The sequence below is a fragment of the Hymenobacter daeguensis genome (genome assembly GCF_054780555.1).
The window spans coordinates 112,952-168,649 of the sequence record NZ_BAAGWC010000008.1; the positions used below are offsets into that span (position 1 = coordinate 112,952).

General features: G+C 62.7%; 53 protein-coding genes and 1 tRNA gene (2 of these 54 only partly in view). 21 read left to right on the top strand and 33 right to left on the bottom strand.

Annotation, left to right across the window (positions count from 1 at the left end):
• The 4 genes from ACYVHT_RS11285 to ACYVHT_RS11300 form a co-directional block, all read right to left on the bottom strand.
• Positions 1-1,287, bottom strand: the 5' portion of a protein-coding gene (locus ACYVHT_RS11285; protein ID WP_460551333.1) for an alpha-2-macroglobulin family protein. It extends 4,296 nt beyond the left edge of the window; the window shows 1,287 of its 5,583 coding nt (coding positions 1-1,287); its start codon is at positions 1,285-1,287; its stop codon lies off the left edge, out of view.
• Between the two features lie 96 nt (positions 1,288-1,383).
• On the bottom strand, positions 1,384-1,716 hold the full coding sequence (locus ACYVHT_RS11290) for an MGMT family protein (RefSeq protein WP_460551336.1): 333 nt from the start codon (positions 1,714-1,716) through the stop codon (positions 1,384-1,386).
• A gap of 23 nt (positions 1,717-1,739) precedes the next feature.
• Positions 1,740-2,303 (bottom strand): DUF4269 domain-containing protein, encoded by a 564-nt coding sequence (locus ACYVHT_RS11295; protein WP_460551339.1) that lies wholly within the window; start codon positions 2,301-2,303, stop codon positions 1,740-1,742.
• 15 nt (positions 2,304-2,318) lie between these two features.
• Positions 2,319-3,014, bottom strand: coding sequence for an HAD family hydrolase (locus ACYVHT_RS11300; protein WP_460551342.1), 696 nt, complete (start codon positions 3,012-3,014; stop codon positions 2,319-2,321).
• A gap of 127 nt (positions 3,015-3,141) precedes the next feature.
• Between ACYVHT_RS11300 and ACYVHT_RS11305 the strand changes: the two genes are divergently transcribed.
• On the top strand, positions 3,142-3,786 hold the full coding sequence (locus tag ACYVHT_RS11305) for a CatA-like O-acetyltransferase (RefSeq protein WP_460551345.1): 645 nt from the start codon (positions 3,142-3,144) through the stop codon (positions 3,784-3,786).
• A gap of 227 nt (positions 3,787-4,013) precedes the next feature.
• Entirely contained in the window at positions 4,014-5,594 is a 1,581-nt protein-coding gene (locus tag ACYVHT_RS11310; protein WP_460551348.1) for a L,D-transpeptidase family protein, read from the top strand.
• Here ACYVHT_RS11310 and ACYVHT_RS11315 read toward each other — a convergent pair.
• Positions 5,511-6,923 (bottom strand): M64 family metallopeptidase, encoded by a 1,413-nt coding sequence (locus ACYVHT_RS11315; protein ID WP_460551351.1) that lies wholly within the window; start codon positions 6,921-6,923, stop codon positions 5,511-5,513. The genes ACYVHT_RS11310 and ACYVHT_RS11315 overlap by 84 nt on opposite strands.
• 8 nt (positions 6,924-6,931) lie before the next feature.
• Positions 6,932-7,456 carry a hypothetical protein gene (locus tag ACYVHT_RS11320; RefSeq protein WP_460551354.1) on the bottom strand — a complete coding sequence of 175 codons (525 nt, stop codon included), beginning with the start codon at positions 7,454-7,456 and terminating at the stop codon, positions 6,932-6,934.
• A gap of 145 nt (positions 7,457-7,601) precedes the next feature.
• Here ACYVHT_RS11320 and ACYVHT_RS11325 point away from each other — a divergent pair, with 145 nt between their 5' ends.
• Positions 7,602-9,437, top strand: a complete 1,836-nt coding sequence (locus ACYVHT_RS11325) for a polysaccharide deacetylase family protein (RefSeq protein ID WP_460551357.1) — start codon at positions 7,602-7,604, stop codon at positions 9,435-9,437.
• 3 nt (positions 9,438-9,440) lie between these two features.
• On the opposite strand, the gene ACYVHT_RS11330 is transcribed toward ACYVHT_RS11325, so the two are convergent.
• The 8 genes from ACYVHT_RS11330 to ACYVHT_RS11365 all read right to left on the bottom strand — a co-directional run bounded on the left by ACYVHT_RS11330 (position 9,441) and on the right by ACYVHT_RS11365 (position 17,576).
• Complete coding sequence (locus ACYVHT_RS11330; protein ID WP_460551360.1) at positions 9,441-10,652, bottom strand: tetratricopeptide repeat protein; 1,212 nt, start codon at positions 10,650-10,652, stop codon at positions 9,441-9,443.
• 18 nt (positions 10,653-10,670) lie between these two features.
• Positions 10,671-11,726 (bottom strand): tetratricopeptide repeat protein, encoded by a 1,056-nt coding sequence (locus ACYVHT_RS11335; protein WP_460551363.1) that lies wholly within the window; start codon positions 11,724-11,726, stop codon positions 10,671-10,673.
• 5 nt (positions 11,727-11,731) lie between these two features.
• Positions 11,732-13,096, bottom strand: a complete 1,365-nt coding sequence (locus tag ACYVHT_RS11340) for an ATP-binding protein (protein WP_460551366.1) — start codon at positions 13,094-13,096, stop codon at positions 11,732-11,734.
• A 75-nt stretch (positions 13,097-13,171) separates the two neighbouring features.
• The gene (locus tag ACYVHT_RS11345; RefSeq protein WP_460551369.1) at positions 13,172-13,438 is read right to left on the bottom strand and encodes a DUF167 domain-containing protein; all 267 of its coding nucleotides are present in this window, start codon (positions 13,436-13,438) and stop codon (positions 13,172-13,174) included.
• Between the two features lie 87 nt (positions 13,439-13,525).
• A complete protein-coding gene (locus ACYVHT_RS11350) occupies positions 13,526-14,266 on the bottom strand; it encodes an endonuclease III domain-containing protein (protein ID WP_460551372.1) in 741 nt (246 codons plus the stop codon).
• 100 nt (positions 14,267-14,366) lie between these two features.
• Positions 14,367-15,344, bottom strand: a complete 978-nt coding sequence (locus tag ACYVHT_RS11355) for a hypothetical protein (RefSeq protein ID WP_460551375.1) — start codon at positions 15,342-15,344, stop codon at positions 14,367-14,369.
• A 194-nt stretch (positions 15,345-15,538) separates the two neighbouring features.
• Positions 15,539-15,949: a response regulator gene (locus tag ACYVHT_RS11360; protein ID WP_460551378.1), complete on the bottom strand. Its 411-nt coding sequence runs from the start codon at positions 15,947-15,949 to the stop codon at positions 15,539-15,541.
• 136 nt (positions 15,950-16,085) lie between these two features.
• The gene (locus ACYVHT_RS11365) at positions 16,086-17,576 is read right to left on the bottom strand and encodes a sensor histidine kinase (RefSeq protein WP_460551381.1); all 1,491 of its coding nucleotides are present in this window, start codon (positions 17,574-17,576) and stop codon (positions 16,086-16,088) included.
• Between the two features lie 82 nt (positions 17,577-17,658).
• On the opposite strand from ACYVHT_RS11365, the gene ACYVHT_RS11370 reads away from it, so the two are divergent.
• Positions 17,659-18,489, top strand: a complete 831-nt coding sequence (locus ACYVHT_RS11370; protein ID WP_460551384.1) for a TrmH family RNA methyltransferase — start codon at positions 17,659-17,661, stop codon at positions 18,487-18,489.
• Here the strand turns inward: ACYVHT_RS11370 and ACYVHT_RS11375 are convergent, their stop codons facing one another.
• Positions 18,490-19,095 (bottom strand): Crp/Fnr family transcriptional regulator, encoded by a 606-nt coding sequence (locus ACYVHT_RS11375; RefSeq protein WP_460551387.1) that lies wholly within the window; start codon positions 19,093-19,095, stop codon positions 18,490-18,492.
• A gap of 192 nt (positions 19,096-19,287) precedes the next feature.
• Between ACYVHT_RS11375 and ACYVHT_RS11380 the strand changes: the two genes are divergently transcribed.
• Positions 19,288-19,869 (top strand): hypothetical protein, encoded by a 582-nt coding sequence (locus ACYVHT_RS11380; protein WP_460551390.1) that lies wholly within the window; start codon positions 19,288-19,290, stop codon positions 19,867-19,869.
• A gap of 67 nt (positions 19,870-19,936) precedes the next feature.
• Here the strand turns inward: ACYVHT_RS11380 and ACYVHT_RS11385 are convergent, their stop codons facing one another.
• Entirely contained in the window at positions 19,937-20,491 is a 555-nt protein-coding gene (locus ACYVHT_RS11385) for a DUF6630 family protein (RefSeq protein WP_460551543.1), read from the bottom strand.
• A gap of 56 nt (positions 20,492-20,547) precedes the next feature.
• On the bottom strand, positions 20,548-22,359 hold the full coding sequence (gene typA / locus ACYVHT_RS11390) for a GTP-binding protein TypA/BipA (protein ID WP_460551393.1): 1,812 nt from the start codon (positions 22,357-22,359) through the stop codon (positions 20,548-20,550).
• A 228-nt stretch (positions 22,360-22,587) separates the two neighbouring features.
• Here typA and msrB point away from each other — a divergent pair, with 228 nt between their 5' ends.
• The 3 genes from msrB to ACYVHT_RS11405 all read left to right on the top strand — a co-directional run bounded on the left by msrB (position 22,588) and on the right by ACYVHT_RS11405 (position 24,523).
• Positions 22,588-23,139, top strand: a complete 552-nt coding sequence (gene msrB / locus ACYVHT_RS11395) for a peptide-methionine (R)-S-oxide reductase (protein ID WP_460551396.1) — start codon at positions 22,588-22,590, stop codon at positions 23,137-23,139.
• Positions 23,140-23,290: 151 nt separating this feature from the next.
• Complete coding sequence (locus ACYVHT_RS11400) at positions 23,291-24,082, top strand: DUF3050 domain-containing protein (RefSeq protein ID WP_460551399.1); 792 nt, start codon at positions 23,291-23,293, stop codon at positions 24,080-24,082.
• Positions 24,083-24,157: 75 nt separating this feature from the next.
• Positions 24,158-24,523 (top strand): hypothetical protein, encoded by a 366-nt coding sequence (locus ACYVHT_RS11405; protein WP_460551402.1) that lies wholly within the window; start codon positions 24,158-24,160, stop codon positions 24,521-24,523.
• A gap of 107 nt (positions 24,524-24,630) precedes the next feature.
• On the opposite strand, the gene ACYVHT_RS11410 is transcribed toward ACYVHT_RS11405, so the two are convergent.
• A complete protein-coding gene (locus ACYVHT_RS11410; protein WP_460551405.1) occupies positions 24,631-25,323 on the bottom strand; it encodes a hypothetical protein in 693 nt (230 codons plus the stop codon).
• A 233-nt stretch (positions 25,324-25,556) separates the two neighbouring features.
• Between ACYVHT_RS11410 and metG the strand changes: the two genes are divergently transcribed.
• Positions 25,557-27,599 carry a methionine--tRNA ligase gene (gene metG, locus ACYVHT_RS11415; RefSeq protein WP_460551408.1) on the top strand — a complete coding sequence of 681 codons (2,043 nt, stop codon included), beginning with the start codon at positions 25,557-25,559 and terminating at the stop codon, positions 27,597-27,599.
• 205 nt (positions 27,600-27,804) lie between these two features.
• On the opposite strand, the gene pth is transcribed toward metG, so the two are convergent.
• The 5 genes from pth to ACYVHT_RS11440 all read right to left on the bottom strand — a co-directional run bounded on the left by pth (position 27,805) and on the right by ACYVHT_RS11440 (position 31,738).
• Positions 27,805-28,371, bottom strand: coding sequence for an aminoacyl-tRNA hydrolase (gene pth, locus ACYVHT_RS11420; protein ID WP_460551411.1), 567 nt, complete (start codon positions 28,369-28,371; stop codon positions 27,805-27,807).
• A 180-nt stretch (positions 28,372-28,551) separates the two neighbouring features.
• Positions 28,552-29,124: a 50S ribosomal protein L25/general stress protein Ctc gene (locus ACYVHT_RS11425; RefSeq protein ID WP_460551414.1), complete on the bottom strand. Its 573-nt coding sequence runs from the start codon at positions 29,122-29,124 to the stop codon at positions 28,552-28,554.
• Between the two features lie 166 nt (positions 29,125-29,290).
• A complete protein-coding gene (locus tag ACYVHT_RS11430) occupies positions 29,291-30,355 on the bottom strand; it encodes a DUF6340 family protein (RefSeq protein WP_460551417.1) in 1,065 nt (354 codons plus the stop codon).
• Positions 30,356-30,594: 239 nt separating this feature from the next.
• Positions 30,595-31,521, bottom strand: coding sequence for a ribose-phosphate pyrophosphokinase (locus ACYVHT_RS11435; protein ID WP_460551420.1), 927 nt, complete (start codon positions 31,519-31,521; stop codon positions 30,595-30,597).
• 144 nt (positions 31,522-31,665) lie between these two features.
• Positions 31,666-31,738 (bottom strand) — tRNA-Gln (locus ACYVHT_RS11440).
• Between the two features lie 275 nt (positions 31,739-32,013).
• Here ACYVHT_RS11440 and atpD point away from each other — a divergent pair.
• The 5 genes from atpD (at position 32,014) to ACYVHT_RS11465 (ending at position 38,515) form a co-directional block, all read left to right on the top strand.
• Complete coding sequence (atpD, locus tag ACYVHT_RS11445; protein WP_460551423.1) at positions 32,014-33,519, top strand: F0F1 ATP synthase subunit beta; 1,506 nt, start codon at positions 32,014-32,016, stop codon at positions 33,517-33,519.
• A 79-nt stretch (positions 33,520-33,598) separates the two neighbouring features.
• Positions 33,599-33,844 carry a F0F1 ATP synthase subunit epsilon gene (atpC, locus tag ACYVHT_RS11450; RefSeq protein WP_460551426.1) on the top strand — a complete coding sequence of 82 codons (246 nt, stop codon included), beginning with the start codon at positions 33,599-33,601 and terminating at the stop codon, positions 33,842-33,844.
• A gap of 128 nt (positions 33,845-33,972) precedes the next feature.
• On the top strand, positions 33,973-35,046 hold the full coding sequence (locus ACYVHT_RS11455) for an AI-2E family transporter (RefSeq protein WP_460551429.1): 1,074 nt from the start codon (positions 33,973-33,975) through the stop codon (positions 35,044-35,046).
• A gap of 36 nt (positions 35,047-35,082) precedes the next feature.
• Positions 35,083-36,213: a trans-sulfuration enzyme family protein gene (locus ACYVHT_RS11460; protein ID WP_460551431.1), complete on the top strand. Its 1,131-nt coding sequence runs from the start codon at positions 35,083-35,085 to the stop codon at positions 36,211-36,213.
• Positions 36,214-36,337: 124 nt separating this feature from the next.
• Entirely contained in the window at positions 36,338-38,515 is a 2,178-nt protein-coding gene (locus ACYVHT_RS11465; protein WP_460551434.1) for a bifunctional alpha,alpha-trehalose-phosphate synthase (UDP-forming)/trehalose-phosphatase, read from the top strand.
• 324 nt (positions 38,516-38,839) lie between these two features.
• On the opposite strand, the gene ACYVHT_RS11470 is transcribed toward ACYVHT_RS11465, so the two are convergent.
• Together ACYVHT_RS11470 and ACYVHT_RS11475 are read right to left on the bottom strand one after the other, a co-directional pair.
• Complete coding sequence (locus ACYVHT_RS11470) at positions 38,840-40,627, bottom strand: glycoside hydrolase family 15 protein (RefSeq protein ID WP_460551437.1); 1,788 nt, start codon at positions 40,625-40,627, stop codon at positions 38,840-38,842.
• A gap of 193 nt (positions 40,628-40,820) precedes the next feature.
• Entirely contained in the window at positions 40,821-41,402 is a 582-nt protein-coding gene (locus ACYVHT_RS11475; protein WP_460551440.1) for a hypothetical protein, read from the bottom strand.
• A gap of 151 nt (positions 41,403-41,553) precedes the next feature.
• On the opposite strand from ACYVHT_RS11475, the gene ACYVHT_RS11480 reads away from it, so the two are divergent.
• Positions 41,554-42,270: a hypothetical protein gene (locus tag ACYVHT_RS11480; RefSeq protein ID WP_460551442.1), complete on the top strand. Its 717-nt coding sequence runs from the start codon at positions 41,554-41,556 to the stop codon at positions 42,268-42,270.
• 319 nt (positions 42,271-42,589) lie between these two features.
• On the opposite strand, the gene ACYVHT_RS11485 is transcribed toward ACYVHT_RS11480, so the two are convergent.
• Positions 42,590-43,288: a hypothetical protein gene (locus ACYVHT_RS11485; protein ID WP_460551445.1), complete on the bottom strand. Its 699-nt coding sequence runs from the start codon at positions 43,286-43,288 to the stop codon at positions 42,590-42,592.
• Between the two features lie 427 nt (positions 43,289-43,715).
• On the opposite strand from ACYVHT_RS11485, the gene ACYVHT_RS11490 reads away from it, so the two are divergent.
• Entirely contained in the window at positions 43,716-44,366 is a 651-nt protein-coding gene (locus tag ACYVHT_RS11490) for a hypothetical protein (RefSeq protein ID WP_460551448.1), read from the top strand.
• A gap of 152 nt (positions 44,367-44,518) precedes the next feature.
• Here ACYVHT_RS11490 and ACYVHT_RS11495 read toward each other — a convergent pair whose 3' ends face one another.
• The 3 genes from ACYVHT_RS11495 to ACYVHT_RS11505 form a co-directional block, all read right to left on the bottom strand.
• Positions 44,519-45,664 (bottom strand): DegT/DnrJ/EryC1/StrS family aminotransferase, encoded by a 1,146-nt coding sequence (locus ACYVHT_RS11495; protein WP_460551451.1) that lies wholly within the window; start codon positions 45,662-45,664, stop codon positions 44,519-44,521.
• A gap of 137 nt (positions 45,665-45,801) precedes the next feature.
• Positions 45,802-46,497, bottom strand: a complete 696-nt coding sequence (locus ACYVHT_RS11500; RefSeq protein ID WP_460551454.1) for an LbetaH domain-containing protein — start codon at positions 46,495-46,497, stop codon at positions 45,802-45,804.
• A 12-nt stretch (positions 46,498-46,509) separates the two neighbouring features.
• Entirely contained in the window at positions 46,510-47,151 is a 642-nt protein-coding gene (locus ACYVHT_RS11505) for a sugar transferase (RefSeq protein WP_460551457.1), read from the bottom strand.
• Positions 47,152-47,257: 106 nt separating this feature from the next.
• On the opposite strand from ACYVHT_RS11505, the gene ispE reads away from it, so the two are divergent.
• A complete protein-coding gene (gene ispE / locus ACYVHT_RS11510; protein WP_460551460.1) occupies positions 47,258-48,079 on the top strand; it encodes a 4-(cytidine 5'-diphospho)-2-C-methyl-D-erythritol kinase in 822 nt (273 codons plus the stop codon).
• Here ispE and ACYVHT_RS11515 read toward each other — a convergent pair.
• The 3 genes from ACYVHT_RS11515 to tgt all read right to left on the bottom strand — a co-directional run bounded on the left by ACYVHT_RS11515 (position 48,076) and on the right by tgt (position 51,479).
• Complete coding sequence (locus ACYVHT_RS11515; RefSeq protein WP_460551462.1) at positions 48,076-49,023, bottom strand: DMT family transporter; 948 nt, start codon at positions 49,021-49,023, stop codon at positions 48,076-48,078. The genes ispE and ACYVHT_RS11515 overlap by 4 nt on opposite strands.
• A gap of 139 nt (positions 49,024-49,162) precedes the next feature.
• Entirely contained in the window at positions 49,163-50,242 is a 1,080-nt protein-coding gene (locus ACYVHT_RS11520) for an LptF/LptG family permease (RefSeq protein WP_460551465.1), read from the bottom strand.
• A 106-nt stretch (positions 50,243-50,348) separates the two neighbouring features.
• Entirely contained in the window at positions 50,349-51,479 is a 1,131-nt protein-coding gene (tgt, locus tag ACYVHT_RS11525; protein WP_460551468.1) for a tRNA guanosine(34) transglycosylase Tgt, read from the bottom strand.
• A gap of 232 nt (positions 51,480-51,711) precedes the next feature.
• On the opposite strand from tgt, the gene ACYVHT_RS11530 reads away from it, so the two are divergent.
• The 3 genes from ACYVHT_RS11530 (at position 51,712) to rsmG (ending at position 54,173) form a co-directional block, all read left to right on the top strand.
• Positions 51,712-52,800 (top strand): glycosyltransferase, encoded by a 1,089-nt coding sequence (locus ACYVHT_RS11530; protein WP_460551470.1) that lies wholly within the window; start codon positions 51,712-51,714, stop codon positions 52,798-52,800.
• Positions 52,791-53,414 (top strand): RNA polymerase sigma factor, encoded by a 624-nt coding sequence (locus tag ACYVHT_RS11535; RefSeq protein WP_070728736.1) that lies wholly within the window; start codon positions 52,791-52,793, stop codon positions 53,412-53,414. Before ACYVHT_RS11530 ends, ACYVHT_RS11535 begins: the two co-directional genes overlap by 10 nt.
• A gap of 141 nt (positions 53,415-53,555) precedes the next feature.
• A complete protein-coding gene (rsmG, locus tag ACYVHT_RS11540) occupies positions 53,556-54,173 on the top strand; it encodes a 16S rRNA (guanine(527)-N(7))-methyltransferase RsmG (protein ID WP_460551475.1) in 618 nt (205 codons plus the stop codon).
• 87 nt (positions 54,174-54,260) lie between these two features.
• On the opposite strand, the gene ACYVHT_RS11545 is transcribed toward rsmG, so the two are convergent.
• Positions 54,261-55,247, bottom strand: coding sequence for a YheT family hydrolase (locus ACYVHT_RS11545; protein WP_460551478.1), 987 nt, complete (start codon positions 55,245-55,247; stop codon positions 54,261-54,263).
• Positions 55,248-55,523: 276 nt separating this feature from the next.
• On the opposite strand from ACYVHT_RS11545, the gene rpsT reads away from it, so the two are divergent.
• Positions 55,524-55,698 carry the 5' portion of a 30S ribosomal protein S20 gene (gene rpsT / locus ACYVHT_RS11550; RefSeq protein ID WP_198066977.1) on the top strand. Its footprint extends 77 nt past the window's final position, so the window shows 175 of its 252 coding nt (coding positions 1-175); it begins with the start codon at positions 55,524-55,526; the stop codon falls past the right edge of the window.

The window sequence follows — 55,698 nt, forward strand, 5'->3', positions numbered from 1 at the left end:
GACGGAAATAGTGCGCTCCGAAATGATGTTGCCGATATTCTCGGTGTCGTAGTATTGGAAGCTGCGGTCGATGTAGTCGCCGTTTTCGTCGGTATTCGATTCGCGGGGCTCGTCCTCGTCGTATTCGGGGTAGCCGTACTGCTTTTCGCCGCGCATCAGCTGCTGGATATTGTTGGCGTAGACCTTCGCAATCGTCACCTTCACCTTGGCCACTTCGTTGATGCGCAGGCCCAGATTCCGGTTCCCCAGCGCATCCAAATACATGGCCTTCTCGCTGCTGGTGAAACTCAGACTCGGCCGCTCATCCCCAAACGAAACCGCCTGGCTGAATTCCTGATTCAAGCTGCCGCCCAGCGCGCCGCGCGTGCCGGCCGCCAGCGAAACCTGGTAAGTCTTGCCCACCTCAAACCCGCCGCGCAGCGCAAAGCCGCTTTCCAGCGCCTCTACCGAAAACGCCACGGCGGGCTTCACCGTGAGGTTGGGCTGAATATCGGAGGCATTCACGGGCTGGTTGAGCAGCAGCGTCACCACCGGCTGGCCGTTGAGCAGCGAGCCGGTGAGTTCGCGCACTTCCAGCAGGCTCTGGTCGGGAATTTCGGCCTGGGCGGTGAGGGTTTTCTCGGTGGCTTTGGTGCCGGTAGCGGGGCGCAGGCCGGGCGCGATGTCAATCTGGACCGGCGAGCCCTGGCGCACGTCCTGCATGAAGGTCACGGCCACCAGCGCATCCGGCTCGGCGGAGTTGACTTCCACGGCCACGGGTTTGCCGTCCTGCGTCACCTTCAGGCGCGACTTCACATCGGCGGGCCGCACGGGATAGTTGAAAACCAGATTGGCCTTCAATTCCGCCGTGCCCGCCGCCCGCTTCGAACTGCCGTAGAACACCTGCGGCGCGGCCATATCCAAGTAGGGCGTGTGGAATTTGGGCCGGTTCAGGGCCAGCTTCTGCTTGTCGCTGGGCAGCGTTTCGGGGCGCAGCGAAGCCGAGAAAACGGTGCTGGGCCGGAAGGGCTCCAGCGGCGAAAACGTCAGTTCCCGGTCGCCGGTCCATTTGAATTTGCCGCGGATGTTGGGCGAGAACGTAACGTAGCGCGTGGTATCCCAACGGTTTTGTTGGCCCTCGTCCACCACCTTTTCATCGAAGGTGAACACCAGGTTGGAGTAGGGGTCGATTTCGTCGCCGTCGGTCTGGGCCGTTTCGGCGGCCTGTTCCTGAGCGGTTTTTTTCGAGCACGAGGCAGCCGCCAGCAGCATCAGCAGCAGGGGCAAAAAGCGGTAACGGGCCAGCATGGGAAGAAGGAGTGGAATTGTGGCCGGAAGGTAGCAGAAAAGCGCCAGCGTTGCGCGAGGTAACGGTAGGTGAAGCGCAATATTTTGCGGGCTGCGTCAAGCCTCCAGCTCCTGCAGCGGGTCCCAGAACAGTCGCTTGAAATCCACTACCCGGTCGCCTTTTACCGTGATGCCTTCGGCTTCCAGCTTTTGCCGGCGGTAGCCGTTGTCGCCGCTCAGGGCGCCGGTGCTGCTCACCACGCGCTGCACGGGCACCGCCGGCTGCTGGCCGCTGGTGTGGCCCATTGCGCGGCCCACCAGCCGGGCGCCCGATTTCAGGCCGAGCGCCTGGGCAATGGCCCCGTAGCTGCTGACGCGGCCGGCGGGAATGCTGCGCACGAGGTCGAAAATGGCCTGGTAGATGGCTTCGGTATCGGGTGCTTTTTTCATGGCTTAAATATCAGGGCGATGCTTTACAGGCGGTATGCGCGGATTTCGGCCGCCGACTTTCCCTCCAGCGTCAGCAGCGCCTCGTACGGATTGCCCGGCAGCCGCAGCAGCCGGGCGAAGGCGGGCTCCGTCTTCAGGCCCTGCTTTTTGAGTTGCCGCACGGCCCGCCGCCACGCTTCGCCGCCCGCTCGCAGCACCGCATCCTCCACCAGCAGGTGCCGAAATCCGTTCTGCTGCGCCGTGGGCACCGCTTGCCCGAACACCTCGATTTCCTGGCCCCGATGCCGGAAGCTGCTCACAACGGCCGCCTGCCCCCCAACGGCCAGCCGCGCCAGCCGGAAGCCGGGGCGCCGGCCATAATGCGTTTGCAGCAGCTCCGCAAACCGCTGCTCATCGGCCGGGCTGACTTCGCACAGCACGTCCAGGTCGCTGCCCGCAACGTCAATGCCGAGCGGGATGGTGCCGGCTAAAACGGGGCCGAAAGCCGCGAGCGTCGGCCACAGGCCGCAGGAGTGGAGCACTCCGTAGGCCCGTTTCTGCCGGCGGGTGCCGTGCAGCAGGTAGCGCAGGTCGGTCCAGTTCTTCACGGGCGCGTGGTGGTGTTACCGAACATAATCCAGCACCTCGCGCAGCCGCTCCACGGCCCGGAACTCCACGCCCGCCAGCTGCTCGGCCGGCACGTGCTCGTGAATCCAGTTGGCGTGGTAGGGCACGTGCACGGCCGGGAAGCCCAGCTTCGCTACCGGCAGAATGTCGGATTTCAGCGAGTTGCCAATCATTACAAAGTTCTCGGGCGTGGCCCCGAGGCGGGCGAAGAGCCGGCGATACGTAGGCACGTCCTTCTCGCTCACAATCTCCACGTAGTCGAAAAAGTCGCCCAGGCCGGAACGCGCAATCTTGCTTTCCTGGTCGAACAGGTCGCCTTTGGTCAGGAGGATAAGCTGGTGACCGCGCCGCTTCAGCTCGGTGAGCACCGCTGCCACGTCGGGCAGCGGCTCGATGGCGAAGCGCAGCAGGTCCTTGCCCAAATCCAGAATCTGCTGAATTTCGGACCCCGTCACCGCGCCGCCCGAAACCTGAATGATGGTTTCTATCATCGACAGCATAAACGACTTGGCCCCGTAGCCAAACAGCCGCATATTAGCCCGCTGCACGTCGTAGAGCCGGGCGTTGAGGGTGGCGGTATCGGCGTAGTGACCCAGAATGCGGAGCAGCTGGGCTTCCACATGGTCGTAGTGCGGCTGGCAGGGCCAGAGCGTGTCGTCGGCGTCGAAGGCGATGAAAGTTTGAGTCGGCATGGGTAGGGTGCGGGGCTTGCCCCCGCCCGTCGTTGAGCGGAATTATTGTGGCGGCGCGAACGGCGGGCGGGGGCAAGCCCCGCACCCTACCCCGGCAACGCCGCAAAGCTACCGACCTTTGCCCGCCATGAAGCACCTGATTGACCTCGAAACCTGGCCCCGCCGCGAGCATTTTGCCTTCTTCTCGGCTTTTGAAGAACCCTTTTTCGGCCTGGTAGCCAACGTGGACTGCACGGCCGCCCAGGCCGAAGCCAGGCGGCTGGGCGTGTCGTTTTTCGGCTACTACCTCTACCATGCCCTGGAGGCGGCCAACGAAGTCGAGGCGTTCCGCTACCGCATCGAAAACGGCCAGGTTTACTGCTACGACCGCATTCACGCCAGCGCCACCCTCGGCCGGCCCGACCACACGTTCGCCTTTTCCTTCATCGAACAAAACGACACGCTGGCCGGCTTCATTGCCGCCGCCACGGCCGAAATAGCGGCCGTGCAGGCCAGCACCGGCCTGCGCCTGAACGACGCTACCGCCCGGCCCGACGTGGTGCACTGCTCGGCCCTGCCGTGGGTGCGCTTCACCGGGCTCACGCACGCCCGCAGCTTCTCGCACCCCGACAGCTGCCCCAAAATATCCTTCGGCCAGGTCTTCGCCGAAGGCAGTACGCTGCAAATGCCCGTTTCCGTCAACCTGCACCACGGCCTCGGCGATGGCTACCACGTGGGGCTGTTTCTGGCGGCATTCCAGCGGCGGCTGGGGCAAAGGGAGCAGCACCAATAACGAGCCGCTGATTTCCGGCTGACCGGCGGCCGGAAGTTCGCCTGAATATCGTATATTTAAGTAAGCCCAATGATGGCCTTAGTCCCTGTGCGCCAGGGCGAAGCCCCGCGAGTAAACGACCCGCGCAATCTGCCGAAAAACGCCCCGGCCGGGGCCTGCTTCTTCAGCGGAGCCAAGTAGCTTTCCAACGGATTTTATGAGCGAACCCTTACTCATCCCACCCTGTCATGCAACTTATTGGGTGCCTGTCGCTGGCCGTATGGCTGGTGCAGGCCGCCGCAGTCCCGCCGCGGAACACTGACCCACTGCCGGTAGCAACCCCGCCGATTGCCGTCGGCGGGGCGTTGCCGGATTCCCTGCCCGCGCACCTGCAGGCGTTGCTGAACGATACCGTGGCCCCGGCCGGCCGGCCCCCGCTGCGCTGGCACGACCTCCGCGCCACCCGGGCGTTCTACGCGCGCCGGGCCTTCGCGCCGGCCTGGAGCGCCGGCCAAAAGCCCAGCGCTACCGGAGCAACGGCCCTCGTGCTGCTGCTGCAGGCCGAAGACTTTGGCCTCCGGCCGGCCAGCTACCACGCGCCGGCCCTGCGCGCCCTGGCCGCCCTGCTGGCACAGCCCGATACCAACCGGACCCGCCGCTTCGTTCGGCAGGCCCGCTTCGAGGGGCTGCTGACCGATGGCTTGCTGCGGTTTGCCCGGCACCTGCACCGGGGCCAGTTGCGCGAGTACACGCCTTCGCCGCTGGAAAAGCCGGATTCGTTGTTCGAGGCCGGCGCGTGGGTGGCCGGGGCGTTGGCTGCGCCCGATTTTGCGCCCGCTTTGCTGCGCTGCCAGCCCCGGCAGCGCGAGTACCAGCTGCTGCAGCAGGCGCTGGCGCGCTGGCGGCACCGGCCGGCCGGGCCCGACTCGCTGGCCCACCGCCGCCGCGCCCAGCAGCTGGCCCTGACGCTGGAGCGCTGGCGCTGGCAGGCCATTCCTGCCCCCGATTCCGACTACGTGCTGGTAAACCTGCCCGCCTACGCCCTCGAAGTGGTGCACCGGGGCCAGGTAGTCCAAACCCACCGCCTCGTCATCGGCAAGCCCGAAAGCCCTACGCCCACGCTCAGCAGCCAGCTCCGGGCCTTCACCCTCACCCCCGAATGGCGCGTGCCCTACAGCATTGCCTCGCAGGAGCTGCTGCCCAGGCTGCGCGAAAATCCCGGCTTCGCAAAGGCGAATAACTACGTCATCTACAACGCCCAGGGCGAGCCGGTGGACGCCCGCAGCGTGGACTGGTGGGAGGTGCGGCCCGAGCGGTTTACCTACACCATCAGGCAAAGCCCGGGCAAGGGCAACGCGCTGGGCACGGCCATCTTCCGCTTCGCCAACCCCTACGAAATCTTCCTGCACGCCACCTCCCGGCCCCGCGACTTTGCGCTGGCCTACCGGGCCCTGGGCCACGGCTGCATCCGGCTGGAGCACCCGCGCCGGCTGGCCACCTTTCTGCTCGGGGCCGACAGCACCCAAGCCGCCCTGCCCCCCGAAGGCACGGCCGAAGCCGCGCCCCGCCCGCGCCGCTACGCCCTGCGCCGGCCCATGCCGCTGCACGTGCGCTACGCCACCTGCGCCGTGGTGGCCGGCCAGCTGCGCTTCTACCCCGATGTGTATCAGCAGGATGAGGCCCTGCGGCAGCAACTGTTTGGCACGGCGCCGGTAGCCGGCCCCTCCGCGCCCCGCACCCCGGTGCTACAGCTTCACCAGCTGGCGGGTGGTGGGCAGGCCGTCAATCTCGACCAGCAGGGTGTACGTCCCGGCCTGCCGAATCCCTAGCTCCTCGGTGCGCAGCTGGTAGTCGTACTGGCCGGCGGCCTGGCGGGCTTTGGTGAGGGTTTTCACGCGGCGGCCGGCGGCATCCAGCACCACCAGGCGCACGTCGGTGGCGCGCGAGAGGGTATAGGTCAGGTTCAGCACGTCCGTCACCGGGTTGGGGTAGGTTTCAATCTTATACTCGGCCGTGCGGGCGTCGAGCCTGGTGCCGGTCACCGTGTTCTGCACGTTCCACTCCACAATGTAGCGGTGCAGCACCGTGTGGCTGGCGCTGTGGCTCAGGGCCGTGGTGTCCACCACTTCGGCCCGAATGACGTGCGCGCCGCCCGTGAGCAGGCTGGGCGCTACCCGCACCGAGGCCAGGTTCTTGTTGAAGACCACGCCGTCGCGCTTCCAGAGCACCCGCATGGTATTGGGGCTGGGCTGCAGCAGGTCGAGGCTGAAGGTGACGGGCTGCGTAGGGTTGGTGATGGTGGTGTTGGCGGGGGCGTAGTTCTGCAGGCCCCGGGCCCCGGCGTGGGTGCGTTCAATGAGGGTTTCGATGCAGACGCTGCAGAACGGCGAGCCCAGGTAGCGCATCTTGCAGTTTTGGTGCGGGCGGCTCCAGGTGGGGTCTTCGCCGGTGCCGTTGAAGGGATAAGTGCCCACGCCGTTGGTGCCCACCCAGCTCTGCCAGCGCAGGGGCATCACCACGGCCGGCTGGGTCAGGTTGGGCTTCTCGGCGGCGTACTGCGGGCCGGCCCAATACTCGTCGGCCAGCGTGCCGAAGGTGTGGCCCATCTCATGAATCATCACCTCCGGCGCGTTGCTGTTGGCCGTCATCGTGATGATGGAGCCGCCCGAGCCGCCGTATTCCGGGCTGTTGGCCATCACAATGGCCTTGGTGTATTGCGGAAAGCTGGCGGCCAGCACCGAGGCCAGGGCGCTCTGCCCGCCGGTCACAATCAGGCGGTGAATGTTGCCCGAGTCAAACGTGGTGTTGAAATACGTGGTGGGGTTGGTGATGCCGAAGTTGGGGGCCGTGTTGCAGTCGGCCGCCGTGCGCGGGTGCTTCGTGCCGCTCTGCGCCGAGGTCACCCGAATGGCAAACACGTTGAAATACTGCCGGTACTGCAAAAACGGCGGCTGCTGGAAAATGGCCGACACCGCCCGGTTCACATCGGCCAGGTAGGTGGTCATCTCGCTGGCCTGGTAGCCATCGCCCACAAAAACCAGGTTGATGCGGTTGTTCAGGGGCCCGTTTTTGATGAGGGTATCAACCGGGAAAACCTGCGCCCGGCCCGGCAGGGCCAGCAGCAGCACGCAGCTCAGCAGCAGTAAAATTTTTTTCATGGGAATCGCTAGTTAGGGAGTGGGAAGGTGACGGAAACAGGATGCACAGCGTCCGGCCCTACCTCTTCCAGCCGCACGGCGCGGGCCTGGGGCTGGCGGGCCAGCCGCACAAAAAACTCGGCCTGGGGCAGCGTGACGGTGTGGCGCTGCATGGCCCCGGTGCCGGGGGCGGCCGGGGCCTCCACATCCTGCACCAGCGGATGAGCCACTTTTCGGGCCGGGCCGCAGGGCGCACTGGCCGCATCCAACTGCGTGAGCAGCAGGTAAGACGGGCCGGACACGTCCTCGTCGTCGGCCAGGGGGCTCACCTGGCCGGGCGTGGCTTTCAGCATCAGCGGCTCCAGCTGGTGGGTGCCGTTGGTGGCCGTGCTCATCCGAAACGACAGAAACAGCAGCTGCGGCGCGGCCTCCGAACCGGCGGTGGAAGCCGATGCCGCGGGCAGCGGCTGGTAGCGGTAGGGGGCACGGTGGCAGGCCGGCGCAGTCACCAGAAACACGAGCGTGAGTAAGCGCGGTGGCCAGCAGATTGTCATGCTCCAAAAATAATGTGCGGGCCTATACTTTAGCGCGCAGCGCTGAGCAAATATTCAATAAAGCATATTTTTTTGAAAGCACCCGGCTGCCGCTTTCGCACGGTGCCCGCACGCCCAACCTTTGGCCGGGCAATACCTTTGCGCCATGCGTATTCTCCACGTTTTATCGGCTGAGTTTTTTGCGGGGTCCGTGGCCTACGCCGTGGCCTTGGCCGAAGCTCACCGCGCCCAGGGCCACCAGGTATGGTTGATTTCTGACTCCGACCAGCTGCCCACCGGCGCCACCCAGGTGCAGGCGCCCATCGGCAACCGGCGCTACGGCCAGCGCCTGCGCAACGTCCGGCTTATTCGCCAGCTCATCCAGACCGCGCGCATCGACGTGGTGCACGCCCATTCGCGGGCGGCCAGCTGGGTGAGCTACGTGGCCCTGCGCGGCCTGAAGGTGCCGCTGGTGAGCACCGTGCACGGCCGCCAGCACCTGCACCCGTCCACCTCGCTGTTCGACATCTACGGCGATGCCGTTATTGCCATCTGCGGCAACCTGCGCGAGCACCTGATAGCGGAGGTGAAGATGAATCCCGCCAAAATCGTGGAAATCCCGAACGGCGTTGTCTTTGATAATGAGGAATTAAAAGTTGCGCCTGATGAGAAATTAAGAATCGCGTTTATCGGGCGCTTCAACGGGGGCAAGGGCGAGCGGGCGGCGGCGCTGCTGCAGCAGGTGTTTCCGGCGCTGCTGCGCGGGTTTCCGACGCTGCGGCTAGCCCTCATCGGCGGCGAGCTGGAGCACATGCCGGCCGCCGGCAAAACGGCCCTGGCGCAGCTGCAGGCCGAGTTCGATGAGCGCATCGAAGTCGTCGGCTTCACCAAAGACGTGGCCGGCTGGCTGGCCCGCACCAGTCTGGTGGTTGGCGCGGGGCGCGTGGCCATCGAGGCGCTGGGCGCGGGCCGGGCCGTGCTGGCGCTGGGCGAGGCCTGCTACGCGGGCCTGGTGACGGAAGCTACGTTTGCCACGGCGGCCGCTTCCAATTTCGGCGATATCGCGGCCCGGCAAACGTCTTCAGAAGTTGATTATGCGGCCGTGCTGGCCGATGCGCGGGCATTTCTGCAGGCACCGCAGCCGGTGGCGCCGGCCCTGCGCCAGCAGGTGCGGGCGCGCTACAACCTGGCCACGGTGGCGGCGCGCGTGCTCGAAACCTACCAGGCTGCCCGCATGCGCAAGGCGTTGCCGGGCTTCATTCCGGTGCTCATGTACCACAAAATCCCCGACGCGCCGCTGGTCACCAAGCACCAGATTTACGTCACGCAGGAGAATTTTGCGAAGCACCTGGCCTACTTCAAACAGCGCGGGCTCACGCCCATCACCTTCGCCGATTACCTGGCGTTTGCCAGCGGCGAGCGGCCGCTGGCCGATTTTCCGCCCCGCCCCATCATCCTCACCTTCGACGACGGCTATACCGACAACTACACCAACCTGCTGCCCCTGATGCAGCAATACGGCTACCGGGGCGTGCTCTACCTGCTCGGCGATTTCGACGTGCGCTACAATAAATGGGATGCCGACTCCGACCCCGGCGAGCCGCGCTCCGAAATCATGGATGCCGAGCAAAAGCGCGCTTTCGTGGCCGCTGGCTGGGAAATCGGGGCTCACACCATGTCGCATCCCCGCCTCGCCACCCTGCCGCTGGCCGAAGCCACCGCCGAAATTCAGCGCAGCAAAACGGCGCTCGAAGCCACGCTGCACACCCGTGTGGTGAGCTTTGCCTATCCCTACGGCGACCTCAGCGAAGCCGTGAAAGCGGCCGTGCGCGCTGCCGGCTTTGCCTTCGGCGTAGCCACCGACACGGGCGGAATGCACCTGGAGGACGACCGGATGCAGGTATTCCGGGTGAACATGTTTCCCAACGAAACTGCCGGCAGCCTGTTCAAGAAAACCGCCCCCTGGTACCGGAGCTACTACCGCTGGAAGCGGAAGAAGTAGCGGCTACCGCAGGGCAAAAACCCAAGTATAAATCAGCGTACCAATGAGGAAGACGCTGAAGGCGGGGCCGTGGCCGTCGATGCCCAGCATGCTTAGCGCCACGCTCAGCAGGCCCACGGCAGCCAGCCCGAAGCCCGCCCAGCGCGAACGCTGCCAGGCCGGAGTGCCGGCCGGGAGCCGCCAGGTGCCCGCCAGCGGGAACAGCAGCCCCAGGGCCACCAGGCCCAGCGCACCGGAGCCGGGCAGGGCGGGCACCGCCAGCCGGAGGCCCAAGGCTGCCAGCGCCACCGCCAGCAGCCCCAGAAACTGATTGGAGTGCCGCGTTTGCCGCTCGCTCAGGGCCAGCCGGCCGTAGGCGCTCACGCGCAGTAGGCTCTCGAAAATGACGTCCGAAAACCAGCTCATGAACACGAACACCAGGTACACGGGTAGCAGCAGCGGCACAAAGCGCACCACCACGTAAGCCCCCAGAAACATGCCCCGCCGCACCCCGTCGCTGAGCGTGCCCGACCAGTACACAAACCGCATAAACGTGCGGTAAACCCAGTAGCGGGCCTTCAGCGCCTCCACCAGGCCCTCGCGGGCAAACTCCGATTCGGGGTCGAGGCGCAGGGCCTCTTTGAAATGCTCCAGCGCCTCTTTGGGGCGGTTGGTTTCGAGGGCGACCCAGCCGGCCTGGGCCTGGGTGCTGCTGCTGCTGGCTGCGTAGCTCAGGGCCGAGCGGGCGGCACTGCCGGCCTCGTCGGAGCGGCCCTGGCGGGCCAGGGCGCGGGCCTGCAGGCCGTGCAGCCCGGCGTGTTCGGCATCGAGGCCGAGGCCGGTTTGGGCAGCCTGCAGGGCGGCCTGCCACTGCCCGCTTTGCAGGCGCAGCTGGCCCAGCAGGTGGTAGTAGTCGGCGTCGTTGGGGTCGAGCGCCAGGGCTTCGTTGATGGCGGCCAGCGCCTCTTTGGGGCGGTGCTGCCGGTGCTCAATCAGGGCCAGCGCGTAGAACGCAAAGTCGTATTCAGGCGCCAGATGAATGGCCAGCTCGGCTTCGGACTGGGCTTCGACCAGCTGCTCCTGCTCCAGCAGGCACACGGCCAGCAGGGCGTGGGCCACGGCATCGTGCGGGTCGTGGGTGAGCTGGCGGCGCAGCTCCTGCGCCGCGTGGGCATGGCGCTGCTGGCTCAGCAGCAGCTGCACGCGGGGGAGGTAGTCGGTGTCGGAATTATTCATGGTGGTGGGAGCGTGGCGCTACGGGGAAAGCGTGGAATCAATTTTCCTTTTTAGCAGAAGGATAACCAGGTAGAATAAGCTTCCACCAATCAGCAAGCCTACCATTTGCGGCATGCTGAATGGCCGGCTTGTATCGACCCAGCCCAGCCAATCGGCTAAAAAGAGAATGGCCAGAGCCAATAGCGGGAGGGATACCCACAAGCCCAGCCAGCGCCGCCAGACCTGCGTCGGGGTCGACTGAAATAGGGGGTCGTGCCGGTTGTGCAACCAGCTGATGGGGAGGAAAAACAATAATAGCAGCGCCGTGCTGCTATCAGCATATCCCAGATAGCGTTCCTGGTACCAATTCTTCCGCATTCGTTGATGCCTCTGCACCATCCATTTTGGCCAATGCTGCCAGCGCCGCGCCTGGCGCAGTAGCGGCATCAACTCGTAGCGCGTTGGGTCCAGGCGTAAGGCTTCGGCCAAATACCAACTGGCTGCTTGCGGCTCGGGGCGTTGCAGTAAGGTTTGGCCGCGCAGAGCATGCACTTGGGCATCCGTGGGAGCTAAGCGCAATACCTCCTGGAAACCTTCTTCAGCCAAGGATATATTGCCGGTTCTTTCCGATGCCACCGCCCGCCACAGCAGGCAGCCTACATGCCGGGCATTCAACGCTAAGCCTTCGTTGGCACTGGCAAGGGCTTCGCGCGGTTGGCGCAGCATGCACTGCAGTTGAGCCAACAGCCCCCAATATTCCGCATTGCTTGGCGCCAGTTGGATGGCATTTCGCGCAGCCGCTTCGGCATCGTACAAGACTCCTTGCGCTCCCAGCATCCGCGCCCAGTAGTAATAGGGCAATGCCGAGGCCGGGGCGTGGGCCACAGCCTCACGGGCCGTCATGGCAGCTTCTGAAAACCGCTTGAGCTGCCACAATGCTTCAGTCTTCGCCAAAAGGGCCGATACATTGGCCGGGTTTTGTGCCAGTAAACGCGCGCAAACTGACAAAGCCAATGCCGGCCGGTGCAGTTTAAGCAGCTGCCAGGCGCGGTCGATTTCCTGATTGCGGGCGTTCAGCGGTTGCAGCGTAGCCATGTAGATTAGCTGTCCCCCGGCTTCTTCACCCCCAGGTACACCAGAATGTCGTCGTAGAGCCCGCCCTCGTTCGAGTACAGCGCGTAGTTGCGGGCCGTGGCAAACCACTCCTTGGTGCTGGGCTTCACCAGCTTGGCGGCGTCGAGCAGGTGGCTTTGCTCGATGGGCAGGGGGCGGCCGCTGCGCATGGAGGCGCGCAGGCACACGTCCACGGCGCCGTCCACCAGCGCCATCAGGTCGGCGCCGCTCAGGCCGGCGGTGCGGGCGGCTACGGCCGTGGTGTTCACGCCGGGGGCCAGCGGTTTGCCACGCAGCAGGATGTCGAGAATGGCAGCACGGGCCGGCTCGTCGGGCGGCGTCACCAGCGTAATGCGGTCGAAGCGGCCGGGGCGGCGGAAGGCGGGGTCGAGGTGCCAGGGGGCGTTGGTGGCGGCCATGATGAGCACGCCTTCGTTGGAGCGCGTGGCCCCGTCCAGCTCCTCCAGAAACTGGTTGATGACGGTGCGGCCGGCGCTCTGGCGCAGGTCGTGGCGGTTGGCGGCCAAGGCGTCCACCTCGTCAAAAAACAGCACGCACGGGGCCTGGCTGCGGGCCAGCTCGAACAGCTGGTGCAGGTTTTTCTCCGAGTTGCCCAGCCACATGTCCAGAATATCGGCAATGCCCACGCTGATGAAGCTGGCCTGCACCTCGCCGGCCGTGGCGCGGGCCAGGTGGGTTTTGCCGCAGCCGGGCGGGCCGTACAGCAGCAGCCCGCCGCCGCTGGCCTTGCCATACGCCTTATACAGGTCCGGGAATTGCAGCGGATGAATGATTTTGAGCCGGATTTCGTCCTTCACCGCCTCCATGCCGCCCACGTCGGCGAAGTTGATTTTCGGCCGTTCCAGGCCCAGCAGCTTGGCCTGGGCGCTGGGCTCGTCGGCGTCCGGAGCGGGGGCCGGCGAGTAGCCGCCGGCGGGCACGCGCGGGGCCGGTGCGGCGGCTTCCAGCGCCTGGCCCAGGTCGCGGTCGGCCAGGCCGGGGTTGAGTTCCAAGGCGTGGGTGTAGGCTTCGCGGGCTTCGGTGGGCTGATGGGCGGCCAGCAGCAGGCGGGCGTGCAGCAGGTGGGCGGCGGCCAGGCCGGCGTTCTGGTCCAGCAGCTCTTCCACCACCACAAAGGCCGCCGAATGCTTGTTGTTGGCAAAGTACGCCTCGGCCAGGCTCAGGCGCAGGGCGTCGTCGGTGGGGTGCTGGCGCAGGCCCTCTCGGCACATGGCTTCGGCTTCCTGGTGGCGGCCGGCGGCAGTGAGCTGGCGGGCCAGGTGCTGGCGCAGGGGCAGGTTGTCGGGCGAAAATTGCAGGGCGTCGAGCAGCGGCTGGAGGTCGGCAGACATAGCGGTGGGGAAGGGGGTAGGAAAAACCGGACGGAAAGTTAGCGCACGCGGGCCGCCGTTCTATGCCCGCCGCCCTTATGCGCGCAGCCGGGCCAGCACCCGCTGCCCCTCGGCCTCGCTCACCCCGGCAATTTCCACTTTCTTGAACGGGGCAGTGTGGCCGCTCCGCAGCTCCACGCAGCTCTTGCTCACGCCGAAGACCTCCGCCAGAAACGCCAGCAGGCAGGCGTTGGCTTTGCCGTTTTGGGCGGGGGCCTTCAGCCGCACTACCAGGCTACCGTCGGCCGCCCACTGCAGGGCATTTGCGTTGGCGTTGGGCTTGGCGCGCAGGTGCAAAATCATGAAGGCTAATTACTGGCGTGGGGGATTGTTTGGCAGCCAAAACATAGCCGATAGGCTGACGGCCGCTTTTTGAACGCACCAAAGAAGCTACTGAATGTCTGCTTTGCCCAGCCGCGCCTGCCCGAAAGGGCACTGGTCCAGCACCACGCAGCGCCCGCAGGCCGGCGTATGAAAGTAGCAGCACTTCTGGCCATGGAACATGAGGGCTTCGTGGTGGTCGTACACCTGCTGGGCGTCCCAGCCGGGCGGCAGCAGGGCTTCGAGCAGCTTGTGGGCCGGCCCTTCGCCCACCTTCGGCCCGATGAGGCCCAGCCGCTGGGCCACGCGGTGGTGGTGGCTGTCGACGGGCATAGCCGGAATGCGCAGCGTGCTGAACAGCAGCGTGGCCGCGCTGGTTTTTGGTCCCACGCCGCTGATGCTTTCCAGCCAGGCCCGCGCCTCGGCAACGGGCATATCGGCCAGGAAATCGAGCGAGCACGGCGCATCGGACCCGCAACGCTCGCTGATTTCGCGCAGCACCGCCTGAATGCGCGGGGCCTTCTGCTCGGGCCAGGTGCAGGCCCGGATGGCGTACTGCACGGCCTCGGTGGGCGCGTCGCGCACGGCCTCCCAAGTCGGAAACGTTGCCTGCAGCTCCTGGTAGGCGCGGTGCGAGTCGGCGTTTTTGGTGCGGTGCGAGAGCAGGGCACTCACCAGCTCGCTCAGCGGGTCTTTGGTGCTGAAAAAGCGGAACGGGGCGCCGTACTCGGCACACAGGCGGGCGTGTACCAGCAGGGCTTTGGCCTGACGGACAGCAAAATCAGCATCAACAACGACGGAGGAAGGCATAAAAGAAGGTACTGCAAACCGCCGGCTGGGGTTCGCAGTACCTTCTTGTTTCTTGTTTCTTGTTTCTTGTTTCTTGTTTCTTGTTTCTTGTTCGGGGATGCTACCGCCCGCCCGCGTTATACAGCGCAATGGCCTGCCGCTGGTTGTTGGCCTGCTTGCTTTGCAGCACAATGGGCACGATAAGCACCGGCAGTGCCAGGTAAGTAATCGGCGACACGCCGTTGACCCCGGGCCGCAGCGTCTGGGTGAGGCCGTAGAGCAGCAGCGCCCCGCCCACCACGTAGCTGCCCACCGTGAGCTGCTGGTAGCGCCGCGACTCCAGCAGCAGCTGCTGCGCCCCGGCGTTGTCCTGGGTGGCCAGCAGCAGGTTTTTGGAGCTCAGGTTCTGAATCGGGCCGTTGTCTTTGGAAAAGTATTCGGTTTTCACGGTGCGGTAGCCGCCGTAGGGGTAGCCGCCAAAACCGCCATAGCCATAGCCGTACCCGCCGTAGCCATACCCCGGGTAGCCAAAGCCGCCCGGCCCCGAGCTATACTGCGTCGAAGTAATGGAATAGAGGCTGATGCGGCCGGTTTTCTCGCGCCGCAGCGTGGTCTCGCGCGAGGAGTTGGGCAGCGTGGTGCGCACGTAGTGGCCGGTTTCGTCTTCGTAAAAACCAACCTCGGCCAGGTCGAACCGCCGCTGCCCGTCCAGCAGCAGATAGGAGTGGCCAAACAGCGGGTTTTTCGTTTCCACGTCGCCGGCGCTGTACACCAGCCCGTTTTTCAGGCCCACCTGGAAGCGGGCCGCGCGGGCATTATTGCCGGGCAGCTGGCCGGCGGGCGTGGGCTGATACACGGGGGCCGGCGCGGGCATAGGGGCCGGCAGGGGCGTGGTCACGGTGGCCCGGCGGGCGGTGTCGGGCGGGGCCACGGGCACGGCATCGAGCTGGCGCGGGGCGGGGGCCACGCGTGGTTTGGCCGGGGCAGGCACGGCTGGCGGCGCCCCCAGCTGGCGCGGCGCATCGTCCTGCGCCCAGGCGGCACGGCCGCTCAGCAGGCCCAGGGCCAATACCGGAAGAAGAATGGGAATTTTGAGCATAGCAAGGCAGCGGTGAAGGCCCGGAGGCCGAACAAGGTACCAACGTTCGGCAGAATTACGGCAGACCAGTTGCCAAAGCTGGCAAACCGGCGGCCGAAACTCCAAACCGCAAACGAAAACCCGGTGCCGTAAATTCCGCCCTCAGGCCGTGAAGCCCGCGTGAAGCGCGCTTGGGTTGCGGGCGTCTGGCGGGGCTATTTCAGCAGCTTTTCCAGCAGGCTCAGGCTGTCGGCCAGGTCGGCGCCGGTTTCAAAATCCAAGGGCTTGAGAATGTAGCCGCTCACGCCCAGCTGGTCGGTGTTGAGGCGGTCCACGTCCATGCTCGAGGTGGTGGTGATGAACACCGGAATGTGCGCCAGTTCGGGGTTGGCCCGCAGCTCGGTCAGGAATTCGATGCCGTTCATGCGCGGCATGTTCAAATCCAGCAGAATGACTTCGGGCAGCGGGCGCAGGGCCTCCGTGCCGTTGCGGCCCTGCAGCAGGTCGAGGGCTTCTTCGCCGTTGAAAGCCGTGTGGAGCTGGTGCGGCACGTTGAACTTGGCAAAGGATTTCTCCGCCGTCATCGTGTCAAAAATATCGTCTTCAACCAGTAAAACGGAACGCATATAAAGTAGTGATTGGTGGTTAACGATTAATGGGTACCTATGAAAAGGAGAAATCGGTCAGGCCCGGAGCCTGTAATTCTCGGGCAGGCATGGTGAAATACTCATTAACCCCTAATCATTGACCGTTAATTAAATCTTATTTCGGCCACGTAAAGATAAAGCCTGCGCCCTGGCCCACGGCCGATTCGACCCGAATGGAGCCGTGCTGCTCGTTGATGATTTTCTGCACGATGCTCAGGCCGATGCCCGTGCTCTCGGCCGTGTGCCGGTCGCGCAGGGTCTGGAACAGCAGGAAAATCTTCTGGTGGTACTCCGGCGCAATGCCCGGGCCATCGTCCTGCACCCGAAACTCGTAGTAGCTGCCCGCATCGCGGCAGGTCACGGCGAGGTGGCCGGCCCCGCGCTGGTGGTACTTCACGGCATTCGAGAGCAGGTTGGTGAACACCTGCTGCAGGCCCAGCCGCTCGGTTTCGAAGGTGGGCATGCCGGGGCCGATTTCCAACTGGAAGTCGGGCGGCACCACCAGGTCGGCCACCTCGTGCAGGAGCCGCTGCACGTCCACGGTTTCGCGGGTTTGGGTGGTGCGGCCCACGCGGGCGTAGGCCAGCAGGCCGTTTATCAGGTCTTCGAGGCGGCTGAGGCGGCCCTTCATCTGGTCGAGGTAGGTGCGGAGCTGGGGCGAAAGCTCGGCGGCCAGCTCGTCCTCAATCCACTTCACAATGGTGGTCACGCCCCGCAGCGGGGCTTTCAGGTCGTGCGAGGCCACGTAGGCAAACTGGTCGAGCTCCTGGTTGCGCTTTTCGAGGGCGCTGAAGCTGGCGTCCAGCGTCTGGGTCATGCGATTGAGGGTGGCGGCCAGCCCGCCGAGGTTGTCGGTGGCCGTGTCGGTAATCTTCACCGTGTAGTCGCCCTGCACCACCTGCTCGGCCAAGGCCCGAATCTGGGCAATGCGGCGGCCGACCTCGGCATTAATCTCGGCCAGCTCGGCCTGCAGGCGGCGGTTGTCGGCCAACTCCTGCACTATTTTCACCACCAGCCACACCACAATCAGCACCGCCAGCACGGCCGAAATCAGCACCACGATGGGCGTGGCTTTGGCAAATACATCCTGCAGGGCGCTGCGCTGGGCCAGCAGGGCCAGCTCGCTCTGCTTGATGCGGGCGTAGAGAATACGCACCTGCCGCAGGGTCTGGCGGTCGGTATCGAGCAGGGTTTGCATGGCCGACTGGCTCATGGATTTCTTAATCTCCGTGAGGGGCCGCAGAATGCGAAACTCCTGCTCCACCAGTCCCTGCAGCGAGTCGAGCCGGGCCCGCTGGTCCGGGTTGTCCACGGTAAGGGTTTCCAGGCGCGCCAGGCTGGCCGGCAGCTGGCCCGTGGCCATGCTGTAGGGCCGCAGGTACAGCGTGTCGCCGGTGAGCAGGTAGCCCCGGGTGCCCGCCTGCGCGTCCTTCAGCACCGAGGTCACGGCTTCCACTTCCTGCAGCACCTGGTAGGTGTGCTCCACGTTTTTGGTTTGCACGCTCAGCCCCTTGATGCTCCAGAACGAGGCCGCCGCCGTGAGCAGCAGCACCCCAATGGCCAGGGCAAAGCCGATGATGATTTTCGGGTCAATTTTCGATTTCATAAGCCACGAAGGTACTGGCCCGCCCTACGCCCGTGCCGGGCGCAAGGTTGGGAGCCGCCGCGTCGCCGGTATCTTTGCGCCCATGCCCTTTGCTCCCCTCGACCGCCTCAGCAGCCCCCAGAACCCGCGCATCAAGCAATTGCTGAAGCTCCAGCAGAAGTCGGCCGAGCGCCGGGCCCTGGGCCTCACGCTGGTCGAAGGCCTGCGCGAGCTGACCATTGCCGTGGAGGCTGGCGTGGCCGTGGCCACGCTCTACACCTGCCCCGAGCTGGCCGGCGAAACCGGCCTGGCCGAATTAAAAAGCCTGTTTTTGGGCAGGAAAGATGCGCCGGAGTGGTTTGAAGTCAGCCGTCCGGTGTTCGAGAAAGTGGCTTACCGCGAAGGCTCCGACGGCCTGCTGGCCGTGCTGAAAACGCCCGCCCGCACCCTCGCCGACCTGCGCCTGCCGCCCAATCCGCTCGTCATCGTGCTTGAAGCCGTGGAGAAGCCCGGCAACCTGGGCGCCATCCTCCGCACCGCCGACGCCGCGCCCGTCGATGCCGTCCTCATCGGCGACCCGCGCACCGATTTGTTCAACCCCAACGTCATTCGGGCCAGCATTGGGTGCGTGTTCACGGTGCCCACGGTGGCCGCGCCGGTGGCCGATATCCTGGCTTTTCTGAAGGAAAAAGGCATCCGGACCCACGCCGCCGCCCTCGCGCCCGAAGCCCGGCCCTACACCGAATACGACTTCCGGGGCCCTGCCGCGCTGGTGATGGGCACCGAGGCCGACGGCCTCAGCCCACAGATGCGCGCGGCCTGCGACGAAACCGTCATCATTCCCATGATGGGCCGCATCGACTCGCTCAACGTGAGCGTGGCCACGGCGGTGCTCACGTTTGAAGCCATTCGGCAGCGGACAGCCAGGGCTTAATCAGAACTTCCCGCGCTGGCCCAGCTGCGCCCGAATGCGGCTCAGCGAAGGCCCTTTGATGCCCAGGTAAGACGCAATGTGCCCCAGCGACACGCGGTTGGTAATGCCCGGAAACTGCTGCAACAGGCTTAAATAACGCTGCTCGGCCGATTGAAAAAGCAGGCTTTCGGTTTTGCTCTGCTGAAAAATCAGGTACTGCTCGGCCAGCCGCCGCCCAAACCGCTCCCAGCCGTGCGACTGCGCGTAGAGGCGTTGCAGCTGCTCCGTGGTAATCACCAGCAGCTCCGAGTCTTCCAGCGCGGCAATGTAGTAGGGGCAGGCTTCGCCAGTGAGCAAGCTTTTGAGCGAGGTCAGAAACTGCCCCTCGGGCACGAACACGACGTCGTGCTCCTCAGAAGTAGCGGGGGCCACGTAATACACCCGGAAAAGCCCGCGCACGATGAACCCCACGTGCCGGCACACGGAATTGCGGAAGTTGAAAAACTCGTTTTTCGCAATCCTGCGCAAGGTCCAGGCGCCGTCGGCCAGGCGCAAATCCTCTTCCGAGAGGCCGGCAAATGCTTGCAAACGTTGGTTCAGCAGCGCGTAAGGAGAATCAGGCAGCATGGGCAATGAATGAGGGAGTAAGCCTAACGCTGCTACAACCATCCAGCGCTCCGGAAGTAACGGCCAAAAAACCGGGAGGTGGGTACGGCAGCATTTTTTTTAACGGGCTCCGCACTTTTTAACCTAGGTGAAAAATCGGCCTGAGGTGCGCCGGGACCTTTGTCCCATCATCATTCCTCACGCCAAAGCCCCATGCAAGCTTCCCTGAAAACCGCCGTCAATCCCTTCCGCGTGGCCAATACCGCGCGCGCCCTGCGCACCCTGTACTTCGTGCGGGCTGCATTCTCGCTCGTCTGGGTTGGGCTGCTGCTCGCCTTCGTCAAGTCCTCGCCCACCGTCACGGCCATCCTGCTGCTGGTGTATCCTACCTGGGACGTGGCCGCCACTTTCTATGATATTCGGGCCAATCGTGGGGCGTCGTCCAAGCTGCCGCAATTCACTAACATTGCCATCGGCCTGCTCACCACCGTGGCCGTCAGCGTGGCCCTGCAGCAGGGCGTGCCTGCGGTTCTCATCGTGTACGGCGCCTGGGCCATTCTCACCGGCCTTATTCAGTTGGTGTTGGGCCTGCGGCGGCGGCGCACCTTCGGCGGCCAGTGGCCCATGATGCTGAGCGGCGGCCAGTCCATGCTTGCCGGAGCATCGTTCATCGCCATGGCCCAGGCACCCACCATGGGCATCGTCAATCTGGCCGGCTATGCGGCTTTCGGAGCATTCTATTTCCTGCTGGCGGCGTTCCGGCTTGGGAAGGATGCCAGGCCAGTGGAGCAGTAAGCCAGCTGCCGAAACGGGTTGGGCCTGTGTTACCATTGATGGCTAACGCAGGCCCGGAAGGCACTAATTAATAAACCGTCACGCCAAAGCCCAGCTCTTTTGCCAGCTGGCGGGCTTCCTCGGCTTGCGCATCGGCCACTACGCTCACGGCGTAAGAGTCGCTATCCAGGGTAAACAGCACCAAGGCCATCCCAACCGGCTCTGCCAGGTCTTGCACAATGTCCAGCGCTTCGGGACCAGTCACGGCAGTTCGGCCTTTGGCTGGTTCAGCGAGCCGTACCGGCCGCTGCTGCTTCGTCAGGGTTTCATTGACGCCATAAACCAAGTCAGAGGCAATGTCCTTCCAGTCACTTTCCCACACCAGCTCCTCGTTCAGCAACGCATCAATCAGAGCGGTTTCGCGCAGCTCCTGTTCCGGCAGCACCGCCACAATGCCGCGCTCTTCCAATTCCTCGGCGTATTGCTCCTGATAACCTGTTGGGTTCTTCAGCACCAAAGCCAGCCGTTCGCTTACGCGCTGGGTAGCATCAGCGTCTTTCAGCGTGAAAAGCTGCACAAAACGGGTTAAAGTATCTTGATTCATAAAAGTAAACTTGCTAAAAAAAGCAAAAGGCGCGACCATCACAGCCGCGCCTTTTACATCTTACTAAATTCAATAATCGGCCAGATTCACGGTCCTTAGTCGGCCTGCTTGGCGTAGCGCAGCCGCTCGTTCTCGTCGAGCAGAATCTTGCGCATGCGCACCGATTTCGGCGTTACCTCCAGGTACTCATCCTTCTGGATGTATTCCATGGCTTCTTCCAGCGAGAACTGGCGCTTGGGCACAATCTTGGCGTTTTCGTCGGAGCCCGAAGCGCGCATGTTGGTCAGCTTCTTGCCTTTCTGAATGTTGATGGTCAGGTCGTTCGGGCGGGTGTGCTCGCCGATAACCTGGCCGGCGTACACTTCCTCGCCCGGGTCCACGAAGAACGAGCCCCGGTCCTGCATCTTGTCGATGGTGTAGGCCGTGCCGGGGCCGGTTTCCAGCGAAATCAGCGAGCCCGCGATGCGGCCGGGGATGTTGCCCTTGTGCTCTTCGAAGTCGATGAAGCGGTGGTTCATGATGGCTTCGCCGCCCGTGGCCGTCAGCACGTTGTTGCGCAGGCCAATCAGGCCGCGGCTCGGAATGCGGAACTCCAGGTGCTGCAGGTCGCCTTTCGGCTCCATGATGGTCATTTCGCCTTTGCGCATGCTCACCAGCTCAATCACCTTGCCAGCGGTTTCCTCGGGCACGTCCACCACGAGCAATTCCATCGGCTCCAGACGCTTGCCGTTGTCGTCCTCCTTGTAAATAACCTGAGGCTGACCTACCTGCAGCTCGTAGCCCTCGCGGCGCATCGTTTCGATGAGGACCGACAAGTGCAGAATGCCGCGGCCAAACACCAGGAACGAGTCCTCTTTGTCGGTCACCTGCACGCGCAGGGCCAGGTTTTTCTCGGTTTCCTTGAACAGACGGTCACGCAGGTGGCGCGAGGTCACGAACTTGCCTTCCTTGCCGAAGAACGGCGAGTTGTTGATGGTGAACAGCATGTTCATCGTCGGCTCGTCGATGCTGATGCGCTCCAGGGCCTCCGGGTTTTCGAAGTCGGCCAGCGTGTCGCCGATGTCGAAGCCTTCAATGCCCGAAACGGCGCAGATTTCGCCGCTCTCCACTTCCGTTACCTTGTTTTTGCCCAGGCCTTCGAATACGTGCAGCTCGCGGATTTTCACCTTCTTGATGCTACCATCGGCCTTCATCAGGCTCATGTTGGCGCCCTCTTTCAGCGTTCCGCGGTGCACGCGGCCGATGGCGATACGACCCACGAACGACGAGTAGTCGAGCGAGGTAATCTGCATCTGGGGCGTGCCTTCCAGGCTCGGAGCCGGCGGAATCGAGGCCAGCACGGCGTCCAGCAGGGGGGTGATGTTGTCGGTTTTTACTTTCCAGTCGGTGCTCATCCAGCCCTGCTTCGAAGAGCCGTACAGGGTCACGAAATCCAGCTGGTCTTCGCTGGCGCCGAGGTTGAACATGAGGTCGAATACCTGCTCGTGCACCTCGTCGGGGCGGCAGTTTTCCTTGTCCACCTTGTTCACCACCACGATGGGCTTCAGGCCCAGGTCGATGGCTTTGCCCAGCACGAAGCGGGTCTGCGGCATGGCGCCTTCAAAGGCGTCCACGAGCAGCAGCACGCCGTCGGCCAGCTTCAGCACGCGCTCTACCTCACCGCCGAAGTCGGCGTGACCGGGGGTGTCGATGATGTTGATTTTTACGCCGTTGTAGCGTACCGATACGTTTTTGGAAACGATGGTAATGCCGCGCTCGCGCTCCAGGTCGTTGTTGTCGAGAATGAGGTCGTCGAACTGCTGGTGCGCGTCGAAAATCTTGGATGCGTGGATAATCTTATCCACCAGGGTGGTCTTGCCGTGGTCAACGTGAGCGATGATGGCAATGTTCCGAATATTCTGGGCCATATGGGTTGGTTTTGCGGGTGCAAAGGTACGGAGAAAATAGCGCAAAGCCTTGTGGTACTCAACTATTAACACAAGCCCGGCTGCCGCACCCCGCCGCGCAGCCAAGCCTGTCGCCCTAAATCGATTAGCTCGGGCGTAAGGTTCCCGCCGGGTTTTCGTCTATCCCACCGACCGAACCGGCCGCCGCCGCCGTATGTTGGTCACCTGACCCTCAACCCCATTTCCGCCATGCGCTTTTCCCTGCTGTTGCTTCTTGTTTCCGTGCTTTCGCTCAATGTGGCTTGTTCGCAGAAGCGCGACGTAGCTGCCAATACGCCCACCCCGCCCCGCACGGTGGCCGGCAAAACCTACTTCCAGCCCCAGCCCGTGACCGGCAGGCCCGACGAGTTTCCGGTGCGCCACACCGAGGCCGAATGGAAGAAGCTGCTCACGCCCGACCAGTTTTACATCCTGCGTGAGCAGGGCACCGAGCGCCCTTTCACCGGCAAATACCACGACAACCACGCCGCCGGCTCTTACTACTGCGCCGCCGACCACAACCTGCTTTTCACCTCCGATACCAAGTTTGATTCGGGCACCGGCTGGCCCAGCTTCTACGCCCCGGCCACCAACACCAGTGTGAAAGTGGCCTCCGACAAAAGCTTCGGCATGAGCCGCGACGAGATAGTGTGCGCCAAGTGCGGCGGCCACCTCGGCCACGTCTTCGACGACGGCCCCAAGCCCACCGGCCAGCGCTACTGCATGGATGGCAATGCGCTGGTGTTTGAGAAGAAAAAGTAGAGACGGCTGTACTTTTATAGGAAAATTCACAAAATCAAGCCTCCCGGCAATCCAGGTCGGGGGGCTTTTCGTTGGTGTAAAGTCAACTCAACGCCGGTTGTGGGTGGGAAACCACAGAAGGCAGTAGTTAAATATTCATACTTACCCTTCTATGGAAACCGCATCATCCCCCATCGATTACCTGCAAAAAGCCGTGGAGCCTACGCGCCAGCTGCTGCTCAACAACGGCCTCTACTACCGCCTGCACACCCTGCCCGACCTGCGTCGCTTTATGGAGCACCACGTGTATGCAGTCTGGGATTTTATGTCGCTGCTCAAGGCGCTGCAGCGCGAGCTCACCTGCGTGCAGGTGCCCTGGGTGCCCACGGCCAGCCCGGCCACGCGGCGCTTAATCAATGAAATTGTGCTCGAAGAAGAAACCGACCTCGACCCCGAAGGCCGGCCCACCAGCCACTTTGAGCTGTATGTGCGGGCCATGGAGGAGTGCGGGGCCGACACCGCACCCATTCGCCGGCTGGTGGCGGCCGTGGCGGCCGGCCGCACTATTTCCCAGGCGCTGGCCGAAGCCCAGGCCCCCGCAACGGTGCGGCAGTTTGTCGAAACCACGTTCAATATCATCAATGCCGGCAAGCCCCACGCAGTAGCTGCCGCCTTCACCTTCGGTCGCGAAGACCTGATTCCGGATTTGTTCCGGCAATTGGTGCAGGAGCTGCAGGCCCGGTTTCCGGGCCAGTTAGACACCTTCACTTACTACCTCAACCGCCATATTGAGCTGGATGAGGAAGTGCACGCGCCGCTGGCGCAGCAAATGGTGCGCGAGCTGTGCGGCGAAAGCCCCGAGCGGTGGCAGGAAGCCCAGCAGGTCACCATTCAGTGCCTCGAAGCGCGCATGGCGCTTTGGGATGGCATCAAGCCGGTGCAGCCCAGCCCGGCCCTGGCCTGATGCGCTCAACCAGCGGGCCCGGTTTGTCGTTTGAAGCAGGCTGCCTATTCCGGCGGCCTGCTTTTTTATAGTCTCATGCTGGATATTCGTTTTTCCGCCATCGGTGCCTGCTTGGCGCTAAGCGCGGGCCTGCTGGCGGCCTGCTCGGTTTCGGAGCAAACCTCCGAAACCGCCGCACCTACTTCGGTGCCCACCGAAGTGCGTACCGATGCCGACCGCCGGGCCATCTACAACAGCAACGGTGTGCCCAGCAGCGGTGGCTACGCCGTGCCCGATGCTACCCCCAACCGCGTGCGCCTCGGCGAGCAGGCGGCGGGCATCAACAACCAGAAGCGCATCGAGAACGTGAACACCAACGACCCCAACAATACCTCGCCCGAAACCCGCCTCCAGCGCCTCAACTACGACGCGCCCCTGCCCGACACCACCCGCCGGCCGTAGATGCAGCCGTTGGCTGCCCACGGCCGCTGCTTGCTAAAAAGCCCGCCTCCGGAATGCCGGAAGCGGGCTTTTTACTGCCTGTGGTGTGGCCTGATAGCGGCTGTAGGCTATTCGCTTACCTCGCCGGTGTTGGGGCTGGCTGCCGAACTGGTTACATCGGCTTCGGGCTGCGGCAGTGCCTGGGCGCGGGGCTTGGGGCCGCGTTTGGCACCGGTAGGGGCAGGAGCGGAGGCGGACTGGGCGCGGGGTTTGGGGCCGCGCTTGGCACCGGTAGCAGCTGGTTTGGCTTCGGCAGCAACGGGCTTGCGCCCACGGGAGGAGGTGGCCGGCGCTGCCGGGGCGCTGCTGCCGGTGCGCGGCTTGCGGGGCGTGCCATCCTTGTTCAGCGTCTGGCCTTTTTTGCTGCCATTGGCTGCGCTGGGGGCTGCCGGGCTATTGCTGCCGTCAGGGACGGCCACCGAGTCGTAGTGGCGTACTATCGTGTGCAGGGCTTCCTCAAACATGCGCTCCGTATCAACATCGAGCCGGCGCGTGGCCTCTTTCACTACTTCCTTCAGCTTCGCCTTCGTTTCTTTGCGGATGCGAGTCACCACTTCGTTCATGCGGTTGTTCAGCTCCTTTTGCAATTGCTTGGCTGCCGACTTCAGGGTCTTTTTCTGGCTGGCCTTTTTGCTGGCACGGTCATCGGTAAGGTCGGTAGTGGCGCGACTGGCTTTCTTGGCCGATTTGTGCGCCGCTTTTTCTTCCGGTGTGCGTTTCGCACTTTTTTCCGTTTTAACCGGAGAAGCAGGTTTTTTCATCTGAAAAAAATTGTTTGGTGAAGGTGAAAGAGAGGAAGGTTAAGACCAGGTGATGCACTAATTAAATAGCCGCCGCGCTCAAATATAAAATCAATTAAGCGTCAAACGGTTTGCGTAGTTTTTTTGTTGATTTAATTCTGCTCTTTTTTCGTTTTTCCGTTGTGCTGCGCACTAATTCCACTGCTTTATTTTTTTAAAGCCGACAATTGTGGCTTCACACTTTCTTGTTAATCATGTCGTTTCTTCCTAAGCGTTACACCGTTACCGCTGCGCTGCCTTACGCCAACGGCCCGGTGCACATCGGCCATTTGGCCGGTGTTTATTTGCCCGCCGATATTTATGTGCGCTATCTGCGCTCCGCCGGCCGCGACGTTAAATTTATTTGTGGTTCTGACGAGCACGGCGTGCCCATTACCATTCGGGCCCAGAAAGAGGGCGTTACGCCACAGCAGGTAGTCGATAAATACCACGCGCTAATCCGCGATTCGTTCAAAGATTTCAACGTTTCGTTCGATGTGTATTCGCGCACTTCATCGGCCACGCACGCCGAGGTTTCGAGCAGCTTTTTTACCAAGCTGAATGATGAAGGGAAATTCATCGAGCAAACCACGCAGCAATATTTCGACGAAAAAGCACAGCAATTTCTTGCCGACCGCTACATCGTCGGCACCTGCCCCAACTGCGGCAACGAAAATGCCTACGGCGACCAGTGCGAGCGCTGCGGCACCTCGCTCAGCCCGACCGAATTAATTAACCCGCGCAGCATGCTCAGCGGCGCGCAGCCCATTCTGCGCGATACCAAGCACTGGTTTCTGCCCCTCGACCAATACGAGCCGTGGCTGCGCGAATGGATAATTGAAGGCCACAAAAACGACTGGAAAACCAATGTGTATGGCCAGTGCAAATCCTGGATTGACCAGGGCCTGCACCCCCGCGCCGTCACGCGCGACCTCGACTGGGGCGTGCCCGTGCCGGTACCCGGCGCCGAAGGTAAAGTGCTGTATGTGTGGTTCGATGCACCTATTGGCTACATCTCGGCCACCAAAGAAGCTTTCCCCGACGAGTGGGAAACTTACTGGAAAGACAAGGATTCCAAGCTGGTGCATTTCATTGGCAAGGATAACATCGTTTTCCACTGCATTATTTTTCCGGTAATGCTGAAAGCGCACGGCGAATTTATTTTGCCGGATAACGTGCCCGCCAACGAATTTCTGAACCTTGAAGGCGATAAAATCAGCACGTCGCGCAACTGGGCCGTGTGGCTGCACGAGTACCTGGCCGATTTCCCCGGCCAGGCCGATGTGCTGCGTTACGTGCTGTGCGCCAATGCGCCCGAAACCAAGGACAACGATTTTACCTGGAAGGATTTTCAGGCGCGCAACAACAACGAATTGGTGGCCACGCTCGGTAATTTCGTAAACCGCGCCGCCGTGCTCACGCACAAATTCTTTGAAGGCAAAGTGCCCGAATTAGGAGAATTAACGGCAATCGACCAGGATGCTTTCGCCCAATTAGCCGAGTTTCCGGCTAAAATCGGCGAGCTGATTGAGAATTATCGGTTCCGCGACGCCCTGGCCGAAGTAATTAACCTGGCGCGCCTTGGCAATAAATACCTGGCCGAAACCCAGCCCTGGCACCTCATCAAAACCGATGCCGCCCGCACCGGCACCGTGCTGAATGTGGCCCTGCAAATTGCCGCCGCAATTGCCCCGCTACTGGAGCCTTTCCTGCCCGAGTCGGCGCAAAAGCTGGCCACCATGCTCAACATCGAAGTGGGCAACTGGACCAGTGCGGGCCGTTCCGATGCCCTCCTCGCCGGCCATCAGCTACGGGAGCCGGCGCTGCTGTTTGGTAAGATTGAGGATGCCGTGGTAGAAACGCAGGTGCAGAAGCTGCTCGACACCAGGAAGGAAAACCAGCTTGCCAGCACGCCCGTCATGCCGGCTAAAGACGATGTTTCGTTCGATGATTTCGGCCAGATGGATTTGCGTATCGGCACCATTACAGCCGCTGAAAAAGTAGCCAAAACCAAAAAGCTCCTCAAACTCACCGTCGATTTGGGCCTGGAAGAGCGCACCATCGTGAGCGGCATTGCCGAATATTTTATTCCCGAAGCACTGATTGGCCAGCAGGTGCAGGTTTTATTAAACCTTGCGCCCCGCGAAATCAAAGGAATAAAAAGCCAGGGTATGTTGCTGATGGCCGAAAATGCCGATGGCAGCCTCGCCCTCATGCAGCCCAGCAAACCGGTGCGCAACGGCAGCAGTATAGCTTAATTGTGGTTGCCAGTGGCGCGCAGCGCCACGCGGCAATCTGCTGTCCTGGTATAGCAAAGCCCGAAAACGTGAAAAAGCCCCGGTTCTGGAATAGAGCCGGGGCTTTTTATTTTAGAAATGGCTTTGCCGCATACCAAAGCTAAGCGCATTTACAGACGGATTGCCGCGTGGCGCTGCGCTTCAGGCGCAATGGCAAACGCTCGTTTTATTTGACGTTCACGATATTCATCGCCCGTTCCAGGCCCATTGCGCCAAAGGCCAAAACCGCATCGGCGGCCTTCTCGATGCGCGTCGGCAATTCAATTAATTCATCGGCCGAAAACGGGTTCAGGACATAGTCTACCTGCCGGCCTTTGGGAAAATTCGCATCCACGCCGAAGCGCAAACGGGCGTATACATCGGTGCCCAGCGTGGCCTGAATGTCTTTCAGGCCATTGTGCCCGCCGGCCGAGCCCTGGCCTTTCAACCGCAACTTGCCGAAGGGGAGGGCCAGGTCATCGGTCACCACCACCATGTTTTCGTTCGGGATTTTGAGCGTGGCGAGCCAGTGCGCGGCGGCCTTGCCACTCAGGTTCATGTAGGTAGTGGGTTTCACCAGCACATAGGTATGGCCCTTGTGCTTAAACTCGGTGGTGAAGGCGTGGCGGCCGATTTCGAAGCGTGGCGCGTCGAATTTCGCGGCCAGATAATCGGCCACCATAAAGCCGATGTTGTGGCGCGTGTCGGCGTATTCGGGGCCAATGTTGCCCAGGCAAAGAACCAGAAACTTCATCGCTGATTAAGACTGATTAACCGTGATTTCGCTGATGCACGGCAGAATAGACGGAAAAATAATGCGGCCACCCGGCTGGCAAAGAAAAAGGCGCTTCGTGAGAAGCGCCTTTTTCGAGTGATTTTCTCCGCGTCGTCGCAATCGACGGAATCACGGCTAACCGGCGAAAATCAGGATTTATTAACGGTTGCCGGCCATTTCGCCTTTCAGCGCACGCGGGATGGTGATGGTGGCAATCGGGGCAGCCGCGTTGGTGAGGATGGTGTAGCCTTTGGGCTCCACGGCACCAACTTTGATGGATTTGCCGAGCTCCAGGGCTCCGATGTTTACTTCCACGAAGTCGGGCAGGTTGTCGGCAGTGGCCCGCACTTTCAGCTTGCGCAGCTTGCTCACCAGTTTGCCGCCGGCCAGTACGCCCGGCGAAACGCCGATGTATTTCACGGGGATGTCCATTTTCACTTCTTTGCCTTCCTGCAACTCGAGGAAGTCAACGTGCAACAGCATTTCGTTCACGGGGTGGAACTGGGCATCCTGCACGATGGCGCGGTACATGGTGCCTTCCACGTTCAGGTCCACGATGTGGGCCTCCGGCGTGTACAACAGCTCGCGGAACAGGATAGCGGGCACGGAGAAGTGCACGGTGTCTTTGCCGCCATACAATACGCACGGTACTTGAGCGTCGAGGCGCAATGCCTTGGCGTCCGTTTTACCGAGATTCGCTCTTTTAAACCCTACAATCTCGAGGCTTTTCATAAAGAAGTGGTTTTGGGGATGATAAAAATGGCCCGCCTGCCACCGGAGTTGGGGCAAACGGGCCGCAAAGGTAGGGCGAAATCAGCTGAAAAACCAGTGCTTTAGCGAGAATTGCCGTTGCGCCTCTCGGGCCACGGGGCTCGGGCAGCCGGCCGAAAACGCGGCGTTAGTTGATGGTGGGCACACTCTTCAGCTGCTCGCGCACGATTTCCTGCGCCTGCAGCCGGTCGTTGAGCACGCGCAGGTAGCTTCGGGCCTGGCCGTTGTTGCAGGTGAAGGCCGACTTCTTGGCCCATTCAATCGCGCCCGGCAGGTCGCCCTTCACCTCGCTGGCCACGGCCAGGTTGTAGAAGGCGCGGCCGGCAATTTTGGGGTGCAGGTTGCGGGCGGCTTGCTGCCAGATGGTTTCGGCCCCGGCCCAGTCGCCGGCATCGGCTCGCTGGGCGGCCTGTTTCATCAGCGCGTCTTTCTTGGCCGAGGTGAAGAAGTCGCGGTTCAGGTCAACGTAGGACGGGGCAATGCGACGGGCGTAGCCATCGCCGGCCCGCTGGGCCACCCGCCGGATGCACTCTTCGGGCGGCGGCAGCTGGCGCAGGGCATCGCGGTAGTTATCGGCGTTGCCGGTAAACACGAGCTGATCTTCCTGGCGGGCCTGGTCGAGCACGAAGCCCTGGGCCGCGCCGTAGGTGCGGAAGCCCGTCACCACTTTCATTATCATTTCGACGTGCACAGTAGGAATCTGGTGCTCCTTGCCCTCCTTGTCTTTTACGGTGCGGGTGCCGTTGGTGTGGCTCAGGGCCATGTCGGAGTCGAAGGCTTCGAGCACCACCAGCCCATCAACCTGGGTGCGGCGGCACAAATCCTGCACGTAGCGCGGAGCCAGCGGTGGCAGAAAAAACTCGCGGCTGCGCCCCAGCAGCTGCAGCTGCGCCTGCGTCACCTTGAAGCGGTAGCTATTGTTGGCCAGCGCCTGGCCCACCACGTTCACGCACTCATCGGCCCCGGCGCGGTCCACGCCCAGGCCTTCGCCGGTGAAAGCGCCTTCCAGCACATCAAAAAACTTGTCGCGGCGCGATTCCGGAATAATGCGGTTGGCCGTGGCCACGCTTTGCAGGTTGGCCGGCATGGGCACCGCCGCCGGCGCCAGCGCCCGAATGTGAACCGACGACGCGCAGGCGCTGAGCAGTAAGGCCGCAAACAGCAGCAGGGCGGAAGTGTAGAGCTTGTTCATCACGTTTGCAGAAAAAGGTTCCAGTTGGAAGGACTATTCTACAAAATTGTGCCAAAGTTGCCTTATGGTCGTTGCAAGTGAAGGGTAGCGGAACGAGGCAATCCGTCCTCGTCAACATGAACAGCCCGGAGCTGTGAAAAAGCCCCGGTCCTGTGCAGGGCCGGGGCTTGTTACTTTATCAGGGTAGTTGCTGAAAACAGAACGGATTGCTTCGGCTTCGCCTCGCAATGACAGAAGACTTACACAAACAGCGAGCTGATGCTCTCGTGCGTCACCACGTTGCGAATGGCGGCGGCAAACAGCGGCGCCAGCGAAATCACCCGGATTTTATCGTTCTGCTCGCGCAGCGGAATCGTGTCGGTCGTAATCAGCTCGGTGAGGGCCGAGGCGCGGATGCGCTCGTGGGCCGGGCCGCTCAGCAGCGGGTGCGTGATAACGGCGCGCACCGAGTTGGCACCGCGCTCCATCACCAGGTCGGCGGCCTTGCAGATGGTGCCGGCCGTGTCCACCATGTCATCCACAAACACCACGTCCATGCCCTTCACGTCCCCAATCACCTGCATCGAGGCAATTTCGTTGGCCCGCAGGCGCATCTTGTCGCAGACCACAATTTCGGCTCCGAATTTCTTGGCGAAGGCGCGGGTCCGCACCACGCCGCCCACGTCGGGCGAGGCGAAAATCAGGTTTTTCAGGTTGAGCGACTTGATGTAAGGGGCCGTCACGGTAGCCCCGTCGAGGTGGTCCACCGGAATATCGAAGAAGCCCTGAATCTGGCCGGCGTGCAGGTCGCAGGTCATCAGCCGGTCGGTGCCCACGCTCTGAATGATGTTGGCCACCACTTTGGCCCCGATGCTCACGCGCGGCTTGTCTTTGCGGTCCTGGCGGGCATAGCCCATGTAAGGCATCACGATGACGACTTTATAGGCCGAGGCGCGCTTGGCGGCGTCCACCATCAGCATCAGCTCCATGAGGTGCTCGGCGGGCGGGCAGGTGCTTTGCACGAGAAATACCTCGCAGCCGCGCACGCTTTCGTTGAAGCTGGGCCCCATTTCGGTGTCGGCGAAGCGCTGGAGGGTGAGGTCGCCGAGGGTGGTGCCGTAAGCCGCAGCTATTTTTTCGCCGAGCTCGCGGGAGGCGCTGCCGGCAAATATTTTGACCTGTTTCATAGGGGAAGGTGCTAATAATGAGTTGATGCGGAGAAGGCCCGGCGGGGTGGGGCCGGTGAAAATTGAAAAGTGGAAAAAGCGAAAGGCGCTGACCACTCCGGAAGTTGGAGAAGCCAGCGCCTTTCGTTTACTCGAGCTTTGTCGTTGTCCGACCAGGGCTCGAACCTGGACTTTCTTGAATCAAAATCAAGCGTGTTGCCAGTTACACCATCGGACAATTTCCCGGCCGGCTACGTGCCGTTTGGGAGTGCAAATGTACCACTGGAAAAATTCAGCGCAAGTTTTTGCTGAAAAATTTTTGGAGAAAAATCGCCCGGATATGGGCCGGAAAGGTGCTTGACGATGATTGGTGTCTGATTTTCATGGAGTAATGCGGCGAGAAAAACTTCTGACCGGCGCAACCCAGTGCAAACGTTATGGTTGGAAAAACCAGCCTTCTACCGTAATTTTGCGGCCTGAAAAGAGCATCAACTTCATCATAAATACAACCAAATGGCCAATACCGGCAAAATCACTCAGGTCATCGGCCCCGTCGTTGACGTGAGCTTCGCGGGCGAAAACACGAAGCTGCCCAACATCCTCGACGCCCTCGAAGTCACGAAAGACAACGGCCAAGTGGTAATTCTGGAGTGCCAGCAGCACCTGGGCGAGGACCGGGTGCGGACCATTGCCATGGACTCGACCGAAGGCCTGACCCGTGGTGCCGAAGTGCGCGACATGGGTGCGCCCATCTCGATGCCCACCGGCGATGGCGTGAAAGGCCGCCTGTTCAACGTTATCGGCGAAGCCATCGACGGCATCCAGCAGCCGAAAAGCGACGCCCGCCTGCCCATCCACCGCAACGCTCCGGCGTTCGAGGACCTGGCTACGTCGTCGGAAGTATTCTTCACCGGCATCAAGGTTATCGACCTGCTCGCTCCTTATGTAAAGGGTGGTAAAATTGGTCTGTTCGGTGGTGCCGGTGTAGGCAAGACCGTGCTGATTCAGGAGCTTATCAACAACGTGGCCAAGGCCTACGAAGGGCTGTCGGTGTTTGCCGGCGTGGGCGAGCGTACCCGCGAGGGCAACGACCTGCTGCGCGAATTCATCGAAGCCAACATCATCCGCTACGGCGACGCCTTCAAGCATTCGATGGAAGAAGGCGGCTGGGACCTCTCGAAAGTGGACCTCGCCGAAATGGAGAAGTCGCAGGCCACCCTCGTGTTCGGCCAGATGAACGAGCCCCCCGGAGCCCGCGCCCGCGTGGCCCTGTCGGGCCTGACCATTGCCGAAAGCTTCCGCGATGGCGACGGCACCGGTGCCGGCCGCGACATTCTGTTCTTTATCGACAACATTTTCCGCTTCACGCAGGCGGGTTCGGAAGTATCGGCTCTGCTGGGCCGGATGCCGTCGGCCGTAGGGTATCAGCCCACGCTGGCCACCGAAATGGGCGCCATGCAGGAGCGCATCACCTCGACCAAGCGCGGTTCCATTACCTCGGTGCAGGCCGTGTATGTGCCGGCCGATGACTTGACCGACCCGGCCCCGGCCAACACGTTTGCCCACCTGGACGCCACGACGGTACTGAGCCGCAAAATCGCCGAGCTGGGCATTTACCCGGCCGTTGACCCGCTGGACTCGACCTCGCGCATTCTGTCGGCCGACGTGCTGGGTGCCGAGCACTACAACACCGCCCAGCGCGTGAAAGAGCTGCTCCAGCGCTACAAAGAACTCCAGGACATCATCGCCATTCTTGGCATGGACGAACTGTCGGAGGAGGACAAGCAGGTGGTAAACCGCGCCCGTCGCGTGCAACGCTTCCTGTCGCAGCCCTTCTTCGTAGCCGAGCAGTTCACGGGTCTGAAAGGCGTGCTGGTTGACATCAAAGACACCATCAAAGGCTTCAACGAAATCATCGACGGCAAGCACGACCACCTGCCCGAGGCCGCTTTCAACCTCGTGGGCAACATCGAGGATGCCGTGGCCAAAGGCGAACGCCTGATTGCCGAAGCGAAATAATAGAAGTGTTGAGTTTTGAGGGTTGAATGGATGCTCCATTAACTCAACTCTCAAAACTCAACATTTAACACTCCAGAAAATGCATCTAGAAATCATCACCCCCGACCGCAAGGTCTTCGAAGGCGAAGTAACGTCGGCCCATTTTCCGGGGGCCGATGGCTCGTTTGAAGTGCTGAACAACCACGCGCCGCTCATTGCGGCGCTCAAGGCCGGCGACGTGACGCTGACCAGCGGCGCGGGCCGCGAGGTTATTCGCATCGAAGGCGGCGTGGTGGAAGTGCTGCGCAACAACGTGATTGTGCTGGCTGAAGGCGCGTTGGCCTAGTCGCTGGTCAATCGCAACAGAAAAGCCGTTTCTGCTCAGCAGGAACGGCTTTTTTTATGCCGGCCAGACAGCGGAACTCCGGCATTGCCGTATAGCCTGAAACCCTTTATGTGCTTATTGCCATTCTCATGAAAGAGACGCGTACCCCTTTTATGGCCGTCGAAAATATTTACACGCCCCGGCAGCGCTACGTGCTGCTGGTGTGCTCCATTCTGGCGCTTGCGGGGCTGATGTTGTTTGGGCTGGCGCAATACCTGACGGCTTTTCTGGCGGCGGGCATCCTGTTTGTGGTTTTTCGGCCGTGGTGGGTGGCGCTGGTGCACCGGCGCCGCTGGAACCGGCGGCTGGTTACGATAGGGATTTTGCTGGTGACGGTGGTGGTGCTGGTGATTCCATTCTATGCGCTCAGCTCGCTGCTGCTGGACCGGCTCATTGCATTTGCGCAAAACCCCGACCAGATTCTGGAAGCCGTGCACAAGGTGGAAAAAGCAGTGGGGTTCAAAATCTCGGAGCAGCTCAACGTGCGGCAACTGCTGCTGCAAGGCGGGGCCAAAGTGAGCAGCTGGCTGCCGACGCTGGCCAGCAGCGCGCTCAACTTTTTGGTGATTGTGGGCCTGATGCTGTTCACGATGTACTACCTGTTTATGCAGGAAACGTACTTTTTGCTCGGCTTGCACCGCTACCTGCCCTTTCGAAACGAAACGCTGATTGAGTTGGGCGAGTCGTTGAAAAACAACGTGAATGCCAACGTGCTGGGCCAGGTGGTGGTGGCATTGGTGCAAAGCATTCTGACCGGATTGACGCTGTGGATATTTGGGGTGCCCGACTCGTTGTTCTGGGGCGTGGTGGCGTTTTTTATGGCGTTTCTGCCAGTGCTGGGCACGCCGTTGGTGTGGGGGCCGGCGGCGCTGTATCAGTTCTCGCAGGGGCACAACGGGCAGGCCATTGGAATTTTGCTGGTGGGCTTCATCGTGATTATCAATGTGGATAACCTGCTGCGCATCCTGCTGGCCAAGCGCATGGGCGACATTCATCCGCTGGTGACGCTGGTGGGGCTGGTGCTGGGCGTGGAGATTTTCGGAATCATCGGGCTGGTGGTGGGGCCGCTGCTGGTGTCGTATTTCCTGGTGCTGATGGAAGTGTTTCGGCGCGAGAACCGCCTGCACAAAGCCACGCAGGCCGAGGCCAGCAAAGCGGAGTAGTGCGACCTTTGCGGTTCACGCTTTGCTTCCGCGCTCATGGACCATCCAAATATTCAGCCCAAAATCACGCCCATCTACCAAACGTCGGTTTTCAAGTTTGAGGACCTCGACGCGGTGCAGCAGTATTTCGACGAACCGGGCAGCCGCTACCTGTACTCGCGCAACGGCAACCCCAACTCCGACGAGCTGGCCGAGGCCGTGAACCGCTGGGAAGGCGGCGCGGGCGCGGTGGCCACCGGCTCGGGCATGGCGGCCATTTTTGCGGCCCTGCTCACCTATTGCCAGGCCGGCGACCACGTGCTGTGCGCGGCCGACATCTACGGCGGCTCGGCGGCGCTGCTGAACCTGGAGCTGTCGCGGCTGGGCATTGCGGTGAGCTACGTGCCGTTTGAAAAGCTGCATGACCTTGCCGGCTACGTGCAGCCCAATTCCAGGCTGCTGCTCTGCGAAACGATGAGCAACCCGCTGCTGCGCGTGGTGGACCTGCATTTGGCGGCTGAGGAATGCCACCGCCACGGCCTGAAGCTGGTGGTCGACAATACCTTTTCAACGCCGGTGCTCACCCGGCCGCTGGGCTACGGGGCCGACCTCGTGCTGCACAGCGTGACCAAATACCTGGCCGGCCATTCCGACGTGACGGCCGGCGCGGTAGTGGCCCGCACGCCCGAAGATGCGGCCCGCCTGCGCCAGATTGGCGTGGTGTTTGGCCTGACGCTGAGCCCGATGGAAAGCTGGCTGAGCGTGCGCGGCATGAAAACCATGCGCCTGCGCGTGGCGGCCCACAGCGACAACGCTCTGGTGATTGCCGGGTTTCTGGCAGCGCATCCGGCGGTGCAGGCGGTGTATTATCCTGGCCTGGCCGCGCACCCGCAGCACGCGCTGGCGGTGGCGCAGGGCGCGGGCCGCTTCGGCGGAATGCTGTCGATGCGACTGGCCGACGATGCGGCCGTGGTGAACCGCTTCATGCAGCGGAGCGAGCGGTTTCCATTTGCGCCTTCGCTGGCGGGCGTGGACTCGTCGTGCTCAAGCCCGCTCTATACCTCGCACCGGGCCCTGACAGATGCGCAGCGGGCCGCGCTGGGAATTACCGTAGGGCTGGTGCGATTGAGCGTGGGCATTGAGCCGGTGGAAGAGCTGTTGGCCGATTTGGCACAGGCACTGGAATAAGCCGGAAAAACGGCCGTTGGCTGAGCGAGCCGACGCGGCTAATGTTGGCGCAATGCGGGAGGATATGGGCTGAAACTGGTTAACTACCGTAAACCATGAGGTTACTGAACCTTACCCATTGCCTATGTCCCGCACGATAATCGTCTCCAACCGCCTGCCTACTAAAGTCATCCGTTCCGAAGAGAGCCTCACGTTTCAGCCCAGCGAAGGCGGGCTGGCCACGGGTCTGGGCTCCATCTACCGGGCCGATGGCAACGTGTGGGTGGGCTGGCCGGGACTGTTTGTGCAGGATATGGAGGAAGAGCAGTACGTTACCGAGCAACTGCAGGCCGACAGCATGGCCCCGGTGTTTCTGACCGAAGCCGAAATCCGGGATTTCTACGAGGGATTCAGCAATTCCACCCTCTGGCCCACTTTCCACTACTTTGCGCAGTTTGCCACCTACGAGCAGGCCCACTGGGAAGCTTACGTGGCCGTGAATGAGAAATTCTGCGACGCCGTGCTGGCCCAGACCGGCCCCGACGACACCATCTGGGTGCACGACTACCAACTGCTGCTGCTGCCCGCGCTGCTGCGCAAGGCCCGGCCCGAAGCCACGATTGGCTTCTTCCTGCACATTCCGTTTCCGAGCTATGAGCTGATTCGGGTGCTGCCGTGGCGGGCCGAGCTGCTGCGCGGCATGCTGGGGGCCGACCTCATCGGCTTCCATACCTTCGGCTACATGCGGCATTTTCTGAGCTCGGTGGCGCAGGTGCTGGGGCTGCCGGCTACCAATGGCCAGATTGAGGTGGACCACCGCGCCGTGCGCGTCGATGCCTTCCCGATGGGCATCGACTACAACCGCTACGCCGAAGCCGCCGCCTCCGACGAGGCCCGGCAGCACGAGGCCACCTACCGCGAGGCCCTGCGCGATACCCGCGTGATTCTGTCCATTGATAGACTCGATTACACCAAGGGCATTGCCCAGCGCCTGCGGGCATTTGAGCTGCTGCTGCAGCGCTACCCGGAGTGGCGCGAGCAGGTGAGTTTGATTATGCTGGTGGTGCCCTCGCGCGACCAGGTGGCGCAGTACGCCGATTTGAAAGTAGAAATTGACGAGCTGGTAGGGCGCATCAATGCAGCCTACCGCACCATTGCCTGGAACCCGATTCACTACTTCTACCGCTCGCTGCCGCTGGAGGAGCTGGCTTCGCTCTACCGCCTGGCCGAGGTGGCGCTGGTGACGCCCATGCGCGACGGCATGAACCTCGTGGCCAAGGAATTCATTGCCAGCAAGGCCGACCAGCGCGGCGTGCTCATCCTCAGCGAGCGGGCCGGCGCGGCGCGCGAGCTGTCCGATGCCCTCATCATCAACCCCACCGACGTTAATCAGTTGGCCGAAGCCATGCACGAGGCTCTGGTGATGCCCGAAGACGAGCAGCAGCAGCGCATGGCCAGCATGCAGGCGCTGGTGAAGCGCTACAACGTATTCTCCTGGACCAAGCTTTTCCTCAACCAGCTGGCCTATACCAAAATGAAGCAGCAAACCCTGGCCACCGAAACCCTCACAACTGCGCCCGCCGGCCAGATGCTGGAAGCCTATCAGGCCGCCAAGCAGCGCCTGCTGCTGCTCGACTACGATGGCACGCTGGTAAACTTCCACCCCAACCCGCAGCGCGCCCAGCCCGACCAGGAGCTGCGCCTGCTGCTGCGCGCCCTCTCCGATAACCCGCAGAACCGCGTGGTCATCATCAGCGGGCGCGACCGGCAGACGCTGGAAAAGTGGCTGGGCGACCTGCCCATCGATTTTATTGCCGAGCACGGCGTGTGGGTGCGCGCGGCCGGCGATGAGTGGAGCCTCTTCCAGGCCCTGCGCAACGACTGGAAGCGCGAGCTGCTGCCGGTGCTGGAGCTATACGTGGCCCGCACCGCCGGCGCTTTCATCGAGGAGAAGGATTACTCGCTGGTGTGGCACTACCGCCGCGTGGATGAGGAGCTGGGCGCCGTGCGCACCCGTGAGCTGCTCAACCACCTCACGTTCATGACGTCGAATACCGACCTGCAGGTGATGGAGGGCAACAAGGTGCTGGAAATCAAAAATGCCGGCATCAACAAAGGCACGGCCGCTGCCCGCCTGTTGGGCCAGTACAACCCCGATTTTATCCTGGCCCTGGGCGACGACCGCACCGATGAGGACACCTTCCGGGCCTTGCCGCCCGAGGCCTTTACCGTGCGGGTAGGGGAGGCGGCGCACTCGTCGGCGCGGTTCCATGTGAGCTCGCCGAAGGAGGTGCGGGACTTGCTGCGGAAGCTGATTGTGTAGCGCAGTACAGCATTATTATCCCCGTCGCGCTGTAGGGTGCGGGGCCTGCCCCCGCCCGCCGTTGTTCGGCATCGTTGGGTGGGCCACAAATGGCGGGCGGGGGCAAGCCACGCACCCTACGCCATTGTCTCGTCACGCTGTAGGGTGCGGGGCCTGCCCCCGCCCGCCGTTGCCCGGCATCGTTGGGTGGGGCCCAAATGGTGGGCGGGGGCAAGCCCCGCACCCTACGACATCGTCGCCATCCATTTCGTGACAAGGATAAAAGCAGCACGTCATGCTGAGCGTAGCGCTCAGCATGACGTGCTTTCTTGCTTTTGCTTCCGCTTACCCCACAAAGTGCGGCTTATCCCGCCGCTGGGCGATGCGGTAGGCGGCATTCACCATGCCGACGTGGCTGTAGGCTTGGGGGAAGTTGCCCCACTGCGAGCCGGTTTTGGCGTCCACGTCTTCGGAGAGGAGGCCGAGGTGGTTGGTGTATTTGGTGAGCTTTTCGAACTCGGTGGTGGCTTCGTCGAGGCGGCCGACGCAGGCCAGGGCTTCCACGTACCAGAAGGAGCAGATGAGGAAGGTGGTTTCGGGCGTGCCGAAGTCGTCGGGGTGGCGGTAGCGGTAGAAGAGGCCCTCGGGGGTTTTGAGCTCCTTTTCCAGCTCGATGAGGTGCTTTTTGGCTTTCTCGGAGTTGCCGTCGAGGTAGCCCATGAGGATGAGCTGGAGCGTGCTGGCGTCGAGGTTGTCGGAGCCGATGGCGTTGGTGTAGGCGCCGCGCACGGGGTCGTAGCACTGCTCGATGCGGTCGGTGGCGGCTTCAATGAGGCGGGTGGCGCGGGCTTCCATCTCGGCGTTGCCGAGGCGGCGGGCCACCTGCCGGGCCGCGTGGCCGCCGGCCCAATGAAACAGGAAAGTGTAGCAATGCCGCTGGGCAATGTGGCGGAACTCCCAGAGGCCGGCGTCGGGCTGGTCGAGGGTGGTTTCCATGAAATGCAGGGCTTCGGAGGCCAGCTTTTCGGGCGGCATGTGGGTGGGGTACACGAAGCGGGCATCGACGTAGAGCGGCAGCAGGGCCACCAGCACCTGGCCGTACACGTCGTTCTGGATGTGGGTGTAGGCATCGTTGCCGATGCGCACGGGCTGGTTGCCGAGGTAGCCGGCCAGCGGCAGCTCAATCTCCACCAAATCGGCCCGGCCGCTGATGCTGTAGAGCGGCTGGTACTTGTCGGTGACCTTGGTGCTGATGTTGGCAATGAAGTGGAAATACCGCTCCATCTCCTCGAAGTGGCCGATGCTGTTGAAGGCCGTGAGGATGTAGAACGTGTCGCGCATCCAGCAGTAGCGGTAGTCCCAGTTGCGGGTGCTGCCGGGGGCTTCGGGCAGGCTGGTGGTGGTGGCCGCGATGATGGCCCCGGTGTCTTCGTACTGATGAATCTTGAGGGCCAGCGCCGACCGGATGACCGCGCCCTGGTGGAAGCTGCCGATGCTGGTGCTCTTCACCCAGCGGCGCCAGTAGTCCTCGGTATCGCGCAAAAACCGCTCGGCCGTGGCCTCCAGCGGGGCTTCGAGGGGCGCGCCGTAGGTGAGGACGAGGTACTTGGTTTCGTTCAGCACGAAGTCTTCCTCGTCGAGAATGTAGGTGAGCGGGATGTTGGTGGTGAGGCGGATTTCCTCTTCCAGGCCCAGAAAGGCAATGTGGTTGGAGCTGCGGCGGCGGGTCAGTTCAAGCTCGCCGTACTGGCCCACGGGGCGGCAGGCCACCCGCACGCGGGGCGTGCCGGCCAGCGGCTCCACCTTCCGGATGAACATGAGGGGCTTGTAGTACCGCTCGTACTGGGCAAAGCGCGGGGCAAAATCCGTCACGCGGTAGCGGCCGTCGGCCGTCGTGATGTCGGTGCGCAGCACGTTGGTGTTGGGCTCGTACTGCTGGCTGGAGGTGAAGCTGGCGCCGGCGGCGGACCGGATGCTGTATTCGCCGCCCTTGTCGTCGTCGAGCAGCGAGCCGAAGACGAAGCTGCTATCAAAACGGGGCCAGCAGAGCCAGCGCACGGCCGTATCGGTGCCGATGAGGCCGAGGAAGGCGCAGTTGCCAATCAGGCCGAGGTCATAGGTGTGTTTGGTCATCAGGGGAGGGGAGATGGGGTGCGGGTAATACCCCATTCCGCTGGCTGGGGTTGTTTGGGGGCCATAGGAAGGAAACAAGAACGGTCATGCTGAGCGCAGTCGAAGCATCTCTCCCGCTGAAGTATTTATTTACTCTTGCGGGAGAGATGCTTCGACTGCGCTCAGCATGACCGTTCTGGTAGGGCCGGCCTGCCTACAGCTTGTCCGACACCGAGGTCGAAATCTGCTTGGCCGTGCGCAGGGCCTGGAACTCGGCCTGCTGCGAGCGGATGGTCAGCTTGTCATCGAGCGAAAAAGAGGTCCGCAGCTGCTGGTAGCGGCCGTTGAGGCTGCTGAGGACGGCGGCGGCGTTGGCCCAGTCGGCCGGTTTCCAGCCCGAGCGGTCGGCGCGCACGCGGTCCATGAAATACTCGTACGCTTTGAGCAGGCCGGTGCTGGAAAGCGTGCCCACGGTGGTTTTCTGGCGCAGGAAGGCCGTGACCTGGGCATCGGAAGCGGCGGCCACGGAGGTGTCGTAGGTGTCATCGGCGGTGGTGCCGGTGGTGGCGGGGGCCGGCGTGCCAATGGGCACGTTGACGGTGCGCGTGGTGCGCCGGATGACCTTGCCCGTGGCGGGGTCGAGGTCTTCGGTCACTTCGGTTTGCTGCTGCATGCCGGGCGGAACGGTCCCGGTGGGCGTCGTCGTTTTGGTCGTCGTGGTTTTGGAAGTGGTTTGGGCCACGGCCGCTGCCGGCAGGGCCAGCAGCAGGGCGGCGAGGAGATGCACGTTTTTCATAAGAAAACAAGTTGGATGGCCCTTTAACGGCAAATGCCGGGCCACGGTGCGGATGCTGCGGATTTAGAAGAAAAGTTGTACACTTACGGCCCGGCTTACCCGCCGTTTCGTGCCGGATGGTCCGGCGCATTCTTTCCCCCCTTTTCGTTTTATGCAAGGAGCGTATTCTACCTACTTCGACAACCTGTTTCTGGCCCTGCGTATGGCCCGGCCCGACTACAAAGCCCAGGCCGCCTACAGCCTGCGCGCCGTGCAGGAAGCCGCCCTCGGCGCGGCCTTCACGCCCCTGCTCCAGGACCTGGAAACGGCCCTCAACGGCTTCGACGAGAACCTGGCCGACCGCAACCAGTCCACCAGCGGCGGCACCGCCGCCTTTCGGCTGGCCCGTCAGGAGTGGCTCGCATTCGTGGACGACACCATGAAGGACTACGTGACGCCCAAGCTGCGCAAGCTGCCCGTGTACGCCGACTTCAAGCGCTTTGGCAAGAGCAAGCTCGCCGCCCTGCCGCAGCCCGAGCTCATCACCCAATCCAAAGCCCTCACGGCCCTCTACCAGGCCCATCAGGCCGCCCTCTACCCCACGCTGGTAGCCGATGCCAAAGCCAGATACCAGGCCCTGACCGCCGCCGACGAAACCCGCGACACCCAGGACGCCACCATCGCCGACGCCATCCTGGACCTGGCCGACGACCGCCGCGCCATTGCCCGCGCCCAGCGCCGCCTCAAGGCCCAGCTCGAGCTCACCTTCGACGACCCGGCCCGGGTGTACAGCTTCTTCGATTTCTCGAAGGCCGAACATTCCCGGAAGGCCCAAAAGAAAGCCGCTAAAGCCGCTGCGGCCCCCGCCGGGTCGGGCGAGGCTGCCTGATGCCCCGGTAGGCGTCCCCAACTTGTCGGGAACGCCTTCGCGCGGCATGCAAGCCGGTCCCAACAAGTCGGGGGCCGTTTTATAAATGCCAAAACCCGTTCCCGCCTTGTCGGGGACGGGTTTTGGTTTTCGGGGAGTGCAGCCCACCAAGGCGGGGATGGGTTTTGGGGGCGTGCAAGCCCTTTCCAACAAGGCGGGCACGGGGCGCAGCCTTTCTTAACGTAGCACTACTAACTGCATATCTTCGTCGGCGAAGAGCGGAAATTAAATCCACCCTTTTCCTAAACGCTACGCCTTGCCTTACTGGCTTGCTCGTCGCCTACCGAATGGTCCCGTACCACTGGGTCCCATGATGGACTATTCGACCGGTAGCGGCATCAATTTTTACCACCTCGACGTTTCCAGTCGGCCGGTTTGTGTAATCCGAGCGACGGGTAAGGTAATTATATACCTCCCATGTAAAGGCTTTCGTGGCCCTATCGTACGAGAGCGACGCGGTGGGGGACTCCAGGCCCTGCTGCAGGGGCGCTTGGCGGCCAATAACCAGCGCCTGCTCCCGCGTGAGCAGCGCGCAGGGCGCCTGCTGCCACATGAAATCGGGAATAAAGGCCACGTAGGGCGCTTCGCGTAAGCGGAGGTGCTCGTCTAAACCAACGAAGGCCGTGCCGCGAATCGTGTCCACGGCCGGACAGCCCCGGGTGGAAAGGCGCGCGGCGTAGCGCACGTCCACCCGCAGAAAGTGGCCAATGGTGTTGCGGTGCGCCGCCAGTACCCGCGTCTTTTCCTGACCCAACCAGTTGCGGTAGCAGTAGTAAGTATTCGCCTCGTAGCGGGTTTGCGCATACAGCGCCGGGCCCAATCGCTGCCGCAGCACACTGTCGGCGGTGGCCCGCACCCGCGCCGTGGGGTAGCGTTGGCCCCACGCACTGGCCCCGCTGAGCATGAGCAGCCACACCGACCCGCACATTCCCCATCCAAATCTGTGGGGGAACGAGGTGCCGAAAAACGGAAGCCGCATAAGCGAGCAGTCTTATGTGGAAGGAAAGGACAGGTTGTGAAAGTAACGCTCGGTTTCCTAAACTACTAGTAATAGTTTAGAATAGGTGGCCTGCAAGCTACTGCAGCCCCTGGCGAGTTTAAGAAACTCGTCTACAAATCAACGTTTAGAAAACGGCATGCTGGGATGAGTTTCGTGAACGCTGAAAGGCAGTTGGCCGGCTTGGGCAGGCTCCGTAAAACTTAACATTGGAAAAGTGATTTTTGCCAGCCTGGCAGGTAATGATTCCGTAATTTTGGCTCATGGAATCATTCGAATCGTCCCGCCGCGATACGCTAATTGTGAGCGTATTTATGGCCCTCACAGTCGTGGTGGCCCTGGCCCTGATGGTACTGCGCTAATTCTTTCACCGGGCCGGCCGCACGGCGGGCCTTTACCCTCTTTCACAATGAGCACTCCCAAAAAGATTCTGGCCGGCCAGCTGGCCGAAGCCGTGGCGCCCCACCTCGGCGGCGATGCCACCGGCCAACCCTCCAAAGCCGTGGCCAAAACCCTGCGCCAGCTGGCCAAGCAGCTCACCAAGCAGCAGAGCAAGCAGGCCAAAGCCGCCAAAGCCGCGTCGGCCCCCACGCCCCTCACCGCCAAGCGCGCCCGCAAAGCCCTGACCGGCGAGCTATCGACGGCCCTGCAGCCCTACCTGGAGCCCACCGCCGCCGCCGCCGACGCCCCCGATGCCAAAGCCCCCAAAGGCGTGGCCAAAGCCATGAAGCGCCTCGCCGCCGAACTGGTGAAGCAGCGCCGCAAGCAAGCCAAGCAAAGCGCCAAAGCCACCCGGCAGGCCGCCAAAGACGCCAAAGAGCAAGCCAGGCAACAAGCCAAAGAAGCCAGGCAGGCCACCAAGGCCGCCAAGCCCACGCCGCCCGCCCCTGCCCCCGCCGCCGAAGCCGCTCCTGCGCCCGCCCCGGTAGCCAAAACCGCCCGCCCGGCCACGCCCCGCGCCAAAGCCGCCGTTGCCCGCCGCCCGGCCCCGGCCAAGCCCGCCCCGGCCAAGCCCGCCGCCCCCGCCGCTCCGGAAGCTGAGGCCACCCCGGCCGAGTAAGCCCATGCCGCAGCCGGTAGCAGCGCCTGCTGCCCAAACGCAAAACCGCCCCAATCTGCAGATTGGGGCGGTTTTGCTTGTGCTGGAAGGGGCCGCAATACGTGAGAAGCACCCGGGCCCCGGACGTCACCGGCCCATACGGTGGCCGGGCGCTACCCCAATGCCTCCGCCAATGCCTCTTTCACGCGGCGCAATTCGCCCTCGCCCATGGCCGTGCCGCTGGGCAGGCACAGGCCCCGCGCAAACAAGTCGGCGCACACGGCCCCGCCGTACACGGGCGCGGCGGCAAACAGCGGCTGCAGGTGCAGCGGCTTCCACAGCGGCCGGCTCTCAATGTTGCGGGTTTCGAGGTGCCGGCGCAGGGTTTCGGGCGTGGCGGCGGTTTCGGCCGGGTTCAGCAGAATGGTGGTGAGCCAGCGGTTGGGGCGGCTGCCGGCGGGCTCGGGGTGCAGGGCCACCGCCAGGCCCGGCAGGCCGGCGAGGTGCTCGCGGTACCAGGCGAAGATTTCGCGGCGGCGCTTCACCCGCTCGTCCAGCAGCTCCATCTGGCCCCGCCCAATGCCGGCCAGGATGTTGCTCAGCCGGTAGTTGTAGCCCAGCTGCGAGTGCTGGTAGTAGGGCGCCTCGTCCTTGGCCTGCGTGGCCAGAAACCGGGCCTGCCGGGCCAGCGCGGCGTCATTGGTCACCAAAGCGCCCCCGCCGCTGGTGGTCAGAATCTTGTTGCCATTAAAGGAAAACACGCCCACCCGCCCGAAGCTGCCCAGCGGCTGGCCGTTGAACCGCGCCCCCAGCGCCTCGGCCGCATCTTCGAGAATAGGAATGTCGAATTCCTGCGCCAGCGCCAGGATTTCCGGCAGCCGGGCCGGCATCCCGTACAGGTGCACCAGGATGAGGGCCTTCGGCTTTTTGCCCTTGCTGATGCGGTCCGCAATGGCCTCGCGCAGGCGCAGCGGGCACAGGTTCCAGGTATCGGCCTCGCTGTCGATGAACACCGGCGTGGCCCCCAGGTACACAATCGGGTTGGCCGTGGCCACGAAGGTAAACGACGGGCACAGCACTTCGTCGCCGGGCCCCACGCCCAGCAAAATCAACCCCAGGTGAATGGCTGCCGTGCCCGAGCTCAGCGCCACGCAGTGCCCCACGCCCGTCGCCGCGCAGATGTCGGCCTCGAAACCCGTGATGTTGGGCCCGGCCGGGGCCACCCAGTTGTCCTCAATGGCCTTGTGCACATAGTTCAGCTCGTGCCGCCCGAGGTGGGGCGGGGAAAGGTAGAGACGGTCGTAATCCTGACTGCGCATGGGGTAGGGTATAGGGGAGAATTAAGGAGCGGTCTGTCATCCTGAGCGCAGCGAAGGACCTTCTCCCGTTGGGTTGGTTACTGCCAACTCTTCGGGCGTGAACAGGTCCTTCGCTGCGCTCAGGATGACAGCCGTTTTCAAGACGAGCTATTGATACTCTTCGCTGGCACGCCTACCGCCGTCACATCTGCCGGCAGGTCGCGCACCACCACGGCGCCCGCGCCCACCACCGTATGCGCCCCAATGCTGACGCCCTGAATGATGGTGGCGCTGGTGCCCAGGTACACGCCCGTGGCCAGCCGCGCCGCGCCGCTCACGTTGGCGTGCGGCATGAGGGAGCAGAAGTCTTCGAGCACGGCATCGTGCCCCACCGTGCAGCCCAGGTTGAGCAGCACAAAGCGGCCCAGCTCAATGTCGCAGGTTAGCATGCAGCCCTGCTGAACGATGCAGCCCGCGCCCAGCGCAACGCGCTGCGATGCGGCCAGCGCCACCCGCGGGTGCACCAGAACGGGAAAGCGGAGCTGCGCCGACGTGAGCCGGCCCGCCACGGCCGCCCGGCCGGCGGGGCTGCCCACGGCCAGGGCCACGGCCAGCGGCACGGGGCTGGCGTTGAGGTCGGCGCTGGTGCCGAGGTAGGGAAGGCCGGCCACGGTGGGCGTGGCGGGGGCCTGGTCGTCGTAGAAGCCGCGCACGTCCCAGGTGGGGCGGCTCTGGTTGATTTGCTGCACCAGCAGCAGCACCTCCCGGCCCAGGCCGCCCGCCCCGAAAATCACCAGCGGAGCCAGGGTTTCGGCGGCTTCGATTTCGTAATCAGAAAAGAAAAGTTGGGTCATAAGTTGCGAAAGCTACGAGGAAACCGGGGGCGGCGGACTGCCCCGGAAGGCGGTGGTGGTGGCCTGGCCCGGCGCGTTCACGCCGCTGCCGCGCAATACCCGCCCGGCCGTGCGCCATAAAATGGCCAGGTCGAGCCGCCACGACAGATGCTCGACGTACCATACGTCGAACGCAAATTTTTCTTCCCAGCTGATGGCGTTGCGCCCGTTCACCTGCGCCCAGCCGGTGAGGCCGGGGCGCACCGCGTGGCGCCGGGCCTGCGCGGGCGAGTACAGCGGCAGGTACTCGGGCAGCAGCGGGCGCGGCCCCACTAGGCTCAGGTCGCCGCGCACGATGTTCCAGAGCTGGGGCAGCTCGTCGAGCGAGGTGGCGCGCAGCCAGCGGCCCAGCCGGGGCAGGCGCTCGGCATCGGGCCGGAGCTGGCCGGCGGCATCGCGGGCCTCGGTCATGGTCTGGATTTTATAGAGCGTGAACAGCCGCCCGTGCCAGCCCGGCCGCACCTGCCGAAACAGCCAGCGACCCCGGTTCTGGGCCGCCGCCAGCCCGGCCGCCCCCGCCAGCAGCGGCAGCGTGAGCAGCAGCAGCGGCAGGGCCAGCGCCACATCGAGCAGGCGCTTGCCGTGGCGGACGTAGAAGGAGGCCGGGGCGGACACGAGATGGTGAGCGATAAATGAAGCAGAATACCGGTTGCAAAAGAACGGCATGCCGTTCTTTTGTTGCTTCTACGCGTCCCACTTCCCGTTCCTCGCCCCTCTCAAGATGCTCGTTTTCCCCAACGCCAAGCTTAACCTCGGCCTCTACATCACCCAGCGCCGCCCCGACGGCTTCCACACCCTCGAATCGGTGTTCGTGCCCCTGCCCTGGGCCGATGCGCTGGAAATGCTGCCTGCTGCCCCCGGCCGGCCCACCAGCCTCACCCTCACCGGCCGCCCCATTCCCGGCGACCCGGCCACCAACCTCTGCCTGCGGGCCTACGAGCTGCTGCAGGCCGACTTCCCGCAGCTGCCGCCCGTGCAGATGTACCTGCACAAAATCGTGCCCATCGGCGCGGGCCTGGGCGGCGGCTCCGCCGATGCCGCGTTTGCCCTGAAGGCGACCAATGAGCTGTTTGGCCTGAATCTTTCAGTTGAATCCCTGGAAAGCTACGCCCGCCGCCTAGGCTCCGATTGCGCTTTTTTCGTTCAAAATAAGCCTGTGCTGGCCGTGGAAAAGGGTGATGTTTTCGAGGAAATCAGCCTGACGCTGGCCGGCACCGCCTGCGTGGTGGTGTACCCCAACCTGCACATCAGCACCGGCGAAGCCTACGCCCGCATCACGCCCCAGCCGCCAAAATTCGCTTTGCGCGAAGCCCTAAGCCAGCCCATGAAAACCTGGCGCGACACCGTCAGCAACGATTTTGAAGCGGCGCTCACGCCCGCGCACCCGGTGCTGGCCGAAATCAAGCAGCAGCTCTACGCGGCGGGCGCTACGTATGCCAGCCTGTCGGGCTCCGGCTCGGCCGTGTACGGCTTCTGGGAAAGCAGCGAGCCTGCCGCCATGCAGTGGCCGGCCGGGTACACGGTGTGGCAGGGCGTGCTTTAAACCGGTATCGACGGTTCCAAATCCGGCTCTTTGTCCTTCAGCAGCCGCGCCACCAGCGGGTGAATCAGCACGCTGAGCACAATCAGCAGGGTGCCGATGTAGAAGCCCGTGCTCATGCGCTCGCCGTTGAACTGGGGCGCGTGCAGCCAGCCCTGCGTGTGCAGCCAGTAGATGGCCGCCGCCATGCTGATGCCATACACCGGCTCCAGGTTGATGGTCAGGTTCACGGCGAAAGGGGAGATGCGCTTCATCAGCTCCACCGACGTGGAGAAGGCATACACCGTGCACACGCCCGCCAGCAGCAGCAGCCACAGCCAGTCGGAGCCGTGCCAGGCCAGCTGCAGGCCTTGGCCCTGCGTAAAATAGCGGCTGTAAACCGGGAAGAACACCACAATGCTCAGGCACGCCCCCAACATCTCATAAAAGGTGAGCCGCAGCGGCGGGTGCGTCTTAATCAGCTTCGAGTTCAAGACGCTGAACAGCGCCGACAACCCGGCCGACAGCACCGCCACGCCCAGGCCGAGGAGCTGGTCCAGCTCGGCCTGGCTCACCAGGTACAGGCCCACCATCGTTATCAGGCCCAGGCCCACTTCGTAGCCGCGCACCCGGCGCCAGAGCAGCAGCGGCTCCAGCAGCGAGGTCCACAAAGCCAGCGTGGCCAGCCCGGCCAGGCACACGCTCACCGACGAGAGCCGCGCCGCCAGAAAAAAGGTAATCCAGTGCGCCGCCACCAGCGCGCCCACCGCCAGCAGCCGCGCCGCCTGCCCCGCCGAAACGCGCCATTCCTGCCGCCTCGCCACAATGAGCAGCGCCAGCCCCACGGCCGCCAGCAGCGTGCGCCAGAACACCAACTCCACCGGCGGCACCGTCAGCAGCTTGCCCAGAATGGCCGTGAAGCCCCAGAGGAGCACAATGAAATGGAGCTTGAGGTAGTCGCGGAGCATGGTCAGTAGCGCGAACTTTGTAGTCCGCGTATCGCCGCAGCGCGGCGAATTATTCGCGTGAAAAAAAGCACGGCCGTCGTGCAGCACCATCACTTCGCCGCGGTGCGGCGATACGCGGACTACAAAGTCCGCGCTACGGCTATTTCGGTACGAAGCGGTACAGCGCCAGCCCGATGACGGAGAAAACCGTAGTGGGCACCCAGGCCGCGATGAGCGGCGAGAGGCTGCCCACCTGCGCCAGGTTGCGGCTCAGCATCACGAAAATGATGAACACGAAGGCCAGCACAAACCCCAGCGCAATTTGCCCGCCCACTCCGGCCCGCGACTTACGGGCGCTCAGCGTCACGCCAATCAGGGTGAGAATGACGATGGCAAACGGATAGGAATACCGCTCGTATTTGGCGCTCAGGTAAATCTGTGTGTCGTCGGCCCCGCGCTCAATCTTGGTCCGGATGAAGGCATTCAATTCGGGTATGGTGAGGGTTTCGTCAATTTTGTAATTGCTGGCGAAATCCTTCGGAAATAAATTCAGCGTGGTATCGCGGGCCGGGAAGGTCTGCAGAAATTCGTCCTGCGGCCCCCGGAACGTGTGCACCAGCTGCGGCGACAAATGCCACATGTGCTTGGTCGAGTCCCAGTTGATTACGTCGGCCGTCATGCGGCGTTTCAGCACCGTGCCCTCAATGGTTTCGAGCGCAAATTTGTAGCCCACGTCGTTGGTGTTCGTGTAGCTTTCCATGTACACGTAGCTTTTCGGACCAATCTTGATGTGCACGTTGCGCCCCTGAAACCGGTAGGGCAATTTGATGTACGCCCGCTCAAAAGCGACCCGCGACTTGCTGCCAATCGGCAGCACCCAGCCAATGAGGCCAAATATCAGCAGGCCCACCACGCTGCCGCCCATGGCGTACGGCAGCATCAGCCGCTTAAAGCTCACCCCGCTGGCCAGAATTGCCACAATTTCCGTGCGCGCGGCCAGCTGCGCCGTCACAAATACAACGGCAATGAAGATGGTAATTGGCGAAAGCAGGTTGGCGAAATACGGAAACAGGTAGATGTAATAGCCGAAAATAATTTTCGACATCGACAGATTATGCTGAATGAAATCGTCGTTTTTCTCCGTGAAATCGATGACGCAAATAACCGTCACGAGAATGACCACCGAGAAGAAAAACGCGGAGAGAAATTTCTTGATAATGTATTTGTCGAGGATATTCACTTTGAGGAAATTATGAGTTTTGAATTATGAATGATGAATTGGAAGATGGCGCTGCTGTCAAAACGTCAACTCATAATTCATAATTTATAATTCATAAGTAGGCTGCCTACAGCCTTGTCATCACCTGTTTCACCATGCGCTCTTTCCAGGGCCCAAACGTGCCGGCGATGATTTCCTTGCGCGCCTCTTTCACCAGCCACAGGTAAAACGTGAGGTTGTGGGCCGAGGCAATTTGCGGCCCCAGCATTTCCTGGCTCTGAAACAGGTGGCGCACGTAGGAGCGGGAGTAGAACGTGCTGGCGTCGCCGCCCAGCGCCGGGTCGATGGGGGAGAAGTCGGTTTCCCACTTCTTGTTGGTGATGTTGATGATGCCCTGCGTGGTGAAGAGCATGCCGTTGCGGGCGTTGCGGGTCGGCATCACGCAGTCGAACATGTCCACGCCCAGCGCAATGTTTTCCAGAATGTTGGCCGGCGTGCCCACGCCCATCAGGTAGCGCGGCTTGTCGCGGGGCAGGATGTCGCACACCAGCTCGGTCATCTCGTACATCAGCTCGGCCGGCTCGCCCACGCTCAGCCCGCCGATGGCGTTGCCGGCGCGGCCCTGCGCGGCAATAAACTCGGCCGACTTCACCCGCAAATCCTTGAAGGTGCTGCCCTGCACAATCGGGAAAAGCGCCTGCTCGTAGCCATACAGCCCTTCGGTGCTGTCGAAGCGCTGAATGCAGCGCTTCAGCCAGCGGTGCGTCATGTCGAGCGAGCGGGCGGCGTAGTCGTACTCGCAGGGCCAGGGCGTGCACTCGTCGAAGGCCATGATGATATCGGCCCCGATGACGCGCTGAATGTCCATCACGCCCTCCGGCGAAAACAAATGCTGGCTGCCGTCGATGTGCGAGCGGAATTTCACGCCCTCTTCCTTAATCTTCCGGGTGTTGCTGAGCGAGTACACCTGGTAGCCGCCCGAGTCGGTCAGAATGGGCCGGTCCCAGCCGTTGAACTGGTGCAGGCCGCCGGCCGCGCGCAGCACATCGAGGCCCGGCCGCAGGTAGAGGTGGTAGGTGTTGCCGAGAATAATCTGGGCCTGCACGTCCTCCTTCAGCGTTTTCTGCGACACCGCCTTCACAGTGCCGGCCGTGCCTACCGGCATGAAAATGGGTGTTTCGATGGGGCCGTGGGCCGTTTCGAGGCGGCCGGCACGGGCTTTGGTGGCGGGGTCTTGGGCGAGAAGGTCGAAGGTCATGCGAGGAAGCGGGAAGAACTGTAGCGCGGACTTTGTAGTCCGCGTCACGAACGATAACTACAGGGCGTTAACGGCGCGTGGACGCGGACTTCAAAGTCCGCGCTACATTTTGCAAAGGTAACCTGCCCGTTTCGCGCCCCGTACTTTTGTGCGCTCATTCGTGCGCTTCCCGTTGCTGCCTCCTTACCTCCCCACGTCCCCGTTTTTCTGGTTATTGCTTGCCTGCGTGCTGATGCAGCTCGTATACGCGGCGTATTTTTTCTGGCCCTTTGCCCGCCGTCCCGCCGAAGCCGCGTCCAGTGAGCCGGGCCCCGATTCCGAGCCCGTTTCCATCGTCGTCTGCGCCCGCAACGAGCTGGAAAACCTGCGCCAGCTCCTGCCGCTGCTGCTGAAGCAGGACTACCCCGCGCCCTTCGAAATCGTCCTCATCGACGACCGCAGCCACGACGATACCTACCTCTACGCCCAGCAGCTCACCCAGTACTACCCCGAAAAAGTGCGCCTCGTGACCGTGGACCGCACCCCCGACGGCTTCGCCCCCAAGAAATACGCCCTCACCCTCGGCATCAAGGCGGCCCGCTACCCGCGCCTGCTCTTCACCGATGCCGACTGCATTCCGGCCACCAACCAGTGGCTGCGCCTCATGCAGCGCGGCTACGCCCAGAACAACGGGGCCGATGTCGTGCTCGGCTTCTCGGCCTACTCCGAAGCGCCCGGCTTTCTCAATCAGCTCATTCGCTACGAAACGCTGCTCACCGGGGCGCAGTACCTCAGCTTTGCCTGGCGCGGCTGGCCCTACATGGGCGTGGGCCGCAACCTGGCCTACACCCGCGCCTGCTTCACCGCCACCAAAGGCTTTGCCTCGCACATCCGCCAGCTATCCGGCGACGACGACCTGCTGGTGCAGGACGCGGTGCGCCAGGGCCAGCGCGTGGCCGTGGTGGCCGATGCCCCGGCCCACACCGTCAGCGCGCCGGCGGCTACCTGGGGCGCGTGGTGGCGGCAGAAGCGCCGGCACCTGTCGGCCGGCCGGGCCTACCGGCTGGGCGACCAGCTGCGCATTGGCACCTTCATGATGGCCAATATGTTGTTTTATCTCGGCAGCGCGGTGCTAGTTTTTTCGCCAAACAATTGGGTACCTTTGGCGGTTGTATGGGTTCTCCGAACTTTGTTCGTGAGCGCCGTGTATGCTCATGTCGGCCGCCGCCTCGCCCAGCCCGTAATCGTCGGGCTTCTGCCCGTGCTCGACGCGGTTTATTTTTTCCAATACCTGGCTCTGGGAATCTCGCTGTTCCTCAACCGCACCCTTCGATGGAAGTAAACAACCAAGACATTCAAAAGCAGTTTTCAGCCAAAGCCAAGCACGACTTCAAGCTGATTCGCGCCGCCGTCGACCACGGCGACGAGAAGGCCTACGCCGAGCTGATGCACATCTACAAAAAGCCGGTCTACCACGTCGTGCTCAAGATGGTGCGCAACCAGGACGATGCCGAAGACCTCACCATCGAAGCCTTTGCCAAGGCCTTCCGCAACCTGCACAAGTTCAACCCGGAGTATGCGTTCAGCACCTGGCTGTTTCGCATTGCCACCAACAACTGCATCGATTTTATCCGCAAGAATAAAATCAAAACCATGTCGATTGACTCGGCCATCAAGGTCGACAACGGCGACGAAATCACCATCGATTTCCGCGACAACGACCTGAACCCGGCCGAGCACGCCGTGCGCAACCAGAAAATCGAAATCATGCGCCACGTCGTGTCGCGCCTGCCCGACAAGTACCAGCGTCTGGTAAGCCTGCGCTATTTCGACGAGCTCAGCTACGAGGAAATTGCCACCGAACTCAAAGCCCCGCTCGGCACCGTGAAAGCCCAGCTGCACCGCGCCCGCGAGCTGCTCTATGACATGGTGAAACACACCAAGCAGATTATTTAAGCACGAAAAAGCCCTGGCGTGAGTCAGGGCTTTTTTGTTGGAGTTGGATTGGAAGAGAAAAAATAGAACGTCGTGCTTCGACCGCGCCCGGCATGACGTTCTACGTCGCAGCAAAGGTCCAAACTGTGCACCTTTGCACCCATGAACCTTTTGCAGCACTACTTCCCCGCGCTCACGCCTCAGCAGCTCCAGCTTTTTGAGCAGCTCGAAACCGAGTTCCGGGCCACCAATGAAGCCATCAACCTCGTGTCGCGCACCGACATGGATAATTTCGTGGAGCGCCACCTGCTGCACTCGCTGGGCATTGCCAAGGTCGTTCGGTTCCCCAAAGGCAGCGCCGTGCTCGATGTGGGCACGGGTGGCGGCCTGCCCGGGCTGCCGCTGGCCATTATGTTTCCGGAGGTGCATTTTCACCTGGTCGATAGCATCGGCAAAAAAATCCGCGCCGTGCAGTTTATGGCCGCCGCGCTGGGCCTCAGCAACGTGACCGCCGAGCAAACCCGCGCCGAGCAGGTGCGCGCCAAGTACGACTACGTGGTGAGCCGCGCCGTGGCCCGCCTCGCCACCTTCCACCCCTGGATTGCCCACCGCTTCAAGCCCCAGGGGGCGGTCGGCTCCGGGCTTTACTATTTGAAAGGCGGGGATTTGGCCGAAGAAATTGCCGAATCCGGCCTGAAAACGAGCGTGACGGATTTGAGCGACTTCTACCAGGAGGAGTTCTTCGAAACCAAGAAAGTCGTTTTCGTGCCGGCCAAGTAGCAACGCGCCACGGCGCGTTCCCGGCGTTTCTGCCATTGGTTGCTCTTCGCCGGTTGTTCTGATGCAGCAACGCGCCACGGCGCGTTGCTACGCGGGCACTTCTGCCGTCAGAAACTCGACTGCCCGTCGTTCCGAGTAATATTCGCCATCCGGCGAGCCTTCGGCGAAGCCCACGTGCCCGCCATCCGAAGGCGTTTCGAGGAACACGAAGGGTGAGCTGGCCGCCACTTCGCGCGGGTAGCACGAGGCCGGCAAAAACGGGTCGTTCTGCGCATTCACCAGCAGCGTGGGCACCCGAATACCGCTCAGGTAGCGCCCCGAGCTGGCGTATTGGTAATATGCTTCGGCCGAGTCGAACCCGTGCATGGGCGCGGTGTATTTGTCATCGAACTGCGGAAAGTTGCGCAGCGATTCCAGGCCTTCCAGGTCAACCTGGCCGGGCAGCAGCGCGGCTTTTTCGCGGATTTTCTGGCGCAGCGATTTCAGGAAGCGCCGCATATACACCTGGTTCTGCGGCCGGCCGATGTGCTCCGAACTGGCCTGCAAATCGGTCGGCACGGAGAAGACGGCCGCTCGTTTTACTTCGGCCGGTACGCGGGCGGCGTCTTCGCCCAAGTATTTCAGCGTCACGTTGCCGCCGGCCGAAAAGCCCAGCAGGTAGGCCTGCCGGTAGCGGCCGGTGGCCAGCGCGTGGCGCAGCACAAGGTCCAAATCCTGCGTGTCGCCAAGGTGGTAGGAGCGGAGCAGGCGGTTCATCTCGCCGCCGCAGCTGCGGTAGTTCCAGGCCAGCGCGTCGAGGCCGGCGCGGTTGAGGGCGCGCACCATGCCGCGCACGTAGGGCCGCGAGGCATCGCCTTCGAGGCCGTGCGATACGATGGCCAGGCCGTCGGTGGGGCGCATTTCGGGCAGGCGGCTCCAGTCCAGGTTCAGAAAGTCGCCGTCGGGCAGCTCCAGCCGCTCGCGCTGGTAGGCCACGTCGGGCACCGTGCGCCACAGGCTGGGCACAATGGTCTGCAAGTGGCCATTGAACAGGTAAAACGGTGGCTGATAGCGGGATTTGGCGACGAGTGGCATGGCCCAGGGCAATAACGAGGATGAGCGCACGGGACGGCACGGCGCGCCTGGTAAAGTTCGCACCTAATCGGCATGCATACTAAAGTTAGGCGGCCGATTGTGAAAGGGCCATGAATCGGCAAAGCAGCCGCGGCAGCGAAAACGAATTTTTAGGCAGGCGAACGGACTTCTGCTCAATATTTTTGCTGCATTGGTTTGAAAATGTCCGACAAACTCGTACCTTTGCCCTCCCAAACTCAGAACTCATAGCATAACGCTCTCATATATTTCCTGCTCATGGCAAACCATAAGTCGGCCCTCAAACGCATCCGCAGCAACGAAGCCAAGCGCGTGTTGAACCGTTACCAGCACAAATCCACCCGCACGGCCATCAAGAAGCTGCGCACGACGACCGACAAAACGGCTGCTCAGGAGCTGCTGAAGAAAGTGTCTTCGATGCTGGACCGTCTGG

Coding starts and splice junctions, on each gene's coding strand:
- msrB (WP_460551396.1), top strand. CDS start 22,588: ATGCGCTTTTCCCTGCTGTTGCTTCTTGTTTCCGTGCTTTCGCTCAAT.
- ACYVHT_RS11330 (WP_460551360.1), bottom strand. CDS start 10,652: ATGAATAATTCCGACACCGACTACCTCCCCCGCGTGCAGCTGCTGCTG.
- ACYVHT_RS11535 (WP_070728736.1), top strand. CDS start 52,791: ATGGAAGTAAACAACCAAGACATTCAAAAGCAGTTTTCAGCCAAAGCC.
- ACYVHT_RS11365 (WP_460551381.1), bottom strand. CDS start 17,576: ATGAAATCGAAAATTGACCCGAAAATCATCATCGGCTTTGCCCTGGCC.
- ACYVHT_RS11410 (WP_460551405.1), bottom strand. CDS start 25,323: ATGAAAAAACCTGCTTCTCCGGTTAAAACGGAAAAAAGTGCGAAACGC.
- ACYVHT_RS11485 (WP_460551445.1), bottom strand. CDS start 43,288: ATGCGGCTTCCGTTTTTCGGCACCTCGTTCCCCCACAGATTTGGATGG.
- ACYVHT_RS11315 (WP_460551351.1), bottom strand. CDS start 6,923: ATGAAAAAAATTTTACTGCTGCTGAGCTGCGTGCTGCTGCTGGCCCTG.
- ACYVHT_RS11305 (WP_460551345.1), top strand. CDS start 3,142: ATGAAGCACCTGATTGACCTCGAAACCTGGCCCCGCCGCGAGCATTTT.
- ACYVHT_RS11465 (WP_460551434.1), top strand. CDS start 36,338: ATGTCCCGCACGATAATCGTCTCCAACCGCCTGCCTACTAAAGTCATC.
- ACYVHT_RS11325 (WP_460551357.1), top strand. CDS start 7,602: ATGCGTATTCTCCACGTTTTATCGGCTGAGTTTTTTGCGGGGTCCGTG.
- ACYVHT_RS11400 (WP_460551399.1), top strand. CDS start 23,291: ATGGAAACCGCATCATCCCCCATCGATTACCTGCAAAAAGCCGTGGAG.
- ACYVHT_RS11350 (WP_460551372.1), bottom strand. CDS start 14,266: ATGCCTTCCTCCGTCGTTGTTGATGCTGATTTTGCTGTCCGTCAGGCC.
- ACYVHT_RS11500 (WP_460551454.1), bottom strand. CDS start 46,497: ATGACCCAACTTTTCTTTTCTGATTACGAAATCGAAGCCGCCGAAACC.
- metG (WP_460551408.1), top strand. CDS start 25,557: ATGTCGTTTCTTCCTAAGCGTTACACCGTTACCGCTGCGCTGCCTTAC.
- ACYVHT_RS11320 (WP_460551354.1), bottom strand. CDS start 7,456: ATGACAATCTGCTGGCCACCGCGCTTACTCACGCTCGTGTTTCTGGTG.
- ACYVHT_RS11425 (WP_460551414.1), bottom strand. CDS start 29,124: ATGAAAAGCCTCGAGATTGTAGGGTTTAAAAGAGCGAATCTCGGTAAA.
- ACYVHT_RS11475 (WP_460551440.1), bottom strand. CDS start 41,402: ATGAAAAACGTGCATCTCCTCGCCGCCCTGCTGCTGGCCCTGCCGGCA.
- ACYVHT_RS11290 (WP_460551336.1), bottom strand. CDS start 1,716: ATGAAAAAAGCACCCGATACCGAAGCCATCTACCAGGCCATTTTCGAC.
- ACYVHT_RS11515 (WP_460551462.1), bottom strand. CDS start 49,023: ATGCTCCGCGACTACCTCAAGCTCCATTTCATTGTGCTCCTCTGGGGC.
- ACYVHT_RS11375 (WP_460551387.1), bottom strand. CDS start 19,095: ATGCTGCCTGATTCTCCTTACGCGCTGCTGAACCAACGTTTGCAAGCA.
- ACYVHT_RS11405 (WP_460551402.1), top strand. CDS start 24,158: ATGCTGGATATTCGTTTTTCCGCCATCGGTGCCTGCTTGGCGCTAAGC.
- ACYVHT_RS11460 (WP_460551431.1), top strand. CDS start 35,083: ATGGACCATCCAAATATTCAGCCCAAAATCACGCCCATCTACCAAACG.
- ACYVHT_RS11470 (WP_460551437.1), bottom strand. CDS start 40,627: ATGACCAAACACACCTATGACCTCGGCCTGATTGGCAACTGCGCCTTC.
- ACYVHT_RS11430 (WP_460551417.1), bottom strand. CDS start 30,355: ATGAACAAGCTCTACACTTCCGCCCTGCTGCTGTTTGCGGCCTTACTG.
- pth (WP_460551411.1), bottom strand. CDS start 28,371: ATGAAGTTTCTGGTTCTTTGCCTGGGCAACATTGGCCCCGAATACGCC.
- ACYVHT_RS11370 (WP_460551384.1), top strand. CDS start 17,659: ATGCCCTTTGCTCCCCTCGACCGCCTCAGCAGCCCCCAGAACCCGCGC.
- tgt (WP_460551468.1), bottom strand. CDS start 51,479: ATGACCTTCGACCTTCTCGCCCAAGACCCCGCCACCAAAGCCCGTGCC.
- ACYVHT_RS11300 (WP_460551342.1), bottom strand. CDS start 3,014: ATGCCGACTCAAACTTTCATCGCCTTCGACGCCGACGACACGCTCTGG.
- rsmG (WP_460551475.1), top strand. CDS start 53,556: ATGAACCTTTTGCAGCACTACTTCCCCGCGCTCACGCCTCAGCAGCTC.
- atpC (WP_460551426.1), top strand. CDS start 33,599: ATGCATCTAGAAATCATCACCCCCGACCGCAAGGTCTTCGAAGGCGAA.
- ACYVHT_RS11495 (WP_460551451.1), bottom strand. CDS start 45,664: ATGCGCAGTCAGGATTACGACCGTCTCTACCTTTCCCCGCCCCACCTC.
- ACYVHT_RS11545 (WP_460551478.1), bottom strand. CDS start 55,247: ATGCCACTCGTCGCCAAATCCCGCTATCAGCCACCGTTTTACCTGTTC.
- ACYVHT_RS11480 (WP_460551442.1), top strand. CDS start 41,554: ATGCAAGGAGCGTATTCTACCTACTTCGACAACCTGTTTCTGGCCCTG.
- ACYVHT_RS11435 (WP_460551420.1), bottom strand. CDS start 31,521: ATGAAACAGGTCAAAATATTTGCCGGCAGCGCCTCCCGCGAGCTCGGC.
- typA (WP_460551393.1), bottom strand. CDS start 22,359: ATGGCCCAGAATATTCGGAACATTGCCATCATCGCTCACGTTGACCAC.
- ACYVHT_RS11530 (WP_460551470.1), top strand. CDS start 51,712: ATGCAGCTCGTATACGCGGCGTATTTTTTCTGGCCCTTTGCCCGCCGT.
- ACYVHT_RS11335 (WP_460551363.1), bottom strand. CDS start 11,726: ATGGCTACGCTGCAACCGCTGAACGCCCGCAATCAGGAAATCGACCGC.
- atpD (WP_460551423.1), top strand. CDS start 32,014: ATGGCCAATACCGGCAAAATCACTCAGGTCATCGGCCCCGTCGTTGAC.
- ispE (WP_460551460.1), top strand. CDS start 47,258: ATGCTCGTTTTCCCCAACGCCAAGCTTAACCTCGGCCTCTACATCACC.
- ACYVHT_RS11490 (WP_460551448.1), top strand. CDS start 43,716: ATGAGCACTCCCAAAAAGATTCTGGCCGGCCAGCTGGCCGAAGCCGTG.
- ACYVHT_RS11310 (WP_460551348.1), top strand. CDS start 4,014: ATGCAACTTATTGGGTGCCTGTCGCTGGCCGTATGGCTGGTGCAGGCC.
- ACYVHT_RS11345 (WP_460551369.1), bottom strand. CDS start 13,438: ATGATTTTGCACCTGCGCGCCAAGCCCAACGCCAACGCAAATGCCCTG.
- ACYVHT_RS11340 (WP_460551366.1), bottom strand. CDS start 13,096: ATGTCTGCCGACCTCCAGCCGCTGCTCGACGCCCTGCAATTTTCGCCC.
- ACYVHT_RS11455 (WP_460551429.1), top strand. CDS start 33,973: ATGAAAGAGACGCGTACCCCTTTTATGGCCGTCGAAAATATTTACACG.
- ACYVHT_RS11355 (WP_460551375.1), bottom strand. CDS start 15,344: ATGCTCAAAATTCCCATTCTTCTTCCGGTATTGGCCCTGGGCCTGCTG.
- ACYVHT_RS11385 (WP_460551543.1), bottom strand. CDS start 20,491: ATGGTCGCGCCTTTTGCTTTTTTTAGCAAGTTTACTTTTATGAATCAA.
- ACYVHT_RS11360 (WP_460551378.1), bottom strand. CDS start 15,949: ATGCGTTCCGTTTTACTGGTTGAAGACGATATTTTTGACACGATGACG.
- ACYVHT_RS11380 (WP_460551390.1), top strand. CDS start 19,288: ATGCAAGCTTCCCTGAAAACCGCCGTCAATCCCTTCCGCGTGGCCAAT.